At 56.8% G+C, this 57,671-nt stretch carries 48 protein-coding genes and 1 pseudogene (2 of these 49 only partly in view); 21 read left to right on the top strand and 28 right to left on the bottom strand.

Features of this window, described 5'->3' with window-relative positions; translation table 11 throughout:
• Positions 1-605, bottom strand: partial view of an OpgC domain-containing protein gene (opgC, locus tag ACOI7Z_RS07365; protein ID WP_087849817.1) — the 5' end (the start) only. It extends 613 nt beyond the left edge of the window; the window shows 605 of its 1,218 coding nt (coding positions 1-605); it begins with the start codon at positions 603-605; the stop codon falls past the left edge of the window.
• A gap of 276 nt (positions 606-881) precedes the next feature.
• Between opgC and ACOI7Z_RS07360 the strand changes: the two genes are divergently transcribed.
• The 7 genes from ACOI7Z_RS07360 to ACOI7Z_RS07330 are packed head-to-tail and all read left to right on the top strand — an operon-like array spanning position 882 to position 12,262.
• Positions 882-2,699: a glycosyltransferase gene (locus ACOI7Z_RS07360; RefSeq protein WP_087849816.1), complete on the top strand. Its 1,818-nt coding sequence runs from the start codon at positions 882-884 to the stop codon at positions 2,697-2,699.
• Positions 2,696-4,027: a DUF3131 domain-containing protein gene (locus ACOI7Z_RS07355; protein WP_087849815.1), complete on the top strand. Its 1,332-nt coding sequence runs from the start codon at positions 2,696-2,698 to the stop codon at positions 4,025-4,027. Before ACOI7Z_RS07360 ends, ACOI7Z_RS07355 begins: the two co-directional genes overlap by 4 nt.
• Complete coding sequence (locus ACOI7Z_RS07350) at positions 4,024-5,571, top strand: DUF3131 domain-containing protein (RefSeq protein ID WP_086075781.1); 1,548 nt, start codon at positions 4,024-4,026, stop codon at positions 5,569-5,571. The genes ACOI7Z_RS07355 and ACOI7Z_RS07350 overlap by 4 nt, the downstream gene beginning before the upstream one ends.
• Positions 5,556-6,950: a DUF3131 domain-containing protein gene (locus ACOI7Z_RS07345; RefSeq protein WP_087849814.1), complete on the top strand. Its 1,395-nt coding sequence runs from the start codon at positions 5,556-5,558 to the stop codon at positions 6,948-6,950. The genes ACOI7Z_RS07350 and ACOI7Z_RS07345 overlap by 16 nt, the downstream gene beginning before the upstream one ends.
• Positions 6,947-7,381 (top strand): globin, encoded by a 435-nt coding sequence (locus tag ACOI7Z_RS07340; protein WP_087849813.1) that lies wholly within the window; start codon positions 6,947-6,949, stop codon positions 7,379-7,381. The genes ACOI7Z_RS07345 and ACOI7Z_RS07340 overlap by 4 nt, the downstream gene beginning before the upstream one ends.
• 2 nt (positions 7,382-7,383) lie before the next feature.
• The gene (locus ACOI7Z_RS07335) at positions 7,384-10,074 is read left to right on the top strand and encodes a hybrid sensor histidine kinase/response regulator (protein ID WP_087849812.1); all 2,691 of its coding nucleotides are present in this window, start codon (positions 7,384-7,386) and stop codon (positions 10,072-10,074) included.
• Positions 10,064-12,262 carry a glycoside hydrolase family 2 protein gene (locus ACOI7Z_RS07330; protein WP_087849811.1) on the top strand — a complete coding sequence of 733 codons (2,199 nt, stop codon included), beginning with the start codon at positions 10,064-10,066 and terminating at the stop codon, positions 12,260-12,262. The genes ACOI7Z_RS07335 and ACOI7Z_RS07330 overlap by 11 nt, the downstream gene beginning before the upstream one ends.
• 24 nt (positions 12,263-12,286) lie before the next feature.
• Here ACOI7Z_RS07330 and ACOI7Z_RS07325 read toward each other — a convergent pair whose 3' ends face one another.
• From ACOI7Z_RS07325 to ACOI7Z_RS07315, 3 genes are all read right to left on the bottom strand, one after another.
• On the bottom strand, positions 12,287-13,156 hold the full coding sequence (locus tag ACOI7Z_RS07325; protein ID WP_023289371.1) for an aldo/keto reductase: 870 nt from the start codon (positions 13,154-13,156) through the stop codon (positions 12,287-12,289).
• A 77-nt stretch (positions 13,157-13,233) separates the two neighbouring features.
• Positions 13,234-14,436 carry an MFS transporter gene (locus ACOI7Z_RS07320; protein ID WP_087849810.1) on the bottom strand — a complete coding sequence of 401 codons (1,203 nt, stop codon included), beginning with the start codon at positions 14,434-14,436 and terminating at the stop codon, positions 13,234-13,236.
• Positions 14,437-14,508: 72 nt separating this feature from the next.
• Positions 14,509-15,645 carry an alpha/beta hydrolase gene (locus tag ACOI7Z_RS07315; protein ID WP_065883024.1) on the bottom strand — a complete coding sequence of 379 codons (1,137 nt, stop codon included), beginning with the start codon at positions 15,643-15,645 and terminating at the stop codon, positions 14,509-14,511.
• Positions 15,646-15,816: 171 nt separating this feature from the next.
• On the opposite strand from ACOI7Z_RS07315, the gene ACOI7Z_RS07310 reads away from it, so the two are divergent.
• A complete protein-coding gene (locus ACOI7Z_RS07310; protein ID WP_087849809.1) occupies positions 15,817-16,701 on the top strand; it encodes a LysR family transcriptional regulator in 885 nt (294 codons plus the stop codon).
• A gap of 352 nt (positions 16,702-17,053) precedes the next feature.
• Here the strand turns inward: ACOI7Z_RS07310 and ACOI7Z_RS07305 are convergent, their stop codons facing one another.
• The 6 genes from ACOI7Z_RS07305 to licT form a co-directional block, all read right to left on the bottom strand.
• On the bottom strand, positions 17,054-18,682 hold the full coding sequence (locus ACOI7Z_RS07305; protein WP_137916227.1) for a carbohydrate porin: 1,629 nt from the start codon (positions 18,680-18,682) through the stop codon (positions 17,054-17,056).
• A 49-nt stretch (positions 18,683-18,731) separates the two neighbouring features.
• Positions 18,732-19,760: a Gfo/Idh/MocA family oxidoreductase gene (locus tag ACOI7Z_RS07300; RefSeq protein WP_087848759.1), complete on the bottom strand. Its 1,029-nt coding sequence runs from the start codon at positions 19,758-19,760 to the stop codon at positions 18,732-18,734.
• Positions 19,753-20,727: a Gfo/Idh/MocA family protein gene (locus tag ACOI7Z_RS07295; RefSeq protein ID WP_087848765.1), complete on the bottom strand. Its 975-nt coding sequence runs from the start codon at positions 20,725-20,727 to the stop codon at positions 19,753-19,755. The genes ACOI7Z_RS07300 and ACOI7Z_RS07295 overlap by 8 nt, the downstream gene beginning before the upstream one ends.
• Before the next feature lie 17 nt (positions 20,728-20,744).
• The gene (locus ACOI7Z_RS07290) at positions 20,745-22,151 is read right to left on the bottom strand and encodes a glycoside hydrolase family 1 protein (protein ID WP_087848758.1); all 1,407 of its coding nucleotides are present in this window, start codon (positions 22,149-22,151) and stop codon (positions 20,745-20,747) included.
• A 10-nt stretch (positions 22,152-22,161) separates the two neighbouring features.
• Positions 22,162-24,030 carry a beta-glucoside-specific PTS transporter subunit IIABC gene (locus ACOI7Z_RS07285; protein WP_087848764.1) on the bottom strand — a complete coding sequence of 623 codons (1,869 nt, stop codon included), beginning with the start codon at positions 24,028-24,030 and terminating at the stop codon, positions 22,162-22,164.
• Between the two features lie 89 nt (positions 24,031-24,119).
• Entirely contained in the window at positions 24,120-25,007 is an 888-nt protein-coding gene (gene licT / locus ACOI7Z_RS07280; protein WP_240513434.1) for a BglG family transcription antiterminator LicT, read from the bottom strand.
• A gap of 527 nt (positions 25,008-25,534) precedes the next feature.
• On the opposite strand from licT, the gene ACOI7Z_RS07275 reads away from it, so the two are divergent.
• Entirely contained in the window at positions 25,535-26,650 is a 1,116-nt protein-coding gene (locus ACOI7Z_RS07275) for an alkene reductase (RefSeq protein ID WP_064158315.1), read from the top strand.
• Here the strand turns inward: ACOI7Z_RS07275 and ACOI7Z_RS07270 are convergent.
• Positions 26,647-27,558 (bottom strand): LysR substrate-binding domain-containing protein, encoded by a 912-nt coding sequence (locus ACOI7Z_RS07270; RefSeq protein WP_049013557.1) that lies wholly within the window; start codon positions 27,556-27,558, stop codon positions 26,647-26,649. The genes ACOI7Z_RS07275 and ACOI7Z_RS07270 overlap by 4 nt on opposite strands.
• A gap of 449 nt (positions 27,559-28,007) precedes the next feature.
• Here ACOI7Z_RS07270 and ACOI7Z_RS07265 point away from each other — a divergent pair, with 449 nt between their 5' ends.
• Positions 28,008-28,334, top strand: coding sequence for an EthD family reductase (locus ACOI7Z_RS07265; RefSeq protein ID WP_049013556.1), 327 nt, complete (start codon positions 28,008-28,010; stop codon positions 28,332-28,334).
• Between the two features lie 428 nt (positions 28,335-28,762).
• Here ACOI7Z_RS07265 and ACOI7Z_RS07260 read toward each other — a convergent pair whose 3' ends face one another.
• The 3 genes and pseudogenes from ACOI7Z_RS07260 to ACOI7Z_RS07250 all read right to left on the bottom strand — a co-directional run.
• Positions 28,763-28,930 (bottom strand): hypothetical protein, encoded by a 168-nt coding sequence (locus tag ACOI7Z_RS07260; protein WP_158238128.1) that lies wholly within the window; start codon positions 28,928-28,930, stop codon positions 28,763-28,765.
• 223 nt (positions 28,931-29,153) lie between these two features.
• A complete protein-coding gene (locus tag ACOI7Z_RS07255) occupies positions 29,154-30,770 on the bottom strand; it encodes a peptide ABC transporter substrate-binding protein (protein ID WP_087848757.1) in 1,617 nt (538 codons plus the stop codon).
• Positions 30,771-30,884: pseudogene (locus ACOI7Z_RS07250) on the bottom strand (hypothetical protein); the annotation flags it as partial.
• Positions 30,885-30,956: 72 nt separating this feature from the next.
• On the opposite strand from ACOI7Z_RS07250, the gene mpaA reads away from it, so the two are divergent.
• Positions 30,957-31,664, top strand: a complete 708-nt coding sequence (gene mpaA, locus ACOI7Z_RS07245) for a murein tripeptide amidase MpaA (protein WP_065883022.1) — start codon at positions 30,957-30,959, stop codon at positions 31,662-31,664.
• On the opposite strand, the gene ycjG is transcribed toward mpaA, so the two are convergent.
• Positions 31,661-32,626, bottom strand: a complete 966-nt coding sequence (gene ycjG / locus ACOI7Z_RS07240) for an L-Ala-D/L-Glu epimerase (protein WP_048297345.1) — start codon at positions 32,624-32,626, stop codon at positions 31,661-31,663. The two genes, mpaA and ycjG, sit on opposite strands and share 4 nt — an antisense overlap.
• 102 nt (positions 32,627-32,728) lie before the next feature.
• Here ycjG and tpx point away from each other — a divergent pair, with 102 nt between their 5' ends.
• The gene (gene tpx / locus ACOI7Z_RS07235; RefSeq protein WP_008805229.1) at positions 32,729-33,235 is read left to right on the top strand and encodes a thiol peroxidase; all 507 of its coding nucleotides are present in this window, start codon (positions 32,729-32,731) and stop codon (positions 33,233-33,235) included.
• Positions 33,236-33,305: 70 nt separating this feature from the next.
• Here tpx and ACOI7Z_RS07230 read toward each other — a convergent pair whose 3' ends face one another.
• The 3 genes from ACOI7Z_RS07230 to ACOI7Z_RS07220 all read right to left on the bottom strand — a co-directional run bounded on the left by ACOI7Z_RS07230 (position 33,306) and on the right by ACOI7Z_RS07220 (position 37,487).
• A complete protein-coding gene (locus ACOI7Z_RS07230; protein ID WP_023289363.1) occupies positions 33,306-34,358 on the bottom strand; it encodes an AbrB family transcriptional regulator in 1,053 nt (350 codons plus the stop codon).
• A gap of 101 nt (positions 34,359-34,459) precedes the next feature.
• Complete coding sequence (tyrR, locus tag ACOI7Z_RS07225; protein WP_065883020.1) at positions 34,460-36,001, bottom strand: transcriptional regulator TyrR; 1,542 nt, start codon at positions 35,999-36,001, stop codon at positions 34,460-34,462.
• Positions 36,002-36,173: 172 nt separating this feature from the next.
• A complete protein-coding gene (locus ACOI7Z_RS07220) occupies positions 36,174-37,487 on the bottom strand; it encodes a 6-phospho-beta-glucosidase (protein ID WP_087848756.1) in 1,314 nt (437 codons plus the stop codon).
• A 143-nt stretch (positions 37,488-37,630) separates the two neighbouring features.
• On the opposite strand from ACOI7Z_RS07220, the gene ACOI7Z_RS07215 reads away from it, so the two are divergent.
• Positions 37,631-38,500, top strand: a complete 870-nt coding sequence (locus tag ACOI7Z_RS07215) for a LysR substrate-binding domain-containing protein (protein WP_223825673.1) — start codon at positions 37,631-37,633, stop codon at positions 38,498-38,500.
• Positions 38,501-38,599: 99 nt separating this feature from the next.
• On the opposite strand, the gene ACOI7Z_RS07210 is transcribed toward ACOI7Z_RS07215, so the two are convergent.
• The 6 genes from ACOI7Z_RS07210 to pspA all read right to left on the bottom strand — a co-directional run bounded on the left by ACOI7Z_RS07210 (position 38,600) and on the right by pspA (position 42,712).
• Entirely contained in the window at positions 38,600-39,661 is a 1,062-nt protein-coding gene (locus tag ACOI7Z_RS07210; RefSeq protein WP_087848755.1) for a YcjF family protein, read from the bottom strand.
• The gene (locus ACOI7Z_RS07205; protein WP_032452561.1) at positions 39,658-41,055 is read right to left on the bottom strand and encodes a YcjX family protein; all 1,398 of its coding nucleotides are present in this window, start codon (positions 41,053-41,055) and stop codon (positions 39,658-39,660) included. The genes ACOI7Z_RS07210 and ACOI7Z_RS07205 overlap by 4 nt, the downstream gene beginning before the upstream one ends.
• A 102-nt stretch (positions 41,056-41,157) precedes the next feature.
• On the bottom strand, positions 41,158-41,376 hold the full coding sequence (pspD, locus tag ACOI7Z_RS07200) for a phage shock protein PspD (protein WP_002901915.1): 219 nt from the start codon (positions 41,374-41,376) through the stop codon (positions 41,158-41,160).
• Between the two features lie 28 nt (positions 41,377-41,404).
• On the bottom strand, positions 41,405-41,764 hold the full coding sequence (gene pspC / locus ACOI7Z_RS07195) for an envelope stress response membrane protein PspC (protein ID WP_004203911.1): 360 nt from the start codon (positions 41,762-41,764) through the stop codon (positions 41,405-41,407).
• Entirely contained in the window at positions 41,764-41,988 is a 225-nt protein-coding gene (pspB, locus tag ACOI7Z_RS07190; RefSeq protein ID WP_023289357.1) for an envelope stress response membrane protein PspB, read from the bottom strand. Before pspB ends, pspC begins: the two co-directional genes overlap by 1 nt.
• Before the next feature lie 55 nt (positions 41,989-42,043).
• Entirely contained in the window at positions 42,044-42,712 is a 669-nt protein-coding gene (gene pspA / locus ACOI7Z_RS07185) for a phage shock protein PspA (protein WP_004203910.1), read from the bottom strand.
• A gap of 152 nt (positions 42,713-42,864) precedes the next feature.
• Here pspA and pspF point away from each other — a divergent pair, with 152 nt between their 5' ends.
• Entirely contained in the window at positions 42,865-43,854 is a 990-nt protein-coding gene (pspF, locus tag ACOI7Z_RS07180; protein WP_074423658.1) for a phage shock protein operon transcriptional activator, read from the top strand.
• Here the strand turns inward: pspF and ACOI7Z_RS07175 are convergent.
• Both ACOI7Z_RS07175 and ACOI7Z_RS07170 read right to left on the bottom strand, forming a co-directional pair.
• Positions 43,845-45,236: an MFS transporter gene (locus tag ACOI7Z_RS07175; protein ID WP_086075772.1), complete on the bottom strand. Its 1,392-nt coding sequence runs from the start codon at positions 45,234-45,236 to the stop codon at positions 43,845-43,847. The two genes, pspF and ACOI7Z_RS07175, sit on opposite strands and share 10 nt — an antisense overlap.
• Positions 45,237-45,261: 25 nt before the next feature.
• Positions 45,262-46,431 carry a M20 aminoacylase family protein gene (locus tag ACOI7Z_RS07170; protein ID WP_064158318.1) on the bottom strand — a complete coding sequence of 390 codons (1,170 nt, stop codon included), beginning with the start codon at positions 46,429-46,431 and terminating at the stop codon, positions 45,262-45,264.
• Between the two features lie 171 nt (positions 46,432-46,602).
• Between ACOI7Z_RS07170 and ACOI7Z_RS07165 the strand changes: the two genes are divergently transcribed.
• Positions 46,603-48,924 carry a helix-turn-helix domain-containing protein gene (locus tag ACOI7Z_RS07165; protein ID WP_087848754.1) on the top strand — a complete coding sequence of 774 codons (2,322 nt, stop codon included), beginning with the start codon at positions 46,603-46,605 and terminating at the stop codon, positions 48,922-48,924.
• On the opposite strand, the gene ACOI7Z_RS07160 is transcribed toward ACOI7Z_RS07165, so the two are convergent.
• Positions 48,891-49,733: a helix-turn-helix transcriptional regulator gene (locus tag ACOI7Z_RS07160; RefSeq protein ID WP_060591009.1), complete on the bottom strand. Its 843-nt coding sequence runs from the start codon at positions 49,731-49,733 to the stop codon at positions 48,891-48,893. The two genes, ACOI7Z_RS07165 and ACOI7Z_RS07160, sit on opposite strands and share 34 nt — an antisense overlap.
• A gap of 107 nt (positions 49,734-49,840) precedes the next feature.
• Here ACOI7Z_RS07160 and ACOI7Z_RS07155 point away from each other — a divergent pair, with 107 nt between their 5' ends.
• The 6 genes from ACOI7Z_RS07155 to sapF all read left to right on the top strand — a co-directional run bounded on the left by ACOI7Z_RS07155 (position 49,841) and on the right by sapF (position 56,368).
• Positions 49,841-50,749: an SDR family oxidoreductase gene (locus ACOI7Z_RS07155; protein WP_074442654.1), complete on the top strand. Its 909-nt coding sequence runs from the start codon at positions 49,841-49,843 to the stop codon at positions 50,747-50,749.
• A 333-nt stretch (positions 50,750-51,082) separates the two neighbouring features.
• The gene (gene sapA / locus ACOI7Z_RS07150) at positions 51,083-52,726 is read left to right on the top strand and encodes an ABC transporter substrate-binding protein SapA (protein WP_023289350.1); all 1,644 of its coding nucleotides are present in this window, start codon (positions 51,083-51,085) and stop codon (positions 52,724-52,726) included.
• Complete coding sequence (gene sapB, locus ACOI7Z_RS07145; protein WP_017900865.1) at positions 52,723-53,688, top strand: putrescine export ABC transporter permease SapB; 966 nt, start codon at positions 52,723-52,725, stop codon at positions 53,686-53,688. Before sapA ends, sapB begins: the two co-directional genes overlap by 4 nt.
• Positions 53,675-54,565 carry a putrescine export ABC transporter permease SapC gene (sapC, locus tag ACOI7Z_RS07140; RefSeq protein WP_004151901.1) on the top strand — a complete coding sequence of 297 codons (891 nt, stop codon included), beginning with the start codon at positions 53,675-53,677 and terminating at the stop codon, positions 54,563-54,565. The genes sapB and sapC overlap by 14 nt, the downstream gene beginning before the upstream one ends.
• Positions 54,565-55,557: a putrescine export ABC transporter ATP-binding protein SapD gene (gene sapD, locus ACOI7Z_RS07135; RefSeq protein WP_023289349.1), complete on the top strand. Its 993-nt coding sequence runs from the start codon at positions 54,565-54,567 to the stop codon at positions 55,555-55,557. The genes sapC and sapD overlap by 1 nt, the downstream gene beginning before the upstream one ends.
• 1 nt (position 55,558) lies before the next feature.
• A complete protein-coding gene (gene sapF, locus ACOI7Z_RS07130; protein WP_004203898.1) occupies positions 55,559-56,368 on the top strand; it encodes a putrescine export ABC transporter ATP-binding protein SapF in 810 nt (269 codons plus the stop codon).
• Positions 56,369-56,397: 29 nt separating this feature from the next.
• Here sapF and ACOI7Z_RS07125 read toward each other — a convergent pair whose 3' ends face one another.
• On the bottom strand, positions 56,398-57,671 hold the 3' portion of the coding sequence (locus ACOI7Z_RS07125) for an HAL/PAL/TAL family ammonia-lyase (RefSeq protein WP_087848753.1). 226 nt of this gene lie beyond the right edge of the window; 1,274 of the gene's 1,500 nt are visible here — the last part of the coding sequence; its start codon lies beyond the right edge, outside the window — the gene reads right to left on this strand; it ends in the stop codon at positions 56,398-56,400.

Raw genomic sequence — 57,671 nt, 5'->3', positions numbered from 1 at the left:
AGCGAGAAGCCCAGTAATGGGCAGACGTGACCCTTCTGCAGCATGCCGAGAAACAGCGGGCTGAGCAATAACAAAAAAATATAGAGACCGAGGATCTGCGTCTGATGAGGGCCAATCTGCAGATAGAGGATAATGTTAAACCACGTCTCTTTTATTTGTGGGGTTAGCGGATAAAGCGACCAACTGGTCCCGGAAAAGCGGTCGGTAAAATGAGTGACTTCATAGACATTAATATATGGCAAATATCTCAGCAAAAGAAAAGAGACAATAATAATAATATTAACCTGATATATTTTCCAGGCGCGAAGATAAAGCCCCCAGCTCACCGTCAGTAATACTGCCTTTTGTAATCTGACACGATTTAGCATCCCTAACATGAAGCCGGACAGGATCACAAAGCCCTCGGCACCGGTGGTCAAACCAAATCGTTCCCAGCTGAAAATATTAAATATCGACATCACTTCGGTATGCGCCACCACCATCATCACGAGGGCAATACCGCGCATAAAGTCGATACGCAGGTCGCGATCCCCGGCCTGAGAGTAACGCCAGGCCGTTGATTTATCAGTTTCTTTTTGCGAAATCGCTGAAACAACCTGGCTCATGAGGGATCCTGTCGTCTACCCTGCAACAATTATTACAAATTATTTAGATAGTGTAGAATGCGCTATCTTGCAATGCTCATTTTATAAATTCCGCCTGCGTACATCACACTATGTTAAGTCATCCCGGTGACTATCATTTCGCGCTGTTGAAATTTTTACGCCACCATCTACACTCACTTTACTGTTATTTATAAGCCCCTGTGCGTTCTGCAGAACGCCGCCAATCAATAACAGACCAGTCATTCAAACTCAGCGCGGAATCAGGATATCCTTGCTATGGATTTTTATTTTTCCCGTTTTGAACATCGTCGACCGCCTGAGCCGCTCAGCACCCCGCGCTGGGTGAGGATGATCTGGCAGGTATTAGCCGTGGCCGCCCTGGTTCTCGGCGCCAATTATATTTACTGGCGCTGGACCGCGTCTTTAAATACCGACGCCCTATGGTATGCCGTTCCGCTGGCGCTGGCGGAAACCCTGGCGTGGATTGGCACAGTCCTGTTCACCATTAATTTATGGCAGGAAAAAGATCCTCCGCCAGGCGTCCCCCCGACGGAGATTAACGACTGTCTGCGAGCGGATGAAGCGGTGGAGTCGAGGCCGATTAAAGTCGATCTGTTTATCGCCACCTACTCCGAAGATGTGGAGCTGGTCAGGCTGTCGATCCGTGACGCCATGCGGATGACCTATCCCGGTCCGCTCGACTATAAGGTGCATGTTCTTGACGACGGGCGTCGCCCGGAGATGAAGGCGGTCTGCGAGCAGGAGGGGGCGAACTATATCACCCGTCAGAGCAATATCGGCTATAAGGCCGGTAACCTGCGCAACGGGCTAGAACATACCGATGGCGACTTTCTGATCATCTGTGATGCCGATACCCGCGTTTTCCCGACCCTGCTGAGCAATACGCTCGGCTATTTTCGCGATCCGGACGTCGCCTGGGTGCAGACCCCGCAATGGTTTTTCGATCTTCCGGAGGGGGAGGATCTGGCGCGCTGGCTGCGGCGTAAAGCGGGCGGCGCAGGCTACGGCGTGGGCTGGCTGGCGCAGAAAATCGTCGGTCCGGTGACCATTGGTCGCGATCCGTTTTTCAACGATCCGCGCATGTTTTACGACGTGATTTTACGGCGCCGCAACTGGGCTAATGCCGCATTCTGCTGTGGCGCCGCCTCCGTTCACCGTCGGGAAGCGGTGATGCAGGCCGCGCTGCGCAGCTACGTCTGGAGCGTTGACGCCGAGATCGCGCGTCATACGCGGGATATTCGCGACCCGGCAACGCGGGAAGCGCTGCAGGAGGCCATGCGCCCCCACGTGGCCTTCGATACTGAACTGACGCCCTATAAGTTCCACGTCTCGGAAGATATTTATACCTCCATCCTGCTGCACGGCGACGCTGCCCGCAGCTGGCGCTCGGTAATGCACCCGCGGATCGAGTCGAAAATGCTCTCGCCGCAGGATATGCTGACGTGGATGATCCAGCGCTTTAAGTACGCCGCCGGTTCGCTGGATATCCTGTTCCATGACAACATCTTCAGCCGCCGCCGCTTTAAACTCTCGCTGCCGCAAACGCTGATGTACGCGACCACCTTCTGGTCCTATCTGGCCTGCGTATGGAATACCGTGTTCCTGATTTCACCCATTATCTATCTCTTCACCGGCATTCCCCCGGTGTCGGCGTGGTCTACCCCTTTCTATCTGCACTTTTTACCCTTTTTTATCGTCTCCGAACTGGCCTTTATGTTCGGCACCTGGGGTATTTCGGCCTGGGACGGCCGGGCCTCTTACCTCTCCTTTTTCTCGATGAATCTGCGGGCGCTAAACACCGTTTTGCGCGGGGAGCAGATCAAATTTCACGTCACGCCAAAAGAGAGACAGACGGGCCGTTTTCTCTATCTCGTCAAGCCGCAAATTGCCATCGTTGTACTCACCCTGACGGGGCTGATCTGGGGCGGCATTCAGGTGGCGCGCGGGCAGGTTGACGACCCCTCCGGGTACGTCATCAACATTTTCTGGGGCGCGGTGAATATTGCCGCCATGCTGCCGCTGATCTTCGCCGCCATATGGACGCCCCCCGAAGAGCAGGAGGCAAGTCGATGAGGATCCGCGATGCCCTGCTCCCCGCCCGCAGCTACCTCACCATCCTCATTGGCTTCCTGCTGGGTTTTGCGATTGTCGTGTGGGTGGAAAAACAGATGCCCGCGCGCGTCGAGAGCAGCGGTGGGATGACGTTGAGCCAGGATTTTCCGCCGCTCCCTGCCCCGCGCGAGCTGACCTTTGACGAGGCGATCTGGGCTCGAGTGGCCTGGCAGTATTATGTGAATAATACTCAGCCAAACGGTCTGGCCAACGCGCACGATGGCGAACCCTGGCTTAGCCTGTGGAGCGTCGGCAGCTATCTTTTCGCCGTAGTCGCCGCAGAGCAGCTGCATATTGTGACCGCCGCCGAAGGTGATGAGCGCATTGCCGCCGCCCTGTTTACGCTCGGTCAACTGCCCCTCAACGCCCTGGGATTGCCCGCCGCTCAGTACCATGCCGACACGCTGCAGATCCTCGGCAGCCCGGACTCCTCCGCCATCGGTATGGGACGCCTGCTCACCGCCCTGCAAACGCTGCTCTGGCGCTATCCTCAGCACGCCGCCGCGGTGCGGGATCTGTTTAATCAGTGGCGGGTCGGCGCGCTCATCAGCAACAGCCCCGCCAGCCAGGCCGCGGCGCCGCTGCACCACTGGGCGCTGGCGGCGGATGAACCGCGGGACAGCTTTGGCTACCGGCTGTACGCCAGCCATACGCTGCGGCTGATCGACAGCGCCGCGGGGCTGGCGGTGACCAACCCGCCGCAGGGGCAGCAGATGATCGATATCGACGGCATCATGGTGCCCGACGAGGGGCTGCGCACGCCCTGGGGTCGGCAGCCTTCGCTGATCAGCCTGCCGTACCTGCTCACCGGGCTTGAGCTGGGCTTTGACGCGCAGAGTGCGGAGATCGCCTGGCGCATCATGCAAATCCAGCAGCGCCGTCATAGCCTGAGGGTCAGCAAGCCGCCGATCAGCACCGACTACGCCGAGCCCGCGCCGGATTATGCCAGCGCGCTGGCGGACCGGCAGCCGCAGAGCGCCTTCGCCCCGCGCAGCGCCGCCCCGGAGCAATCGGCGATCACCTCCACCCGCACCGCCTTTGCCTGGTACGCCCTGTTCCGTAATAGCTGGAGCGAAGCGCTGCGCCAGCAGGTCCAGACGCTGCAGGTCCCGGGCAGGGGCTGGCAGCGCGGGTTAAATCTCAACCGCAGCGTCAACGACGTTATTGACGGCGATACCAACGCGATCGTGCTGGAAAGCCTGGCCTACATTTCCCGGGGGCAGCTGCTGTGTCTGGCCTGCCTGAGCCCTGCCCCTCTCCCCTCGTCCTCAGCAGGAGCAACGCCATGAAGCTGACCTATTTATCCCGTTTTCCCCTGCTGGCCGGACTCATGGCGCTGTGGCTCTCGCTCTCCGGCGCGCAGGCCGCGACCGGTCTGCCGGCTGCGGAATACGCCCCGCGCAGCGGGGAGCTGACGCCGAGGGAGATGACTATCGCCAGAAACGCCTGGCAATATTTCGTCGCCAACTTTCAGCCCACCACCGGGCTGGTCAATGCGGTGAACAAATACCCCTCCACCACCATGTGGGACAGCGCCTCCTATCTGGCCGCGATGACCGCGGCCCGTGAGCTGGGGATTATTGATAAGGCGGAGTTCGACCGTCGGATGCTGAAGTTTCTCGCCACGCTGAATAAGCTCGATTTATTCCGTAACGAATTGCCCAACAAAGCCTATAACACCGTGAGTGGACAGAAGGTGAACTACCAGAACAAGCCGGGCGAAATCGGCTATTCGGCGCTGGATATCGGCAGAATGCTGATCTGGCTGAAGGTGATCAAGGAGCGTTATCCGGAATACAGCAACAGCATCGATAACGTGGTGCTGGGGTGGGATTTCAGCCATGTGGTCGATCCCTGCGGCACGCTGTACGGGGCGTATCTGGAAAACGGCCAGCCAAAATACGTTCAGGAAGGCCGCCTGGGCTACGAGGAGTACGGCGCGGCGGGCTTTCAGCTGTGGGGATTTAACACCTGTCAGGCCAGCCGGCCGCAGCCCTACGAGCTGGCGGAGATTTACTGCGTGCTGGTCCCCTATGATTCGCGCGACCCGCGGCAAACCAGCCAGCATAACTATGTGGTCAGTGAATCTTACGTGCTGTATGGCATGGAGTTTGGCTTTGATAATCCTGCTGACCGGAACAACAGCCCGCGCGAGTACTCCCATCCATGGATGAAAAACTTTGCCGACCGGGTCTATCAGGCCCAGGAGAATCGCTACGCCATCACCGGGATCCTCACCGCCCGCTCCGAGCATCAGCTCGATAAATCCCCGTACTTTGTCTATGACACGGTGTTCAGCGATGGTTTTAACTGGAACACCATAACCGACAAAGGCCAGTTCGTACCGAACAGCGCCGCCGTGTCGCTCAAAGCGGCGATGGGGATGTGGGTGCTGTGGAACTCGCCCTATACCGATCGTCTGCTGGACGCCATTGAAAACGCGAACGAAGCGGGTAAAGGCTATTACGAGGGGCTGTATGAGAACGGCGACGGGCCTATCAATGAATTTACCGCCAACAATAACGGCATCATGCTGGAAGCGCTGCTGTTTAAAAAAGAGGGCAAACTGCTGCAGTTTTCCAGCGACAATCCGAAAAACCGCAATTTCGCCCCGTCGCTGTGGGACAAGAAGCTGGTGGATCTCTTTGAACCGAATAACGGCCCGCGCAATCGCCCGTTCCTGAGCAATACCCCAGCCGTCAAAACATGGTGCGAGCAGACCGGGACCACGCAGCGCACCCAACCCGCCTGCCAGGCCTGCCAGTGCGCCGCCTGCAAGGCTGACGAGCCCGTTAAACTTCCGCCGGTGACCGCGCAATGCTTAAAACCATAGCCCGCTGGCTGGCCGTCGCCGTCGTCCTGCTGCTTATCGCCCTGGCGCTGTTTGGTCGCGAAGGCGCGGGGTGGCGCTGGCTGACTAAAGGCGGCTGGCACACCACCGCCCGTATCAGCAGCCTGACGCCGCAGGAGCGGACGTGGGCGCAGATCGCCTGGCGGTACGTCGAGAACAATACCCAGCCGCATACCGGCCTGGTCAACGGCAGCGACAAACAGCCCCGCGCGACGCTATGGCAGATGGGCGACACCCTTATCGCCCTGCTCGCCGCCAGAGAGCTGGGGCTGGTAAAGGAAGCGGAATTCGACGCCCGCCTGACGCCCCTGCTCGGCACCCTCAATCGACTGACGCTGACCGACGGCGGTTCGCCGGGCAGGCTATACTCCACTCAGACGGCGACCCCAGTCGACTTCAGCGGCAAACCGGCGGGCAGCGGCTGGTCAGCGAAAGATATGGCGCGACTGATGCTCGCCCTGCGGCTCACCGCCGAACGCGCGCCGCAGTATGGCGAGTACATTGATAAAATTATCCTGCGCTGGAACTTCTGTCCGGTGATCGATAAAGACGGTGAGCTGTGGTCCGCCTCACTGCAGAACGGGCAGCGGACGATCCGCGAGGAGCTCCAGCTGGGAGACAGTGAATACGCCGCCAGCGCGTTCCGCCTGTGGGGATTTCCGGCCGGCAAGGCTCTCTCTCCCCCGGCGCGCCATGTGATTATTTATCAGCGCCGCCTCGCCGTTGACGACCGCGACCCGCGAACCACCTGGCAACCCGTGGTGCTCTCCACTCTGCCCGCCATGCTGCCGGGACTGGAGTTCGGCTGGCAGCCGCCCGGCGTGTCGGAAGAGGTACAAAAAGCCATGCGCGCCCGGGCGGAAGGGATATGGCTCAGCCAGAAAACGCGCTGGACGCAGGATAAGGTGCTCACCGCCCGGGCCGATTTTTCGCTTACCCAGGCGCCCTGGCACGTGGAAGACACCGTCTGGGGAAATGGCTACGCCTGGAATACGCTCGGGGACGACGGGAAATACTACCCCCGGCTGGCGCAGGTGACCACCAAAGCGGTCTTTATCCTGTGGACGCTGTGGGAAACCGAGTATACCGATGCGCTAATGGCGGTCACTACCCATCTTAACGACCCGCAGCGCGGCTGGTTTGAAGGTCGGGTCGAGGCCACCGGCGACGTCAACGCTACCCTCACCCTCTCCACCAACGCCATGGTACTGGAGGCGCTGTTTTACAAACACAACGCCGGGCCGTTGTTCAAAAACGGCCTCGCGGATGACAACAGCTATTTTGCCCGCCGCGCGACGGACGAATTTAACCCGCCCCGCCGCTGCCTGCCGGGCGAACGGGTCATGAGGAGCGCACCATGAAGTTTTATCGCGATCTCTTTGAAGCCAGCCTGAATCGCGTCGTACCGGAGCACGACAAACAGCGCTTCTTCGAAGCCTTCTACACTACTTTTATCCATATGTCTGCGGAAACCGAGCAGCACTTCTCACAACGCTCCGGCGAAGAAGGCCAGCAGATGATCTTTAAAAGCTTTTTCGCCATGCTGGCGGTCAACGGCGACCTCTTTGTACCCGATTTCCTGGAACGGCTGGCGCGGGCGCAGGGCGAGGAAGGCCTGCGTCTGCCGCCGCGTTTTTTTGCCCTCTGGCGGGAAGCGATGCTCAAAACCGTCCGCGCCAGCGATCCGCTGTGCGATGAGGAGATCCTCACCGCATGGGCAATGGCCATCGCCCCTGGGCTTGAGTATCTGCGCCGCCAGGCGGAGCTCCACTATCAAACCGCTGGCCAGTAATCATGGATGCCGCTAACCGTACCGACCTCAACCTCCTGCCCTCGGCGGTGATGATCTACGATGAGCGTGAACGACTGCAGGCCTGGAATGATAAGGTGGCGCTGTTTTATCCAACGATCGCGCCCTGGCTCGCCGTCGGCGCCTCTCTTGAGAGCCTGGCGGAGAAGTTTATCGATGCCGGATATAACATCGACCCAGGCCGGCAACAGACGCTGCGCGAGGCGATAATCCGCAACTGCCGCCAGACGAACCACTGCGAGGTCCGTCAGTCGGGCAACCGCCGGATTTACGTTCAGCATCAGCGGCTGGCGGATGGCGGGATTGTCAGCCTGCATACCGACATCACCGAGCTTGACGAGGCCCGACGCTCGCGTCACCAGCTTCACGACGACTTTTTATTCACCGCGGAGTCGATCCAGATCGGCATCTGGGACTGGCAGGTCTCCGGCGACAGCCTGCAGGTCAATGACACCCTGCTGGCGATGGTCGGCCAGTCACGGGCGCAGTGGCGCTTTCCACTGCGTTTTATGCTCAATCTGGTCCACGAGGACGATCGCGCCACCCTGCAGCAGGCGATGATCGCCTCGCAAAACGAGCATATGCCGGTTTTTGAATGTGAACTTCGCGTCCAGCACCCCACGCAGGGCTGGCGCTGGATGCTGCTCTCGGGGCAGATCGTCACCCTCAATATGCAGCAGCAGGCAGAGCGGGTGATCGGCACCTTGCAGGATATTACCCGGCGCAAAGCCGCAGAGCTGCTGGCCATTGAGGCGGCGAAGGAAGCCCGCGAGGCGAACGAAGCGAAAAGCGCCTTCCTCGCCAATATGAGCCACGAAATCCGCACCCCGATGAACGGCATTCTCGGCATGACGCAGCTCTGCCTCGACACGCCGCTGACCGCGGAGCAGCGGGAGTATCTTTCGCTGGTGATGAGCTCAGCCCAGTCGCTGCTGCACATTATTAACGACATTCTTGATTTCTCACGCATTGAGTCGGGCAAGATGCAGGTGGACGAAGAGCCGCTGGAGATCCGCCCCTTTGTTCAGTCGCTGATCCGCCCGCATATGCCTGCCGCCAGCGAAAAGGGCATTGAGCTGCTGGTGGATATCTCCCCAACGGTGCCCGAGGTGCTGATCGTCGATGGCCCCCGGCTGCGGCAAATCCTGACCAACCTGTTGGGTAATGCGCTGAAGTTCACGCATCAGGGGGAGGTTCTGCTGGCGATAGCGCCGGCCGGCGACGAAAACCGCTGGCGCTTTCGCATTCGCGATACCGGCATCGGCATCGCCGCGGAGAAGCAAAAGGCGATCTTCGAGGCTTTCAGCCAGGCCGATAGCTCCACCACCCGCCGCTACGGCGGCACCGGTCTGGGGTTAACCATTTCGGCCCGCCTGGTCAGCCTGATGGGCGGCGAGCTGACGGTGGAGAGCCAGCCCGGGGCGGGCAGCGAATTTGCCTTCACCCTGCCGCTGGCAGCGCTGCACGCCGCCGCCGACAGCGCCCCGCTGGGCCATTTTAACCACCAGCGGGTGCTGGTGGTTGACGACAACAGCACCAACCTGCGCCTGCTCGACGCCATGCTTCGCCAGATGGGGCTGATGCCAAGCTGCGTGGACAACGCCGGCGAGGCGCTACGCCGGGCCGCCGAAGGGCCGCCCTGGCCGCTGATCCTGCTGGACGCGCAGATGCCGGATATGGACGGCGTATCCCTGGCGCTGGAGCTTTCCGCCCTGCCCGAGGCCCGGCAAAGCCAGATTATTATGCTCAGCTCCATGAGCCGCCATTTTGACGCCAATATGCTCAAGCGCATCGGCATTGCTCACTATCTGCATAAACCGGTGGCGCAGCGCGAACTGCATCAGGTTATCGCCGGCATTCTGGTTCCCACGCCGGTGGTGGCGACAGCGCCAGCCCCCGTTGCGGAACCGGTCAGGGAGCAGGCCGGGCTGCATATCCTGCTGGCCGAGGACAATCTGGTTAATCAGAAGGTCGCCAGACGGCTGCTGGAACAGCTTGGCCACCGCTGCGAGGTGGTGAACAACGGCCGGGAGGCGCTGGCGCGCTGGCGCGCCGACTGCTGGGATCTCCTGCTGATCGATCTGCAAATGCCGGAGATGGACGGTGAAACCGCCATCCGCCTGCTGCGCGAAGAGACGCAGGCGCTCGGCCGGGAGCACCAGCCCGCGATGGCTATGACCGCCCACGCGATGCAGGGCGACAAAGAGCGCTGTCTGGCGATGGGCTTTGACGGCTATATCGCCAAACCGGTGAGCCAGGAGGCGCTACGGGAGGCCATCGCCCGCGTCGGCGCGGCGGAAGATAGCGGTCCGGAGGAAGAGGAAGGCCTGCCGGACGAGGCCCGCCTGCTGAAACAGTGCGCCGACGATCCTGAGCTGGTCGAGGAGCTGCTGGGGCTCTTCGCTGCTGGGCTTGACGCTGCCGCCGCCGCCCTTACCCACGCCATTAACGCTAATGACCGGGAGACGTGGCGTCGTGCCGCCCACAAACTGCGCGGCGAGGCGGCCACCCTTGGCTTTCAGCGCCTTTCCGGGGTGCTCCAGCAACTGGAGAGCCAGGCAGCCTCGCCCGACCAGAGCGTGCCGGGCGACCTGCAAGACACGCTGGCCAAGGCGATCGCGGGCTGCCACCTGTGGCTGCGCCGCAGAATGCAGGAGGCTCCCCGTGATCGCTAGACGTCTTCTGCTGCTGGTGGTTTGCCTGCCGCTGGCGCACGCCGGCTCAGCGCCGGTGACCTGGTCACTGGCCGGGCAATGGCGGGTGCATGACGCCAACGACAGCGCCTTCGACGGCGCGCAGGCTTCGGACGGCGACTGGCGCACGCTGCGGGTACCGGCAAACTGGTACAGCGCCGGATACGATCATCAGGGCGCCCTGTGGTATCGCCATCAGTTTACCCTGCATGGCCTGACGCCGGACGCCATGGCCACCCTGGTGTTTGACGGCGTCGATTACTTTGCCGAGGTGGCGCTCAACGGCAAGACGCTGGCCCGGCACGAAGGGTATTTTCAGCGCTTCCCGGTGGACATCAGCGGGGTCGTTCGCCGCCATAATAAGCTCGTCGTGCGGGTCGACAGCCCCTATGAAGACCCGCAAACGATCTGGCCGCTGCACAAAACGCTGATGAAAGGGATCCTGAACCAGCACGATACCCGCCCGGGCGGCGCCTGGTCGGTTCAGGGGCAGGATGCCAATTCCGGGGGGATCTGGGCGCCGGTGAAGCTCCATCTGAGCCGCGGCGTCACCCTCGACGAGGTGATCCTGCGCCCGGACTGGCGACAGGGGCTGGAGCAGCCCATTCTGCGTGCCGAAATCCGCTATCGGGCCGTGACCCCCGGCCCCGTCACGCTGCGCCTGACGGCCACCCCGGACAATTTTTCCGGCCCGCGTTTTCAACAGGCCTTCGCGGTCACCCTGGAGAACACCGCAGGCGTCCTGCGCGTCTCGCTCCCCATGCCCTCGGCAAAGCTCTGGTGGCCCGTGGGTGCTGGCAAACCTAACCTCTACCGGGTGCGCGCCACCCTCGCGGATAACCGGGGGATCATGGATACCGCCGTCACCCGCACCGGATTACGTAAGGTGGAAGCGCTGGCGGACAATCAGGGCTGGCGCATCAATGACAAACGGCTGTTCATCAAGGGCAGCAACTATATTGGCTCGCCGTGGCTGAGCACCATGACGCGGAAAAAATATCGCCGGGATTTCAGGCTAGTCACGGCCATGAACGCCAACGCCATCCGCGTTCATGGTCACGTGGCGGGCCGCGCGCTGTATGAGGTGGCCGATGAGATGGGGCTGATGATCTGGCAGGATGTTCCGCTGCAGTGGGGTTATGATGACAGCGTCGCCTTTGCCGATAACGCGGTGCGCCAGACCCGGGCGATGATGGACCAGTTCGGCAATTCGCCGGCGATTATTGTCTGGGGCGGTCACAACGAGCCGCCGTGGAACTCGCCCTGGATGGTGAAACGCTTCCCCGACTGGCGTAAAACCTTAAACCAGACCCTGACGCAGCGGGTGGGCGATGCGCTGGCGGAAGATACCTCCCGCATCGTGCATCGCTTTTCCGCTGTTGAAGAGCACTACTGGGCGGGCTGGTATTTCGGCACCCTGCGCGACCTGCTCGCCCCGGCGAAAACCGGGATTATTACCGAGTTTGGCGCTCAGGCGCTGCCCCGCCTCTCCACCCTGAAGACCATTATCCCGGCCCGTCTGCTGTGGCCGAAAACCACCGCCGCCGACGACCCCGGCTGGGTGCGATGGAAGTACCATAATTTTCAGCCTTTCCAGACCTTTAAATTTGCCGGTATTCCACGAGGCAACACTATTCAGGAGATGATTGAAAACACCCAGGCTTATCAGGCCAGGCTGGTGGCGCTGGCAGCGGAGAGCTATCGCCGCCAGCGTTATCAGCCGGTGACCGCCCTGTTCCACTTTATGTTTGTCGAGACATGGCCCTCCATCAACTGGGGGGTGGTGGATTATCTGCGCCAGCCGAAGGCGGGTTACTATGCCCTGCAGCGCGCCTATCAGCCGATCCTGCCATCCATCGAGCCGGTGACCGCCAGCTGGCGTCAGGGTAGCCCGGCGACGGTGCGCCTGTGGGCGATTAACGATACCTGGACGGCCTGCGAGGATTGTCGCCTGACCTGGCGGATCAGGCAAAATGGCCAGATGCTCGCTCAGGGGGAAACCACGCTGACCCTACCGCCGGACGCCGGCCAGATGATCAGGGAGCTGACCGTCACCCCCGCCGGCCCGCAGCCCGTGACGGTCGACTACCGCATCGACAACCGTCGCGGCACACGCGTGGGCGCTAACCAGCATACCGAACCCGTCGCCGCGGCGCAGGCAGCTAAATGAAGCAGACTTCACGCTGAGCCACGATCAGTCGTGGATTTTCACCCCCAGACAGCCGCGAACGAATTCAGGGTTAAAGTGTTTCACTGCTTCGCCAACGTAACCTAAATCCAGATCGCTGATTTGCGCCATTTCGCGCGCGGTGAGCGAGAAATCCCAGATGGCAAAGTTCTCTTCAATACGCTCTTGGCGGGTGGATTTAGGAATGACCGTGACGCCACGCTGCACGTTCCAGCGCAGGACCACCTGAGCAACGGTTTTTTGGTGGGCATCGGCAATCTCCTGCAGCATGGCCTCTTCATACGGATTATGTCTGCCACCGCCTAACGGCGCCCAGGCTTCCGGCTGAACGTGATAGTGCTTCATGGTTTCCAGCGCCGCGGGCTGGGCGAAATAAGGATGCAGTTCGACCTGATTCACCATCGGCCTGATTCTGACGGTTTCGCAGAAGTTAGCTAACACATGGGCGTAGAAATTGGACACGCCGATCGCTTTGAGGGTACCGGCTTCATAAGCCTCCTCCAGCGCGCGCCAGGCGCTGAAATAATCGCCCATCGCCTGATGCAACAGATAAAGATCGAAGTATTCCAGCCCGGATTTTTTTAAGGACGCGGCAATCCCGGCTTTCGCCATCCCGGCGTTGGCCATGTCCTGAACCCACAGTTTGGAGGTAATAAACAGCGCCTCGCGGGTACACAGACCTTCGGCGATGGCTTCGCGAACGGCCTCCCCCACCGCATCTTCATTATCGTAGACGGCGGCGGTATCGATGAGGCGGTAGCCGGTGCGAATGGCGTTCAGCACCGACCGCTTACACTCTGCTTTATCGGTCACCTTAAAAACGCCAAAACCCAGCATCGGCATTTTACGGTTGTTACTTAATACGCAATATTCCATGGTCAGCCCTCATGTTGTTAAACCATCATGGTAGGCCATAAACGTCGCCGCGATTACCCTGTCATTTGTGATTTGACTTATACATCCAGCTCATTAATCGGCGTGCGCTGAGATGATCTGATTTTGACAGAGAGCAGAAAAGTCGCCCCTGCCGCCGCCAGCAGTAACAGACCGCTCAGTGCAAAATTGCTGCGCCATCCCAGACTATCAAACACCCGGCCGCCTGCCGTTGACCCGAGGGCAATCGATAGCTGGATCACGGCGACCATCAGACCACCGCCCGCCTCCGCATCCTCGGGCAGCGTCCGCGCAATCCATGTCCACCAGCCGGTGGGCGCGGCCGTCGCCAGCAGGCCCCACAGGCTTAACAGTACGGCGACTGATCCCGTGTGGTGTCCGGCCAGCAGAAGCGTTCCGGCAATCGCGGCCATGACCAAAGGGATAGCCACCAGCGTCGGATAAAACCGGGCGTTCAGCGCGCTCGAAATAAGCAGCGTGCCGACGAAACCGGCAGTACCCATCGCCAGCAATATCAGGGACAGACCAGAGGAACTGACTCGGGTCACGGTCTCCAGAAACGGTCGCACATAGGTAAATAAGGTAAACTGCCCCATAAAAAACAGCCCGCAGGCCAGCAATCCAAGGAATACCGTCGAGCGCCGGAACAGACCCAGCACGGTTCCCTGCGGCTGTGGTGCGCGCTGGCTTTTCATCGACGGCAGACTAACGCATTGCCAGACGAAAGCCACCATCGCCAGCGGGACGAGACATAAAAAGGCGCCGCGCCAGCCGACGGTGGCCCCCAGGTAGCTGCCCAGCGGCGCTGCCACAACGGTGGCCAGCGCGTTGCCGCTGTTAAAGATGGCCAATGCGCGGGGGACCTGGCGTTGCGGCACCAGGCGAATGGCCGTTGCGGCCGACATAGACCAGAAGCCGCCGATGACGATCCCAATGAGCGCCCTGCCCAGCATATAAACTGGATAGCAGGACGCCAGGGCAATCATCATTCCCGAGACCGCCATCAGCGCCGTGAGCGCTAACAGAAGGTATTTACGATCCCATGCTCCCGCAAGGCGAGAAATGGTCAGGCTGGTCAGCACCGCCAGCGCGCCTGAAATGGCAATGCCCTGACCGGCTAATCCTTCGGTGACGCCTAAATCGCCAGCGATGGGCGTTAACAGGCTGACCGGCATAAATTCTGAGGCAATGAGTACAAATACGCAGAGCGTCATCGCCAGGACGCCGCTCCAGTGTGCCCGGGTGTTACTTAATGCAGACATTATTTAGCTCCGACCATACAAAGCCGCCCGCAGGCGCGTGGCGGCATTGGGGATGTCTCCGGCACCGGAGATCTATTTCAGGTTGGTTTTAAAGAACTGCTCAAACTGACTAAAGGGAATTTTGCCTGCGGCGTTGTCATAAAGATCGACATGGTTTGCGCCAGGGACAATCACCAGTTCTTTCTTATTGCTGCCAATAGCCTTATAGGCATCTTCGGCAAAATAGCGAGAATGGGCTTTTTCGCCAGTCACGATAAGCGTCGGAATAGTCACTTCGCCGGCATAATTCAGCAGCGGCATATTCATAAACGACAGCGGCATCGTCGCATTCCATGCCCCGGTTGAATTAACCGAACGCGGATGGAAACCACGCGGCATACGGTAATAATCGAAGAACTCTTTCAGGACCGGGTTGGGATTGGCGGGCAAGGTTTCCGGCAAAATACGATCGGCAGCGCTGACGTTGCCTTTATCATCAACATAAATGTCATGCCCGCCGGGGGCGAAAGTGCCGTTTGCCGCATCCTTCCAGCGCTGCGCGTTCAGGTACTGCAGTACCGCTCGGCGGTCGGCGGTCGTGTAGCGGTCTTTGCCATCGCCGACTCCATGCCCCATCGCGCGGCTCATGTCATACATGACGCTGGTCGCCACCGCTTTGACGCGCGTATCCATCGCCGCGTCGTTTAAGGCCATACCGCCCCATCCGCAAATGCCGAGCAAACCGATACGGTGGCGATCCACCTCTTTTTGCAGGCCCAGAAAGTCCACCGCGGCACTGAAATCCTCGGTATTGATGTCCGGCGAGGCCACATTACGTGGGTAGCCACCGCTTTCACCCGTATAGGATGGGTCAAACGCCAGGGTGACAAACCCCTGCTCGGCCAACGTCTGGGCATACAGGCCGCTGGATTGCTCTTTTACCGCGCCGAAAGGACCGCTAACGGCAATGGCGGCCAGTTTGCGGTCGCCGCGATCCTTCGGCAAGTAGAGGTCTCCTGCTAAGGTAATCCCGTAGCGGTTGTGGAAGGTCACCTTACGATGATCCACTTTCACGCTCTCAGGAAATGTTTTGTCCCATTTTTCAATCAAAGAGACAGGCGTATTCGGGTTAGTCGTATCAGCATAACTCATCGTTGTGACTCCACTTAGTGAGGCGCAAAGCAGCATGGCAGGTATCGCGGCTGTCAGTTTTTTGGTGAAAACCGTCATCAAAGTCCCCTAAATAAACGTGATCAATGCAAATCTCCAGTAGACAACGCTGCTGCGCTTTGTTGTCGTGGGCTTAGTGTAGCCAGCAGTAATAGTGCTGATTAGTGGGTGAAAAATGCTAAGATTAATACCATATTGTTCTAAATGGCATGAGGATTACGAGGCGGTAGAATGGCGAAACGAGAAAACTATAATGACCTTTATCTGTTTATGCAGGTGGTGCGGGAAGGCAGTTTTACCGCCGCAGCGCAACGACTCGGCCTGGCGCAGTCCGGGATCAGCCGTGCGGTTCGTGAACTTGAAGAGCGCCTGGGCGTTCAGCTTCTGATGCGCACCACCCGCCGTTTGTCGCTCACTCAGGCGGGTGAGCAGCTCTATCACAATGTCGAATCTGGTTTCGACGCCTTAGATATGGGACTCGCCACGCTGGCCCACTATCGTCAAACGCCCTCCGGTACGGTACGCATCAATGCCAGCCAGCATGCCATTGATAAAGTCCTGCTGCCGAAGCTGGCAGTATTTAAACAACGCTATCCCGATATCAGACTGGAACTGATCAGCGAAAGCCGTTTTGTCGATATTATTGCGGAGCGATTCGATGCGGGCGTACGTCTGGGCCCGGAAGTCGGAAGCGGCATGATTGCGGTACGCATTTCGCGCGATATGGAGATGGCGGTGGTGGGTACACCGGAACATTTTCGACGCTACGGCTTTCCACAAACGCCCGCCGATTTAGTCGTCCACCCCTGCATCGCTTATCAGTTTGGCGACGGCAGCCTTTACGCCTGGGAACTTAACGTGGATGGCAAAAAAATCACTCATCCGCCGCAGGGACAGTGGGCTTTCGCCGATAGCTATATGGAAGCCAAAGCGGCCAGGCTCGGTCTGGGGCTGGCCTATGTCCCGGAAGAACTGATTACCGACGATCTAGCGCAGGGCACGCTTATACGGGTGCTCCAGCGTTATAGCCAGCGTCTGGAAGGTTCATTTCTCTATTACCCGCACCGCAATGTATCGCCCGCGCTGAGAGCGGTTATTGATACATTGCGAATGTAGCAGAGGTTGCCTGCGGGCTGCAGGCAACATGGAGCGTTTAGTGCCTGGTTACGTATTCCCCCTGTAATACTATGTCTGATTATGTCCACCATCAATTTGATGGCCACTATCTATAAAACAACACTGGAGGCGGACGTGTCTTACAACACTCGCCCCCACCCTCCATTTGATATTCATGACAAATAGGTATACTTGAACCCGACCACTCTTCTGTCGAAGTTATCGTCACAGAACGGAACACGCCACGCGGAGTATAGCGCTCGATTATATACCCGAAACCAAATATGATTTATATAAGTCAAGGTAAAATACACATATAATCATGTTAAACTTAAGATATAAGATAGTAGATTTACCACCACACTTCAGCTTGAGTACCAATGGTAAACTGGTCTTTCTTGTAATCATTAAATTCAAACTGAGTAATTTCATTATCAAAACTTTTCAGATATGTCGCATAAAAACGAATTTCTGGTCTTGAAGTCAACATACTCGTATTGACTTTAAAGGTATGGAACAGTGTTGTTTTCAGGCCCGACTCTTTATAATCGACACCACCAGTTTTATTAGTTTGAGTAAACCAGCCGAGCTCTACGCCACTCTGATTATAGATATCCCAGATGTAAGCAGGCCTTACCACAATTCGGGTGGAGTTAAAATCAGTATGGGGACCAGTATAATAATCATAGACATCATTACCAAAACTATAAACAAATGCATGCGCGACAATGTATCTTGAACCAATATAATTTTCGCCTTCTGAAAGGAATCTGTAGGCTTTACCATTAGTATGCTCACCATAATACTGCCCGTTATAGCCATAAAGAGCACCGGAGTCAGAAACTAATGAGAATCCGCTGGCAATCGAGTTGTTCGCAGTCTGGAAACTAAAATTAGTAAAACCACCTCTTTTCCAGTTTTGAGTTAATGTACCACCAACATGCCAGGCCTCTTTAACGCTATAATAAGTACCGTTATCTTCATTTTTCTTATTAAGGTCAGTTTTATTCGGAGTGGAATACCGTCCCCATACGTCAACCGTCGCATCAGACCAGACTGGCGTTTTATTGTAACGAATGTCAATGGTATTCGTGTTAATCTGTTGCGTCTGGTCATCATCCGGGTTAACGCTGTGGGCGTCTAAGTCCTCACGCGTTAAGGCCATATTTAAATAGCCAGGGCCAAGACGCCAGTTTTCAATACCAACCCCGGCGGCGGCATCTGATTGATGATACTTGAAGTCCAACATCTGGATTTCAAGTTTAGGTAATTTATGTTTACCAACCCAGAAATCTGCATCCTTCGCAAACGGTAAAAATCCCTTTGTCGTAAGGTAAATATCAGAGAACTGCATCAGATTCTCTGAATTGCTATCAAACCAGCCTGCGCTATACTGAGAACCAACGTTACCATCGAACATGACTACTGCCTTGGCGCTTCTGCCATTCTCTTTATAAACGCGCTGAGAAAGTTCCAGATCGAACCATGAGCTATTTTCCTGCCCAAAACGCCCCAAAGATCCAATAGCATACGATTTTGCAGGTCCTCTATTCCCTACCGAGTAACCAGAACGAAAATACCCGGAGTAATTAAATCCGATATCATCCTTCACAAAAGCAGATATTTCTTTGAGAGTATATTTTTTATCACTCGTATTATTTTTGGATTGCGTTGTTCCTGATGGCTTAGTGACAGATACAGTTTCAACCCTATCTCCTGATTGATCAGATAATATTGGTTGTTGTTTCGCCGCAATGTGAGAACGCTGGAGTTCTTCATTCTTATTTATCACCAATTGCTGTGCGTTCAACTTCTTTTTTGTTTCCTGGAGATCCGCCTGTGTTTCTTTTAATTGCTTCTGGAGTTGAGCTATTTGCTCCTCAATACTTAAAGTTGAGGTAGCAAGAGCAGAGTTAGAGGATAGAATAGCAGTACATACAGCCAAAGATAAACACCCTTGCTTAAAGGTTATATTTTTCATTTAGTTATCCAATCATTCGGGAATTGGCCGCTATACAGCGGCCTCATGATTAATAGAGTTCTTTCACTCCATTTTCTAATAAGGAAATTTGTTTTAATATTTGTTCAGGAGTGACAAGGCGCTCCTTTCCATTTTTAAGGGTGGCGAAAAGCGCGTCATAATAACGACCATAATCTCCATTAACGGAAATAACTCTCTGTTCATTAAAATCACCCGCATCATCTATATAAGTCAATACGCCATAATCTGCGGGGAGATCAATGCCAAAATCAGGATTATGAGGCATATAGCCTAACTTCAGATGCTCCTCTTGTTTGTCTTTTTTCTCTTTTACAAACATCCCTTTTTTACCATATACTACAAAACTTGGTCTTTCTTTAATTCTAAAATAGCTGGATTTAACCGAAACTTTTAATTTCCCATAATATAAATCAAGGTCAAAATAATCATTCATCCGTCCATGACCAAGGATCTGTTTCACATCATAATGTACAGAATCTGGCGTACCGAAGACAGAAATAATCTGGTCAAGCGTATGACAACCATGTCCGAATAAATAACCATTTACTTTATCAAAATGGTTAATAGATTCAGGTACCTGAGGCCTGAAATAATCATAGTGCATCTCAATTTCCAGAAGGTCTCCGAGGACACCGCTATCAATCACTTTCTGAACGGTCAGAAAATCGCTATCAAAACGTCTATTCTGGTATGACTGAACGACCACCCCCATCTGCGAAGCAAGCTCCAGAAGCTCTTTAGCCTGCTCAAGTGTTTCAGTAAAGGGCTTTTCCACAACACAGTGTTTGCCCGCAAGAATGGCCTTCTTCGCCATTTCATAGTGAAACTGCGATGGAGTAGTAATAATCACTGCATCGATCTCGTCATCTTTCAACAGGTCAGCAAGTTCCTGTGTATATTGAATACCATCAATTTGTGGCCACTGATCTCTTTCAAGATTCACAGAATAAATGGTTTTAACAGTGATCGAATCTTTCCGTTCTAGCACAAATGGCAAATGATAACGGTTTGCACTTTTACCGTTACCGATATAACCAATAATCATTTTGTCAGACATTTTTAACCCCGATATTCTGTTGGTGACGAGCCTTCTCAATAACGTTCAGGACATTGATACTGGTTTCCAGCATTTTTGATGCCAGAGAAAAATCTCTCATTGATATAATTTCAATGAATTTTCTAAATTCAGGAAGCAAACGATGCTTTTCAACATGCTCAATATGTTTAGCGGGTATGGCATTAGGTTTTAGCTCATATCCAACCATCTGATTTGTTGGTTTATTGAGAGTAATGCACCCCATTTCCCCCTGAATCGTTGAAGACACAGGCGCATGGCAGTCTTTCGCACCGACGCATACAGCCTTGAAAGAACCATAGTCCATGAGCAACATTCCACTGGTATCGACACCCTGGGATATATTCGCCTGATAAATGACACCTTCAGGCATTCCAAAAAGGCCAACAACAAAGTGGATATTATAGATATTAATATCCATCAAAGCACCGCCGCCCTTTCTGGCGTCAAAGGCTGGATGGATAATATTATTTTTGAAGTCACTATAACGCGATGATAACTGGCTATAATTCATACTAACGATTTTGATATCGCCAAGAGCTGGCAAATCACGTTTTAAATTCGAATATGAATCAAGATAGTGAATATTCATGGCTTCAAGAACAACCAGGCCTTTAGACTCGGCCAGCTCCTTCAGATGCAATAGCTCAGCAACATCAATTACAATGGGTTTTTCTATGATCACATGCTTACCACTTTCCAGTGCTTTTACTGCAAATGTGTAATGCAGATGATTCGGTAAAGCCACATAAATAGTATCTACGTCGCTATTTAATAGCTCATCATAGCTAAAAAATGCCTTCCCATTTTGACATAAGTGAGCCAGTTTTTCCGTTTCGTCTTTTGTCGCTTCAGTACCCAGAATAGAAACAGATTCCAGCTCAAGATCGTTAATAAATGACATCACATCCTTGACGATCATTCCTGTGCCTAAAATACCCAGTTTCATATTTATACCTATATGCATTAACGCATCAATGATTTGCCATTAGAATTAATAACGTCTTTATACCAGAAAAATGATTTTTTCTTATATCGGGCCATGGTCCCTGAACCATCGTTATTGCGGTCCACATAAATCAGCCCATAGCGTTTTTTCATTTCGGCAGTTGACGCGCTCACGAGATCAATACAGCCCCAGGTAGTAAATCCCATGACAGGAACGCCATCTGCAATGGCCTCCTCGACCTGAACCAGATGTTCATTGAGGTATTTAATCCGGTAATCATCTTCGACCGTGAAGTTACCATTGATATCTGTCACTAAGACATCCTGGGCTCCAAGTCCGTTTTCTACGATAAACAGTGGCTTTTGATAGCGGTCATAGTACTTGTTCAATGTAATCCGTAGACCTTTCGGATCGATCTGCCATCCCCACTCACTAGATTCGAGGTATGGGTTTGGTACACCACCAATAAGATTGCCAATAGCAGGTTTGATCGATTTATCAGCCGTTTCACACACGCTCACATAGTAGCTGAATGAAACAAAATCAACGGTATTTTGAAGAATTTTCTCATCGCCATCTTCAGAATGAATCCTGATATTATTTTCTTTGAAATATCTTTTCATATATCCAGGGTAGTACCCGCGAACATGAACATCGCCAAAGAAATCATTCATATGCTCCGCTTGCATCGCAACCAAAACATCATCTGGATTTGGTGTCAATGGGTAAATCGGCATGCTTAAGATCATACAACCAAATTTAGCATCTGGCATGATTTCACGGCCTTTACTAATCGCTAATGCACTGGCAATAAATTCATGATGCACCGCCTGAAACAGGTCTTGCTTACTGAGCTGTTCTTTAGGCGTAAAAATACCTCCGCTCATCAGCGGCTGATGTAACACTGAGTTAATTTCATTAAATGTTAGCCAGTATTTAACCTTGTGTTTATAACGTTCAAATATCGTTGTGGCAAAATTCGTATAGAATTCCACCATCCTACGATTTGCCCAGCCATTATATTTTTTTGATAAATTTAACGGTGTTTCATAGTGAGAAATTGTCACCAGTGGTTCGATACCGTACTTATGACATTCGTCAAAAAGGTCATCATAAAACTTCAACCCTTTTTCATTTGGGATGGAATCATCTCCGTTTGGAAAAATTCGACTCCAGGCAATTGATGTCCGAAAGACCTTAAATCCCATCTCGGCAAACATTTTGATGTCATCTTTATACCGATGATAGAAATCAATACCCTTTAGTTTCAGGTTATCGCAGGTGGGCAGCTCAGTGACTGGAGCCATAATGCCTTTGGGCAGAACATCCTGGATACTAAGACCTTTTCCATCAACGTCAAAAGCACCTTCACACTGATTAGCCGCAACGGCTCCTCCCCAGAGAAAATCATTCGGAAAACTCATAACACCTCCTTCAAGCTATAGCCAGAATGTTCGAATTAAATACAGCCTTAGAATCCATCGATGCACTGACATCTTGATATTCTTCGGTATTTGTTACGATAACAATTGTCGTCGGGTCATACCCTTCAGACTTAATATAATCAATATCAAACTCAATAAGTAAATCGCCTTTTTTAACCTTGTCGCCATTTTTAATAAATGCTTTGAAACCATTGCCATCAAGCTGCACTGTATCCAGCCCGACATGAATAAGAAGCTCGATACCATCAAGTGACTTTAGGCCAATGGCATGATTTGTGGTAAATATAGAGAGGACGTCGCCATCGAATGGACTGATAACCTTGCCTACCGTTGGATGGATACCAATTCCTTTCCCTAAAATTTGATTAGCAAAAGTGGCATCGGATACATCACCTAACGCAATGATTTCACCTTCAACGGGCGAAGTAATATTTTTCATCTCAACCGCGACAACTTTTTTATCCTGGAGAACATCCTTTTTCAGTTCTTTTGCGTTCTCATCAACCGGGTCTTCAAACCCTAAGAAGAGGGTTAAAAGAATAGTCAGGACAATAACAATAACAGCAGCGACACAAGCTAATATAAGATTTAAGTTATTCGAATGATCGATAAATATCGGCATAGCAACTAGAGAAGCGATACCAAAACCATGAGCAGATAATTTAAATGCGCCAACAATCCCGCCAGTAATACCCGAAGCGATACACGCCGCAAGCATAGGTTTTTTCAGTGGTAAGTTCACGCCATACATACAGGGTTCGGTCAGACCAGCAAATATAGCGGTAAACCCTGCCGCCAACGACTTCTGCTTAAGTGCATTATTTTTTGTTTTGATACCTACACCGATACAAGCTGCACCTTGCGCCATATTAATAACTAACATCGCCGGGATAATCAGCATCTCCCCGCCCGGAGTGGCCAGGGCTGGTATGGTAATCGTAAGAAATGCCCAGTGCATGCCTGTCATGACAATAAATGGCATGATTGCACTAAGCACTACCATCACAATAATATGGAAGCTGTCGGGGATTGATGAGATGACATAAACGAGATATTTACCAAAAATTGCTCCTAATGGCCCGAGTAATAAGAATGCGATCGGCGCGGAGATAAGGATAATCAGCGCAGGGTTCAGAAATCCTTTTGTGATATTAGGGGTAATACGATCGACGAACTTCTCGATATATGAAATAACCCAGGCATTCAAAATAGCGGGAATGACCGTCGAACCATAGTGCGCGGAGATAACAGGCACTCCCAGGAAAAGTAATTTTTGCGAGTCATCCCCCATCAACGCTACGAAATCAGGATGCAAAAGTACTGCCGTGACGACAGCTACTAATGGTGCATTCGTATTAAATCGCTTAGCTGCTGCATATGAGATGAGGATCGGCATAAAGTAGAATGCGGCATCACCGATGGCACCTAACAACTTCATTGAAGTTGAGTCTGTCGACACAAAAAAACCAAGTATGAGATACAGAATTTTTACCATCCCAGCGCCGATCAAGGCAGGGATCACTGGCATCATGCTTCCGGCAATAACATCAATGATACGTTCGTGAACACTCTTTTTCTTCGCTTGTGCATTGTCCGTATTTGTCAGGCCATCAACATTAACGAGCTTTTTTACTTCATCATAGAACTTAACAACATTCTTCCCAATAATAACCTGATACTGATTCCCCTGTCGGACAACACCGGATACGCCAGCGATATTTCTGACTTTATTATCATCAACAATAGAATCATCTTCCAGGTTGAAACGCAAGCGAGTCATACAATGCACAAGCCCTTTGACATTACTATCCCCGCCGAGCTCTTCAAGAAGAGCTTCAGCATTTGATTTGTAATTCATTTCATACTCCATATATATGGTAGGCATAGTAGTGCCTCAGGCACTACTAAAATATACTGTTCTATCTGTAGACTGATTGAATGGGCTGATTATCTGTTTGAATTAAGTAGCCGATTTATATGTACGACCAAATACAATGTTTCCTCTTCTGTCATGTTGTACTTATATTCTACAAAAACATATTTTTTAACCTTATCCGCACAAGCATACTCCCTTGGGTACTGGCTACGGATAGTATTTATAAACTCCTGGTCACCATTTGTATAACTTTGTTTTTTTAGTAACCTTTGGCTGAAAAATCTCAGGTGCGTCAGAAAGCGATAATAGTCAAGACCTTCTTCATCAAACTCAAGGTTAAAATTATATTTTACAATATTTAACACCCCTTGAATGAGACGAGTCATCGCAATAGTTTCATCAAAAATCCCAGTTGTTAATGCATTCACTATATGTAATGCGATAAAACCGGCCTCCTCCTGAGGCAGTTCAATACCAATGCGGTTCTTGATATGTTTTATTGCATACAGACCTAATGCATATTCATGATTATAAAATCGCTTTGTTTCCCATGTCAGCGGATTTGTAAAGACTATTCCCTTTTTTGTCCTTTCAATGGCAAAGTTCAGGTGATCCGTCAGTGAGATATAAATGTTATCACTTAATTTCTTCCCCAGTGACAACTTAAAATACTGGATTATTTCATCAGTGACCTGTATGTGCTCATAGGGTATTTTTTTAACCAGGTTCTGAAATTTTGAGCTCACACCCGTATCGTCCAATTTAAATATTTTCTCAATCTTCTCCGGTGCAACTGTTTCTCCAGGCTTAGACTGAAACCCCAAACCTTTGCCAATCGCAATACACTCATCACCGTTACGATCCGTACAAATTATTTGGTTATTGTTAATTATTTTTTGTACTTTCATTTGACCATAAGCCTCAATAACCACAAAAACAAAAAAACCAAGCCCATGCATAAACTTTCTGTTATGCGGAACTTGGTCATGCCAGCTTTAACTGTAACACCCAATTCAGATTTTGATTAGCACTGTGATGCTGTGATTCACGATAACGATACAATCAGTCGAAATCTGTGAACTATCTCAAAAAAAAGCAAAACATAATAAAACGCATATTAATCAATAAATTACTTAGATTTTATCTATTTTTTTAAATTTTTCATAGTACTTTTTCTTCAGCCGATTCACCAAGTTACCATGCATAATAACAATTTTTTAATACGCGAAAACAACGGACTGAACAGCAGACAAATCATTCATAAACACCTAATAATATTAAAATTTTCAATCTTACCCTGACATAAAACCATCTCATTGTTTGTGTCTGTTTGCATACAAAACCAGATACCGCCAACACTTAATTAACACACAAAAGCAAATAGGTCTTAATTGTAGAATTTATGGAACAACTGTTCGGAACAAAGCCCTATTTTTTTTTTCGCTTTAACTCCCCATCATTTCAAAATTCACTTGAGGAACGAATAATGAATGAACTGTTTTCCCCCTTTAAATTAGGCGATGTAACTCTTAATAACCGTATTGTAATGGCCCCTATGACACGCTCAAGAGCCAGGAAAGGTGACACAGCCGATGAGCTAACGGCTAAATATTATGCTCAACGAGCTTCTGCTGGACTGATTATCACTGAGGGAGCGCAGATATCAGTTCAGGGACAGGGATACCTGTTCACGCCTGGAATTTACAACCAGAGCCAGATTGAAGGCTGGAAAAAGACGACTCAAGCGGTCCATGAACGTGGTGGAAAAATATTCATTCAGTTATGGCATGTTGGTCGCATTTCAAGCACAAGTTTACAGCCAAATGGTCAAGCACCGGTCAGCTCCGTCGCGGTGAAAGCTGAAGGGTCACATTGTTTTGCATATGATGTAAATGGTCAGCCTGGGTCTGTCGATGTCTCCACCCCTAAGGCGCTGACTACAGCTGAAATTGAGGGGATTGTGCAAGACTATGTCGTTGCAGCCAGAAATGCGATTACCGCTGGGTTTGACGGTATTGAGATCCACGCGGCTAACGGTTACCTGCTAGAACAATTCATTAATGGCGGCCTGAATACACGCAACGACGAATTTGGCGGCAAGGATACCGAGAACCGCTTAAAGTTCGTCCTGATGGTTACTGACGCCATTGCTAACGCCATTGGGGCCAGTAAAACGGGCATCCGCCTGGCGCCTTTCGGCCGTTTGTTTGATATGCACGCTTTTGACGGCGAAGAAGAGACTTGGTTACTTCTGGCGAAGAAACTTGGTCAACGTTCCCTCGCTTACGTGCATCTCAGTGACCAAAAGACACTCGGGCAACAGGCAATCCCGGAAGGGTTTATTGAAAAATTCAGAGCGGCGTACCCCGGTACGTTGATTATTGCTGGTGGCTTTGATAAAGCGAAAGCTGAAGAATACCTGGCCACTAATAAATCTGACCTGATTGCCTTTGGCCGCCCCTATATTGCGAACCCTGATTTAGTTGAGCGAATGGCTAATAACTGGCCGTTAAATGAGGTCAAGCCGACAGGTACCTATGGCGGCGGCGAGGAAGGTTATACTGACTACCCTTCCTGGCCTGAAACCGAAACCACATCCTAATCCAGTCGCCCTTCTTCCGCTGCCGAGACGAGCGTGTCTACAACATAGCGAATCTTCGGCAGCAACTGCCGACTCCTGGGCCACAATGCGCTGATGGGCATTTCTCCGCCAGCATAGTCGGCCAATACTTCTTGTAATTGCCCATTTTCCAGCCACGGCCTCACTAACCATAGGGGAAGTTGCGAAAGGCCACATCCGGCCAGCGTCGCTGCAAGCAACGCATCACCATCCGCAAATTCATGGGTTGCGGGAGGAATACATCTCGTTATCAACCCGTCTTTATCTTTTAAGATCCATGATATGGGCTGATTACGTCGAAAACCCATAATACATTTATGTTCTGCCAGGTCTTCGGGCGTGAGCGGCGATTTATGGCTATCAAGATAATCAGGGGCGCCGCATATCACTAACTTTTGGGTTGTCAGCCTTCGCGCAACCAAAGCACTGCTATCCGCTAGTTCACCGATACGAATAACAAGATCGATACCTTCTTCTATGAGATCAACAAAGCGTTCGCTAAAAGTGACAGATAGAACAAGCTCTGGATAGTCCTGGTTAATTTTTAACAGTATCGGTAATATTCTTTGACGACCAAATGCGGCCGGAAGGTCGACCCTTAAACGACCCGAGGGTTCGCAGATATGCGAGGAGAGTTCTGATTCTGCCTGCTCCAGTATTTCTATCGCACTCTGGCAACTTTCAAGAAAACGTTCACCATCAGGTGTAAGGCTTAATCGCCTTGTGGAGCGTTGAAAAAGCTTTAGTCCTAGACGATCTTCCAGGCGACTCACGCTTTTGCCGATTGCCGATTTTGTGAGTCCCAGTTGTTCTGCCGCCGCTGTAAAGCTTCCCAGCTTTGCGGTTGAGACAAATGCGGTAATGCCGCCAAGGTGATCAATTTTACGCACCTGTAGCTCCTAATGAGTTGATAATATTTAAATTTATTATAACCACCCAGCCTGTCTTATGCACACACTGGTCAACGCCCATCATCACAGCCTACAATGTTAAAACTGACATTAAATCTTCAATAGTGGTTATTACGCCATCATTGTTGAATCTATGTCAACACACTTCAGACTAAATCGCCATTTATTTTATTAAGAAAATTAGTAATAATGAACTTCTCAACAATTTATATGCCCCGGAAACCGGAGGTTCAATTCAACAGCGCTTATAAGGCAATGTTAATTAATCGTGACGATGATAATTCACAGCACTAAATGAAAGACTAATATACTTTCACAAACATGAGCACACATCATATAAAATTGCCGTAATTAAACGGATGGAATTATTACATCGCCAGCATCGATATCTATTATTAATAATCAACCCAACTTTGAGATACGTAACAATGAAAAGCAATGCCGGATTTAAGCACGTAGGTTTACTTATTAGAAAAAAAGACATGAGTTTTGAAGAGTTTGTTAATTACTGGGATAATGTTCATACTGCCATCGCACTCCAGTTACCCGGTTTAAGAGGATATGTGCTCAATCCCATAGACCGGGAAAAGTATCCGGACTCTCCTATTGACGGCTTCTCAGAGCTTTGGTTCGATTCAATAGAGGATGCAATTAGTGCATTTAATTCACCTGTGGGTAAAACTGCTTATGATGACGTTAAGAATTTTATTGATAAAGCAGCAATTACCTATGTGATGGAAATTAAGAAAAAGTAATTTCTGGCTGGCGTGTTGCAGTATAGACTCATTCTCTCAATCTAATTTCAATATGCATATCTTAAGTCGGAAGTCTGCTGACGCGCGTCCAGCCAGGCTTCCACTTCATCCCAGTTAAAGGCAACAACCCGTGATGTCATTAAAACCGTTTCGTAAAAACACAGTGTTTTCCAGCTTATCAATTACATAAAAAAAGAGGCACTAGCTTTATCAACTCTTCTGTTCTGAGTGCAGCTTGCATGATTATTTCCAGAATTTGGTTAATTTTCCCCAAATTCTGTTGAACCAGGCTAACTGATTATAGCAACAATAAGTATTTACCGACTGCTCTCCTATACCTGACTCATTTAAATTTCTTAATCCACCTGGCAACTCTATCCGCCCAGTCACGCAACATCGATGCTCGTTGTTCTGCGTATTCCGCCTTGTTATATACCGCCCGGTGGCCAGCGTTTCACGCCGACTATTGATTCGGTAATCGTCAGGAATGCCGCCGAAGCCGCGAGCGTTACCAAAACAGACTGACCATCACGGTCTGCAATTTTGTCGTTTTTCACTCCGGCTTTCAGAAGTTTATGCCTGATATCAGTCAGCATGACGGTATCCTCTGCTCAAATCTACCGTCATTTCGGGGAAGCTGTGACGGTATAATCCGCAATTTACCGTAACCGCTTTTTGTTGAATACGTCAAAATACCGTCAGAAAAGTGATGTTTTCTACTGTGGCGGGAGAAGGTGAGCAGGAGAAACTGGCGCCGTAATCCGCGCCAGCTCCGGCTTCAGCAATGGCAACCTGCCCTGAGCAGGAGGCCAGTACGCATCAGTGTTTAACGATATACATGGTACGGCTATAGGCCACATCTTCCGGGTTGGTGATCGGGTAGCCTTTCAGCCACGGCTTAATCAGCCGACCGTTGGTGTACTGGTAGATCGGCGCAATCGGCGCTTTGACCATAATGATCTTCTCCGCCGCGTTGTAATCGTCGTTACGCGCTTTGGCTGAGTTTTCCACCGCCGCCTGGGCGAGGATTTTGTCGTATGCCGGATCGTTAAAGCGGGAGATATTTCCGCTGTGGGTGGAGGTCAGCAGCGACAGGAAGGTGGACGGCTCGTTGTAATCCCCTACCCACGAAGCGCGGATCACATCGAAATTGCCGGTGTTGCGGCTGTCGATATAGGTTTTCCACTCCTGATTCTGCAGCTTCACTTCCACGCCGAGGTTCTTCTTCCACATCGACGCCACCGCGATGGCAATCTTCTGGTGGTTCTCAGAGGTGTTATACAGCAGCGTCAGCTTCAGCGGGCGATTCGGGCCATAGCCAGCGGCAGCCAGCAGGGCTTTCGCCTGAGCGTTAAGCTCGGCCTGACTCATGCTCTCAAACTGCGACGGCTGCGGCGTGAAGCCCGCCGTTACGTCCGGGGTAAAGCGCCAGGCCGGTTTTTCCCCGGTCCCCAGCACCTTCTCCGCCATCACCCGGCGATCGATGGTCATACTCAGCGCCAGTCGCACCCGCTCGTCCGCCGTCGGCCCTTTTTGGGTATTAAAGGCGTAATAGTAGGTGCCCAGCTGCGGCGGGGTATACACCTGCCCCGGAATATCCTTCAGCAGCTTCTGATACATATTTTTCGGGAAAGATTCGGTGATATCGATATCGCCGGCCAGATAGCGTTTGGTGGCGGCGGACTCCTGATTGATCGGCACAAAGGTGACCTGCTGGATCACCGTTTTGGCGTTATCCCAGTAGTGGATGTTGGGCACCACTACCAGCTTTTCATTCACGACGCGATCTTTCAGAACATAGGCGCCATTGCCCACCAGGCTGCCGGGCCGCGTCCAGTTTGCCCCGCTGTCAACGTTCGCCTTTTGTACCGGGTAGAAGGCAAAGCTGGCGGTCAGGTTGCTGAACCACGGCAGCGGCTTATCCAGCTGCACCCGCAGGGTGTGGGCGTCGACAGCGGTGACCCCCAAGGTCTCCGGCGCGGCTTTGCCGTCAATGATGTTCTGCGCGTTGGCGATCCCCGCCAGCGCGGCAAACCAGGCGAACGGCGAGGTGGTTTTCGGGTCCACCAGACGCCGCCAGCTATAGACGAAGTCCTCAGCGGTGACCGGCGTGCCGTCGGACCAGCGGGCATTATCGCGCAGGGTAAAGGTCCAGACGCGGTTATCGTTGCTCTGCCAGCGGGTCGCCACGCCCGGGATCAGGTTGCCTTTCGCATCCTGATTGACTAAACCTTCAAACAGATCGCGGATCACCTGGATTTCCGGCAGGCCCACCGCTTTTGCGGGATCTAACGAGGCGGGTTCATCTTTGATATGGCGCACTAACAGCTGGTTTTTCGCCAGTACCGTGCCCGGCGGTACGTCCGCCGCCCAGGCCAGAGAAGATACGCTGGCTAACCACAGCGCGCCGCATGTCAAAGCGACAGGATACTTCATAAGATCCCCTTTAAAATGAGAAAAAACACCGCCAACAGAGCGATAATTATTTGTTTCATCACCTGAAATTGCAAACAACATATGATAGAAAATTGATGTGCCGTCGGATTTCACGCCTCAGGGAATGGGTTTGATTCCAACACGCTTTTCGCCAACACTACATAATAACGACACACAGGAAGCCCTATGTCTATTTCACGTCCTCGCCCGCAGCGCGGCGACTTTCCGCCGGGGACCCGGCAGTACGGCAGCTCGGAACTGGGCGCGCCGCTGCTGTGGTTTCCTGCGCCGATGGCCGACAGCCGCAGCGGCCTGATTATTGCCGGCACCCACGGCGATGAGAATTCGTCGATTGTGACCCTCTCTTGCGCCCTGCGCACCCTGAAGCCGGAGCTGCGCCGCCACCACGTGGTGCTGACGGTCAATCCTGACGGCTGTCAGCTCGGGCTGCGCGCCAACGCCCGTGGCGTTGACCTCAACCGTAACTTTCCGGCCGCTAACTGGAGACAAGGGGAAACGGTGTACCGCTGGAACAGCGCGGCGACGGAACGAGACGTGGTGTTATTGACCGGCGAACAGCCGGGCTCGGAGCGAGAGACCCAGGCCCTGTGTCAGTTGATCCATCAGATCCATCCGGCGTGGGTGGTCTCCTTTCACGATCCGCTGGCCTGCATCGAAGACCCGGGACACAGCCCGCTGGGACACTGGCTGGCCGACGCCTTCTCACTGCCGCTGGTCGGCAGCGTGGGCTACGACACCCCAGGTTCCTTTGGCAGCTGGTGCGCTGATATCGGACTCCCCTGCATCACCGCTGAGTTCCCGCCGGTCTCCGCCGACGAGGCAACCGAGCGTTACCTGCCGGCGATGACCGACCTGCTGCGCTGGCAGGATTAAAGATGAAGCACGCCGGTGCTGAACCGCAGCGCCGGCTCGACGTCCACCGCCAGCCATGTCGGGCCGTCGAGGTCGGCGAAGCGCGCCAGCGGCGCCAGGGGTAGCGCGGCGGCGATCCCGCGCGAGGTGCAGAGCATACAGCCCAGCATCCGTCCAAAGCCCTGTCGTTCTGCCTCCTCGGCGAGGGCCAGCGCTTCGGTCAGGCCGCCCGTTTTGTCCAGTTTGATATTGACCATCTCATAGCGTCCGCGCAGCCTGGGCAGGCTCTCCCGGGTATGGCAGCTCTCGTCGGCGCAAATTGGCAGCGGATGGACGAAGTTTTCCAGCGCCGCATCGGCGTCGGCAGGGAGCGGCTGCTCAAGCATCGCCACGCCGAGGTCCGCCAGCAGCTGGCAGCGCGCCGCCAGCCCCTCGCTGTGCCAGGATTCATTGGCGTCGACAATCAGCGTAGCCTCCGGCGCCGCCTGACGGATAGCGATTAACCGCTCGCTGATCAGCCGGTCGTCAAGCTTCACCTTCAACAGCTGAGCGCCCTTCTGCCACAGCGCCGCGGCGCTGGCCGCCATCTGATCCGCCGTGCCAATGACCACCGTCTGGGCGGTGATCACCCGGTTTGGCAACGTCACCCCCAGCAGCTGGGGCAAGGTTTTGCCTTCGCGCCGCGCCTGCAGATCCCACAGGGCGCAGTCAATGGCATTGCGCGCGGCGCCTGCCGGCAGCAGCCGCTGCAGCTGTTCGCGGGTAAGTCCCGCCTCCAGCTGTTCGCCGATCGCCATCACCTGGGCCATGACCGAAGCGATGCTCTCGCCATAGCGGGGATACGGGGTGCATTCCCCCACCCCTTTCACACCGTCCTCTTCCAGTTCCACCACCACCACTTTTGCCTCGCTGCGGCTGCCGCGGGCGATCACAAAGGGGGTGTGGAGCGGCCAGGCTTCCTCATACACTCGCACGTTGCGCATTCCCTTGTCCTCTCTGGTAAATGTTAAATAGGGTTTGCCGTGTAGCTGGCGGATGTCATACACTACTCGCGACGTTAACTATATGTAAACAGGAAGATAACCATGTCACAAACCGTGCATTTCCAGGGCAACCCCGTTTCTGTTCAGGGCACCATTCCGCAGGCAGGCGCTAAAGCGCAGCCGTTTACGCTGGTCGCCAAAGATCTCTCTGACGTCGCGCTGAGCCAGTACGCCGGCAAACGTAAAGTACTGAATATTTTCCCGAGCATTGATACCGGCGTGTGCGCCGCATCAGTGCGTAAATTCAATCAGCTGGCCGCTGAACTGGACAACACCGTGGTGCTGTGCATTTCCGCTGACCTGCCGTTCGCCCAGTCCCGCTTCTGCGGCGCGGAAGGCCTGAGCAACGTGGTGACCCTTTCCACGCTGCGCGGCGCCTCGTTCCTCGCTGACTACGGCGTCGCCATCGCCGCCGGTCCGCTGGCGGGCCTGGCCGCTCGCGCGGTGGTCGTTATCGATGAAAACGATCAGGTTGTCTACAGCCAGCTGGTGAACGAAATCACCGAAGAGCCGGACTACGACGCCGCGCTGGCCGCCCTGAAAGCCTGATAACAGACTGTCCGGGCGCATCGCGCCTGCGGACATGCTATGTACTCAGCCCTCGCTCTGCGGGGGCTTTTTATTGCCGCGGCGCATAGCGGGAAATAGCCCGCGCCATCGCCGGGCCGGTCAGCAGGATGGTAAACAGCCGCAGCGTCTGTAGCGCCATAATAAACGACATATCCGCCCGGGTGCCGGCGGCGATAATCGCCACCGTGTCGAGTCCGCCAGGGCTGGTGGCCAGATAGGCGGTCATGAAATCCATCTGCAGAATGTGGGTCAGGCCGAGGGCCATCAGAGCGCACATCAGGATCAGCCCAAGAATGGAGGCGATAATCTGCGGCAGCGTCTTCAGGGCCAACAGAAACACCGCCTTGTTAAACTGCAATCCCACCGTCCAGCCCAGCACCGCGTAGGCCATCGCCAGCAGCCACTCCGGCAGCTCCAGCATCACCCAGCCGCCCCCCTGGGCCAGCGCGCCGAGCAGCATCGGCAGCAGCATGGCGCCGGAAGGAATGCGCAGCCGCACGCCCAGCCAGCAGCCCGCCGCTGTCAGCAGCAGCGTTAAAGGGAAATGCAGGGTCAACGGTGGAAACCAGACGATAGCCTGGCTCATTGTTTGCGCCTCGTTGCCCAGGGCATAGCGCACCACCAGCGCCGCCGCGCCGACGACAAACAGCACTCGCAGATACTGCATCAGCGCCACCAGGCGTACATCAGCCCCGTACTCCTGAGCCATCACTACCATTGCCGACGCCCCGCCGGGAGAGCTTCCCCAGGCGCCGGTGGCGCCCGGCAGCGCGCTGTAGCGGACCAGCAGCCAGCCGGTGAGGCCGCTGATCGCCAGGGTCGTTAACAGGATCGCCAGCACCAGCGCCCAGTTGTTGAACAGCACGCCAAAAACGGAGGGGTTAATGGCGCGGGCGATCATACAGCCGACGATAGCCTGCGCCGCCAGATAACAGGCGCGGGGGATCCTCAGCTTCACCCCGCGCAGGCTCAAAATGAGACCGGCAATCAGCGGCCCCAGCAGCAGCGCTGCCGGCAGATGAATGCGTAACAGCAGCGAGGAAAAGAGAATTGAGAGCAGCAGCAATGTCAGCCATTGCCCGATCGCGCGACGCGACGCCAATATGCACCACCCCGGAAAAAGGATTAAAAAACCAGTATATACAGGTTTAGCCCGCTTTGCAGGCCGGGATACCGGCGACGAGCGTCGCCGGCGTTCAGCGATTATTCGTCGCCCTTTTTCTGACTCAAACCATATTCGCGCAGCTTATTGGCGATGGCGGTATGCGACACCCCCAGCCGCTTCGCCAGCTTACGGGTGCTGGGGTAGCTGCGATACAGCTGGGTCAATACCGAGCGCTCAAAGCGGCGGGTAATGTCGTCCAGCGATCCTTCCATGGCCTCCTCGCCCACCGGCAGCGAGGCGACGTCGTGGTCCGGCAGCAAAATGTCCTGCGGACGCAGCTCGAATCCTTCCAGCTGGGTTAGCGCGCGATAGACCGCATTCTTCAGCTGGCGGACGTTGCCGGGCCAGCTGTAGCGGGTAAGCACCGTACTGAGATCGGCGGAGAGCTTCGGTCGGGGGATCCCCTGCTCATCGGCAAAGCGCGCAACGAACAGCTCCGTCAGCGGCATAATGTCCTGCGGGCAATCGCGCAGCGGCGGCAGATACAGCGTCAGGACATTGAGGCGATAGTAAAGATCTTCCCGGAACAGCCCTTTCTGCACCAGCTCGACCAGGTTTTTCTGCGTCGCGCAGATCACCCGCACATCGACGTGCACTTCATGATCCTCGCCGACGCGGCGGAAGGTACCGTCGTTGAGGAAGCGCAGCAGTTTGGTCTGCATTCGCGGCGACATCTCGCCAATTTCATCCAGCAGCACCGAGCCGCCGTTAGCTTGCTCGAAGAAGCCTTTTTTGCCCTGCAGCGCGTCACCGAACAGCTCGCTCTCAACGGCGTCCTCGGGAATGGAGCCGCAGTTGAGCGCCAGATAGGGTTTGCCCGCCCGCGGACTGGCCAGATGGCAGGCGTGCGCCAGCAGATCTTTACCCGTGCCGGTGTCGCCGACAATCAGCAGCGGCGCGCTGAGCATCGCCAGCTTACGCGCTTGATCCACCACGTGGCGCATTTTCGGCCCCACCGCGAGGATCTGGCTGAAGGCGCTGGTGTCCTGGCTGGTCATGGTCTGCAGCTGGCGTCCCATGCGCACGGTTGAGCGCAGCATCGCCACGGCGCCGGTCAGCACTCGCTCGTTATGCTCCCCTTCCAGATAAACCGGGGTCACTTCCAGCAGGTAGTTCTGCCCATTCACCACCACATGCTCCGCCAGCGTTTCCTGCGGGCTGCTTTCCAGCCAGCGCTGGACGTTAAAATCGTCGATCAGTTGCGCCACCGGATGGTTGCGCAGCTTCGCCTGGCTTTGGCCAAACAGCAGGCAGCTGGCGGGGTTGGCCAGTTCGACCCTGCCTTTGGTATCCAGCGACAGCACCGGCTCCGGCATCGCCACCAGCAGCGCGCTCAGCGCCAGATGTTCACGCTCGGATGGCATCCACGGCACGGTGCGCACGTCTGTCACGCCGGCGATACGGCGGATCTCCGCCATCAGGCTGCTGAAGGTGGCGAACTCCAGTTCGGCAAAATTGAGGTAGATACGGCCAATAGGGTCAATATCGATACCACGCAGATCAATGCCGCGCAGCACCAGCAAATCGAGCAATTCACGAGTCAGACCGAGGCGGTCTTCACAAAAGACTTCAAGACGCATGGGAGTGTTCACCCTAAAAGTGCCAATGACCGGAGAATAATAGGCCAGGAATGGACTTTCGGGAAGCTAACTGTCAACAATTATTGACAGCATGGCGGAAAAATGGGCGTTGCGCCGTAAAGTCAGGCGGTCAGTGGTCAATTAACCGGCCATCCGGCCGGTTAATTGGGAGTTAAGCATGGAAGGCCGGCAGCCACTGGCGGTTATGGGCGATCACTTCATCCAACGCTTGTTCGAGCTTCTCGCCGCTGACAATCAGCGGATTCAGCACCAGCGCGCGCCACGCCGTATGGCGGTTGCCGGTGATGGCGGCCTCGATGGTCAGCTGTTCGAAAGATTTCATCAGCTGCAGCAAACGCAGGGTATCGTCAGGGAACGGCGCCACGTTGAGGGGCAGCGGACCGGAAGCGGTGATCAGCGAGCTGACCTCCACCGCACAGTCATCCGGCAGGCCATTGATGGCGCCGTTGTTGCGCGTGTTGACGTGCATGATAATGCGCTTGTCGTTGTAGATGGCATTCATCAGCTCGCAGGCCGCCTCGGAATAGTACTGACCGCCACGGCCCTCCAGCGCCTTCGGTTTAACCGCAAGGTGCGGGTCGCTGTACTGTTCAAACAAGGTTTTTTCCAGCTGCTTAACCACTTCGCCACGGGTCCCTTCGCCGCCCGCCTCCGCCAACTCCTGACGCAGCAGATCGTCCTTCATGTAGTAATAACGCAGATAGGCGCAGGGGATCATGCCTAAGCCCTGCAGGAGATGCGACGGCCAACGGAACGGCGGAATGTTGCGCGGCACCAGCGGATCCCGACCGGCATTGATCTCGGCGATGACCTCCGGCAGCCACTCTTTTCCTTTGTGCAGGATCTGGCGCACGAAGATAAAGTGGTTCAGGCCGGCGACCTGCATCACTACCTCCTTTTCGTCAGCGCATTGCAGCAGGGTGGTCACCCCTTTTTGCATAATCACCGGCACATTACACAGGCCGACGGCTTTGATGCGACTGTGGCGCAGGATCGCTTCGGTCACCATCCCCGACGGGTTGGTAAAGTTCAGCAGCCAGGCGTCAGGGCAGAGTCGTTCCATATCGGCAGCAATCGCCAGGGCGATGGGAATGGTACGGCAGGCATTGGCGAAGCCCCCTAGGCCGTTGGTCTCCTGGCCGATCAGGCCATACTTGAGAGAAATACGTTCATCGCTGATGCGGGCGTCAAGGCAGCCGGCGCGAAACTGCGAGCAGACGAAATCGGCATCGCGCAGGGCGCTCTCCCGATCCAGGGTAGCCACCACCTCGATGGCCAGCCCGGCTTTGGCGATCATTCGCCGCGCCAGTCCGGCGATGATCTCGACTTTCTCTCTGCCCTCTTCAATGTCCACCAGCCATAGCGAAGCGACCGGCATCTCGTGATAGCGGTTAAGCAAACCTTCAATCAGTTCCGGGGTGTAGCTGGAGCCGCCGCCAATCACCACAATTTTGAGTCCTGACATGGTATACCTCGGTTTAGTTACGATATAACTATTTAAAACCGGCCAAACTGGCGTAACAAACGAATTAAATAGGCCTATGCATGAAGCAAATTAATGCATAAGGGAGACAACCTGTGCTTGAACAACAAAGCATCCTTGCGCTGCTGCAGACCTTTGAGGTGACCGCCCGCCATTTGAGTTTTACCCTCGCCGCGCATGAAATGAACCTGACCCAGGGGGCGGTCAGCCATCGGATCCGCAAGCTGGAGATGCATATCGGGTTTCGCCTGTTTATTCGCATGACGCGTAAACTGGCGCTGACGGAGGAAGGCAAACGCCTGCTGACGACGTTGAGCCATTCGCTGCGGGCAATTAACGATGAAATTGAGGATATTCGCGAACAGGATCTGCGCGGCACGCTGCATATTGGTATTGCGCCGACCCTGGCCCATCTTTGGCTGATGCCGCGCCTGCCCCGCTTCCAGGCCCAGTGGCCGGGACTAAATCTACAGTTTCGCGTCCGCGCCGGGGTGATGGATTTTAACGAGGAGCGGGTGGACCTCGCGATTTATTACGGCGCCACGCGCTATCCCGATCTTTATCAACAACGGTTGATGGCGGAAAGTTTGCTGCCGGTCTGCTCTCCGGAGTATCGCCGGCAGTATCGCCCGCTGAGCGGCGGTGACGCGGCGGCGATCGTCTGGATCCATGCCTGCGAATCCACCGACGTGCAGGATCAGTTTGCCGAATGGCGCCTGTGGTGCCAGCAAAGCGGACAGGCGTTACCCTTTGACGGCCGGTATTACGCGGTGAACAACCACTCGCTGGCCATCGAGATGGCGCTGAATGGACTCGGGGTCGTGATGGGGCGTAAAACGCTGATCCAGCCGCTGCTCGCCACCGGGAGACTGGTAGCCTTGTCCGAAGACGAGGCGGAATCTCCCTTTGGCTATGATCTGATTTGTCCGCAGGAGAACCGCTCGCGCCCGCGCTTTCGCGCCTTCAGCGAGTGGCTGGCGGCGGAATGCGTATGACCGGACATTGCCCGCGGCGCGGCAGGTGCGCAAGCCTGGACTCGACCTCGCAGGCCGGGCAAGGCGAAACCGCCGCCCGGCGATGTCTCTGAGCGAAGGTTATTTCTCCGGACTGGTTTTGCTTTTCTGCAGGGTCTCTTTCAGCTGCCCAATCAACTCGCGACGAAAATCGCCGAGCCGCGGTTTATCATCGGCGATCCACGGCAGCGGGCGGCACAGCTCCATCGCCTTGATACCAAGGCGGGCGGTAAGCAGACCGGCGCCGATGCCCTGCGCGGCGCGCGCCGACAGCCGGGCCGCCAGATCCTGCGACATCCAGTCCATGCCCACCTCGCGCACCAGTTCGCTGGCGCCGGCGAAAGCGATATTCAGCAGCACCAGACGAAACAGGCGCAGGCGGCTGTAATACCCCAGCTCAATGCCGTACAGGGTGGCAATTCGGTTGATCAGCCGCAGATTGCGCCAGGCGATAAACGCCATATCCACCAGCGCCAGCGGACTGACGGCGATCATCAGCGTCGACTCCGCCGCCGAACGGCTGATTTCCCGCCGCGCCTGGGCATCGAGCACCGGCTGCACCAGCTGGGCATAGAGGCTGACCACTTCCCGGTCGCTTTGCGTTTCGTGGATGGCGGCATACCAGCGCTGCAGCGCCGGATGCGACTGATCCAGACCCGCCTGCTGCGCCAGCTTCTCACAGAAGGATTTCGCTTTGCCGACCGCGTGACTGTGCAGCATATCGCGGGCTTCATCGCGTTCATGGGCGCGCTGGCGCAGTCGCCACAGGCGGCGCCACTCGGTGGCCACCGATCCGACGCCGGCGCCGACGATTAGCGCCCCGGCAGCGCAGCCGCCCAGCGCAATCCAGTCCTGGGTCTGCCAGGCGTTGGCGGTCCACTGCACCCCTTGCGCCACGACGCTGACGCCGAAGATCGCCAGGCCAGCGCTGACCATCCGCCGCCAGAGACTGCGTTTCGGCCGCAGCACAGACTCCACCACCGCCTCTGCCGCCCCCTCTTCCTCTTCGCGGGTCACCAGAAGCGCCGGCGCGAAGTTGTCGGCTTCCCGTCGGTCGAAGGCGCGGGCGCTTTTCAGCGGCGGCGTTTTTTCCGCCTGCAGCGGGCCATCAAAATCAATCCGCGGTTTTAACGGTTCGCTCATCGCAGTTTATCTCCAATCAAAAATTCCAGCGCCGCGTCGAGGCGAATGTGCGGCAAGGGCCGATCGACATCCATGACCTGCGGACGAAAGTTTTCAAACTGAAATCCCTGCTGCTGCCAGAAGGCCTGCCCCGGCAGGCGCGCCGGCACCTCGCCGGGATAGATGGTCAACGGCTGGCCGTCGCTCAGCCGATTGCCGCGCAGGGCGGGGATTTTCTCGCCGTTCAGCTCAATCAGCCCGCTCTGGGTCGCCTGAATGGACGCCAGCCCCAGGCAATCCATACTGATCCCTTCGAAGGCGGCATTCTGCCACGCGTCCTGGATCAGCTGCTGCAGGAGCGACACCATATTGCTGTGCTGATCCACCGTGACGTGGTCGGCTTTGGTGGCGGCGAACAGCAGCTTGTCGATGACCGGCGAAAACAGCCGGCGGAACAGGGTGCGCTGCCCGTAATGGAAGCTTTGCATCAGCTGGGTCAGCGCCAGGCGCATATCGTTAAACGCCTGCGGCCCGCTGTTCAGCGGCTGCAGGCAGTCCACCAGCACAATCTGTCGGTCGAAGCGCAGGAAGTGCTCTTTGTAGAACCCCTTCACCACCTTTTCGCAGTAGTACTTGTAGCGTTCGCGCAGCATGCCGGCGTTGCTGTGTTTATCGGCCTGCGCCAGCTTGGCTTCGCCGACGGCATCGACGTCAGGCCATGGGAAAAACTGTAGCGCCGGCGCGCCGGCCATTTCGCCGGGCAGGACAAAGCGTCCGGGCTGGATAAAGTGCAGCCCTTCGCGCTTACAGGCGTGCAGATAATCCGTCCAGGCGGCGGCGATCTCGGCCAGCCGGGCCTCGTCGGCAGGGGCCAGCGGATCCAGCCCGGCGCACAACTGCCGCCAGCGGGTCGACCACTCCGCACGCTGTCCCTGCAGGAGTCCGGTCATCTGCCGCGACCAGCTCAGATAATCCTGCGCCAGCATCGGCAGATCGAGCAGCCACTCGCCCGGATAGTCGACGATCTCCAGATACAGCGTGGAGGTGTCTTTAAAATGGCGCAGCAGGGAGTCGTTGGAACGGTAGCGCAGCGCGAGACGGATCTCGCTAACGCCGCGCGTCGGGGTTGGCCACATGGGGGGCTGGCCGTACAGCTGGGCCAGCCCTTCATCGTAGGTGAATCGAGGAATGCCGAAGTCCCGCTGCGGTACGCGCTTGACGCCGAGCAGTCGCTCTTCGCGCGCAGCGCTCAGCAGCGGCAGGCGGGCGCCGGTGTGAATATTCAGCAGTTGGTTGACCAGCGCGGTGATAAACGCCGTTTTGCCGCTGCGGCTCAGGCCGGTCACCGCCAGCCGTAAATGCCGGTCAACCCCGCGGTTGACCAGCGCATTCAATTCAGTTTTCAGTCGCTTCATCGCCAGTCCGTTATGCCCTGAAGGTGTGTCTCGTCATCATAAGCTATCTGCCGGGGATAAGCAGGAGAACGTTAATCCTTTTGCGCCTTCCCCACGGCGGCGTTATTTCATCCCGCGCGTGACGCGGTTGGCCAGCCGGCTGAGCAGCGGCTCCAGCGCCACCGCCAGCAGCATTTTCAGCGGCCGTCGCGCGACCGATTTGACCGCCCAGCCGGCAACGCCCGCCGGGCCATAACGCAGCGCGGTCAGCAGCGCCAGCTTACCGACGATTTTCAGGCCGGGCTTAACCTGCTGCCCGGCGCGTTGCCATTTGCTATTCATGCGTTGCCTCACTCGTTAACAACAGGATTTACAGCTGACGAAAGCGGCTGCGCAGCGTGAAGGTGTCGGAGGTGACGTACCGTTCCATCTCACGCAGACGCTGTTCGCCGGAGGCCAGTTCGGCATCCACGGCGGCCAGCAGATCGCCATTGCTCGGCGCTTTGTGGCCGTAAAGCTCACTGTCCGGCATCGGGTCCAGGGCGAAGGTCAGAATGATGTAGGCCACCAGGACGAAGAAAAAGAGGCCAAAAATCATCGCCAGCACGGTAATCAGGCGCACCAGCTTCACCGGGACATCAAGATGCTGAGCAATACCCGCGCAGACGCCCTTGACCATCCCGCGCTGCGGGATACGCCACAGTTTTTTATTCAGATCCAGTCCAGCCATTATTTGTCTCTCCAGTTCGGATGTTCGGCATCCAGGATCGCTTCCAGCGCCTGAATGCGCTCGCGCATCCGCTTCGCGTCATCGGTCAACTGCAGCAGCCGTTGCTGCTCATTTTGCGTCAGCGTCCCGTTGGCGCCGCGATTGTTGTAGTGCAGCCACAGCCAGACCGGCAGAACAAACAGCACAAACAGCGTCAACGGAATGGCGAGAAAAAGCATGCTCATGTGTACTCCTTACAGGGGGTGAGCCGCGGCGCAACGCCGCGCCGCGCAATCGTACTTACTGGTTGGACTGATTCATTTTGGCTTTCAACGCCGCCAGCTGCTCGCTGATTTCATCGTCCGCTTTCAGTTCGGCAAACTGCTGATCCAGCGTCTGCTGCTTGCCAAAGCGGTGACTCTCCGCTTCCGCTTCCATCTGATCGATGCGACGTTCAAAGGATTCAAAGCGCGCCATCGCCTCATCCAGTTTACCGCTGTCCAGCTGGCGACGCACATCGCGGGACGAACTCGCCGCCTGATGACGCAGCGCCAGCGCCTGCTGACGGGCGCGGGTTTCGCTGAGTTTGTTCTCCAGCTCGCCAATCTCTTTCTTCATGCGCGCCAGCGTTTCATCCACCAGCTGCACTTCGTGGTCCAGCTGAGCAATAAGGTCGGTCAGCTTCTGTTTTTCGATCAGCGCCGCCCGGGCCAGATCCTCTTTCTCTTTGCGCAGGGCCAGCTCGGCCTTTTCCTGCCATTCCGCCTGCTGGGCGACCGCCTGCTCAATACGACGGGTCAGCTGTTTCTTTTCGGCCAGCGCGCGGGCCGACGTGGAACGTACCTCAACCAGCGTGTCTTCCATCTCCTGGATCATCAGACGCACCAGCTTTTGCGGGTCCTCAGCTTTCTCCAGCAGGGAGTTGATGTTGGCGTTCACGATGTCGGCAAAACGAGAAAAAATACCCATAATTTCAGTCCTCATAGTTCTGGTTGCAGGCATTCACCTGTGGCTTAGCTAATACAAATGGCGTGCCAACTTTTTATCTTATTGATTTTAAACAGAGTGGTTGCGAATTGCGCAGGGCATTGCTACAGTCACCTGGTTAATCCCACTATTTAATGGCGAAATTCATCATGGCGCAGTACAAGGATAATCTGCTGGGCGAGGCCAACAGCTTTCTCGAGGTGCTGGAACAGGTTTCCCGGCTGGCTCCGCTGGATAAGCCGGTGCTGGTCATCGGCGAGCGCGGTACCGGGAAAGAGCTTATCGCCAACCGTCTGCACTACCTCTCCGCCCGCTGGCAGGGGCCGTTTATCTCGCTGAACTGCGCGGCGCTGAATGACAATCTGCTCGATTCGGAGCTGTTTGGCCACGAAGCCGGGGCCTTCACCGGCGCCAGCAAGCGCCATCCCGGACGCTTCGAGCGCGCCGACGGCGGGACGCTGTTTCTCGATGAGCTGGCGACGGCCCCGATGCTGGTGCAGGAGAAGCTGTTAAGAGTGATTGAATATGGCGAACTGGAGCGCGTGGGCGGCAGCCAGCCGCTGCAGGTCAACGTCCGGCTGGTGTGCGCCACCAACGCCGACCTGCCGCGGATGGTGGAGGAAGGCCATTTCCGCGCCGACCTGCTCGACCGTCTGGCGTTCGACGTGGTGCAGCTCCCGCCGCTGCGCGAACGGCAGAGCGACATCATGCTGCTCGCCAACCAGTTTGCCATTCAGATGTGCCGCGAGCTCGGTCTGCCGCTGTTTCCCGGCTTCAGCGAACGAGCCACCGCCACGCTGCTCGGCTACCGCTGGCCGGGGAATATTCGTGAACTGAAGAACGTCGTCGAGCGCTCGGTCTATCGCCACGGCGACAGCGAGCATGAGCTGGACGCCATTATCCTCAACCCTTTCCGTCAGACCGCCGTCTCCGTGCCGGAGGCCGCGTCCGGGGACGAACTGCCCGCTCTGCCGCTGGATCTCCGCGATTTTCAGCTACAGCAGGAAAAACGCCTGCTGCAGCGGAGTCTGCAGCAGGCGAAGTATCATCAGAAGCAGGCGGCGGAGCTGTTGGGGTTAACCTATCATCAGCTCCGCGCGCTGCTGAAAAAGCATCAGCTATGAGAGGCGCGCGGCAGCAGCAGCGCGCTCACCGCCATCGCCCCCAGGCATAAGGCGGCGTTGAACCACAGGGCATACTGGGCGGCATGGGCCATACCGAGCGGCAAAAACAGCGCAAAAAGTGACGCCGTCACGGCAATCCCCATCGCCCCGCCCAGCGAGCTGCCCATCTTGTAGATCCCCGAGGCGACGCCAATTTTGTTCTCCGGCGCGTTGGCCACCGCCGTATCCGTTGACGGCGTGGCGTAGCAGCCCAGCCCGAGGCCGAACAGCACATTGCTGCCGAACACCACGCCGATATAGAGCGCCTTATCGAGAAAGGTGCAGGATATCAGGCCGATGGCGATGGCGGTCAGCACCGGGCCGGCCATCATCGGCAGCCGGGCGCCGTAGCGCTGCAGCAGCTTCTCGCCGACCCGGATCATCGCCAGGACGGTGACCAGATAGCCGAGGGTCATCATTCCACTCTCCAGCGGCGTCAGGTGGTGCCCCTGCTGCAGCCAGATGCTGGCGATCATCATGGTGCCAATCGCCCCGTTGAGCAGAAAGTTCGACAGCACCGCCGCGCCGTACGCCCGGTTGCGAAACAGCGCAAAATCGATCAGCGCCGCCTCGCCTTTGCGCAGCCCGCTGCGAATAAACACCGCGCCAGCGATCAGCGCCCCCGCCAGCATGCTCAACGACAGCGGACTGCTCCAGCCCCAGCCGTGGCCTTTGCTGATAAACAGATTCACCAGCACCAGCCCGACGATAAGGCTCAGCAGGCCGCCAACGTCCAGCTTCTGCTGGCTGGCGCTGGCGCTGCGGCTCTCCGGCGTGCCGCGCAGTAACGCCAGCGCCGCCAGGGCAACGGCGATGGAAAAGACAAAGATCCAGCGCCAGCCCAGGCCGGTGGCGATAGCTCCGCCGACGAAGGAGCACAGGCCGCTGCCGCCCCACGAGCCGATGACCCAGAAGCTGACCGCCCGCTGACGCGCGCGCCCCTGGTACCAGGTCTTAATCAGCGCCAGCGTCGCCGGCATAATGCACGCCGCCGACAGCCCCTGCAGCACCCGGCCGGCGAGGAACAGCCCCGGCCCCTGGGCCAGTACCAGCATGGCGCTGCCGACGATGCTCAGCCCCAGCCCGAGGGTGGTCATTCGCATGCGGCCAAACTTGTCCGCCAGGCCGCCGCTGGCCACCACGAAACAGCCGCTGAACAGCGCGCTGAGGCTGACGGCCAGGGTTAAGGTCTCAAGGGAAATATCAAGACTGCTTTTCATCGCCGGCACGACGTTAATCACCGACTGGGCAAACAGCCAGAAGGTTAAAACGCTCAGCACAATCCCCACCAGCAGACGATCGCTGCCGACATAGGGGGTGTCGCTTACGGTGACAGTGCTCATTGCATGGCCCTCCCGTTTCCGGTGATTAACGCAGATAGTGTTCCGTCAGGCCGCACCACAGCGCCGCGCCGCTAAGCAACAGCGCGTCGTTGAAGTCATAGCCCGGGTTATGCACCATGCAGCGATCCGGCTCGTCGCCAGCGCCGATAGTGAAATAACTGCCGTGGGGGTGCTGCTCCAGCATGAAGGCGAAATCTTCACTGCCCATAAACGGCTTCACCTCGCCCACCTGCTCTGCGCCAAACAGCGCTGTGGCCACCTCCCGCACCATGGCGTTGGCCGCCGGATCGTTACGTAATACCGGGCTGCCGTTGACGTGGGTCAGCGTAGCCGTGGCGTTAAAGCTCTCCGCCTGAGCCACGGCAATATCATGGATCCGCTGCAGCACGGTCTCGCGTACCTGCTCATTGAGGGTGCGCACCGTGAGCTTCATCAACACGTGATCGTTAATGATATTGGGCGCATGTCCGGCCTGGATGCTGCCGACGGTCACGACCGCTGGCTCAAACGGGGTGATATTGCGCGAGACGATGGACTGCAGCGCGAGGGTAATATGGCAGGCCACCAGCGTGGCATCCACCGTATGCTCCGGTACCGCGCCGTGGCCGCCAACGCCCTTCACTTCAATATGCAGCGTATCGGAGGAGGCCATCATCGCCCCGTCGCGCAGACCGATTTTACCCAGCGGCTGACCCGGCATATTGTGCAGGCCGAAGATGGCGTCGCAGGGAAACTGGTCAAACAGACCGTCCTCGACCATCACCCGCCCGCCGTACAGCAACTCTTCCGCGGGCTGGAAAATCAGCTGCAGCGTCCCGTTAAACTGGCGGGTGCGCGCCAGATATTCAGCCGCGTAGAGCAGCGTGGTGGTGTGCCCGTCATGGCCGCAGCCGTGAAAGCGCCCGTCAACCTGGCTTGCCCACGGCTTCCCGCTCCGCTCCTGCATCGGCAGGGCATCCATATCCGCCCGCAGGCCGAGGCGTTTTTCCCCGTGGCCGACGCGCAGCGTACCCACCACCCCGGTGCCCGCCAGGCCGCGATGAACCTCGTACCCCCATTCGCCAAGCAGTCGGGCGACCTCGCTGCTGGTCTGATGCTCTTCAAAGCCGATCTCCGGCTGCTGGTGGAACCGGCGACGTAAGGCAATAAATTGCGCCTCGTTGACCTGCAAGGCTTCAAGCAACGGATGTGTCATTTTTGTTATTCCTGTGTTGAGTTTGCACGACACTTTCGAGTTTATGCGGGTGAAACAGCTTTCAGGCGCGCTTTTTTGTTTTATATTGACGAGAAATGAATGAGTGTTTTTCATACATATCGGTTATGACAAAAAACAACCGGTTGCTTTTTGTCTACAGAGGAGAACCATGTGGAGCAGCATTCAGGCGACTTTAGCGTCACCGTGCGCGATGTGCGTCAGCTAAGCCAGCCGGAGAGCGATCTGCTGACGCTGCTGTGGGTGCTGGAGGGGAGCGTAAATCTGGCGGAGGCGGAAGGTGCGCCGCAGCAGCTAGCCGTCGACGGGCTGGCGATCGTTAACCGCAACCGTCGCTGGAGCCTGCGCAGCGCCGGGGGCAACGCGGTGATGATCCTGACCCTCTCCGCCAGCTGGCTGGCCCGCCTCGACAACGCCTTTTTTGCCGTCGACTATCAGATATCGCCGCGCACCCGCGATGCCGATGACGGCCTGCGCCGCCTGATGCGCCAGCTGCTGGTGAGCGGCCTGGTCAATCATCCCGGCCATTACCGGCTGGAGGCCAACCGTTGGCTGAGTGAGATAGCGCTGCTGCTGGCCACGCGCTTCAGCCAGCCCATCGCCTTCACGCCCCGGCGCGATGCTGAAAAATGGAGCCGGAGGATAGCCAGCGTAGTGGCGCGGATCGACGCCAACTATCAGCGCCGTCTCTCTTTACAGGAGGTGGCGGCCGCCGAGTTTGTCTCCGAGGCCTGGCTGTCACGCCTGTTTCACAAGGAGGTTGGCGTCAGTTTTGTTCAGTACCTCACCGCGCTGCGCCTGCGCCACGCCGCCGATCAGCTGTTAACCACCCGCAAACCCGTTCAGCAAATTGCCCGCGAGCAGGGGTTCGCCAGCACGCGAATGATGAGCGATCTGTTTAAACGCCACCATGGGGTGACGCCGCGCCAGTATCGCGAGCGGTCCCCCCGGGAGCCTGGCCGACCGCGCCCGCCGCAGGGCGATCGCTGGCAGCCGGTGGCCGTGGACCGGCTCTACGCCCGCCTTAATGAGCCGGAACAACGCGACCGGGAGAGTCAGCCGCTGTTGATCAATCCGCCGCAAACCCGGGAGATCAATCTGCACCAGCGACCGGCGCGCGCCGCGGTGCTGCGCCATACCCGGATGGTGGTGACCGTGCGCGAGCTGGACGATCTGCTGCGGGAGGACGTGCGCCGCGAACTGGAGCAGTTGCACCGCGCCCTGCCGGTGTATGCCATTGATATCAACGATGCCTTTCTCAGCAGCCGCCTGTTCGGCACCGGCTGGGACGATCCGCAGATGGCTGGCTACGCCTGCTGGTACAACCTGCAGCAGATCTTCAGCTGGCTGGCGGCGATGGGCTGGCAGGTGATCCTGCATACCGGGGTCACCACCCGCAGCGATCTGCTGCAGCGCTTCCTGCAACTCGCCGCCAACCATTTTCCACCGACGACGCTCAGCAGCTGGCGCTTTGTCTGGCACTGGTCGCCGCAGGCCAGCGAAGCGGCCCGCCAGGCCGCCTGGTGGCAGCAGCGCGAGGTTCTTCACCGCCTGCTGCCGCAGCCGCAGCTGGGGATCTGGCACCGCTTTGCCGCCAACTCGCCCGGGGACGATCCGCTGTTCCACTCGCCGCTGCTGGCGGAAGCCGATTTTCTCGCCTGCCAGGCGGATGCCAACGAACGGCTGGATCTGGCTCAGGCGGACAGCAGCAGTCTGGCCTCCAGCGAGCACTATCCGGCACATAAGCTGCGACAGATCCACAGCGCCCTGCGTCAACGGCAGCTTAACCTGCCGCTATGGCTGCTCTCGTGGAATACGCTGACCGGCGATACGCGGGACACCAACGGGCGCTTTTTTCGCGGCGCGCTGTTGATGGATAATCTGCTGGGGGTCGCGGACCAGGTCTGGCTGGCGGGCTTCTGGTTAAACTCCGGCCTCCAGGGCGAAGCCCGCGCCAACGGCAAGCTGGATACCTCCAGCCTGGCGCTGCACTATCTGCACGGGCTGCCGCGCCCGGTTTACTGGGTGCTGTGGCTCTGGCGACGGCTGCGCGGCGAGATCCTGTTTCACGACAAAAACCTGCTGCTGCTCCATCACCAGGGGCACTACCAGCTGCTGCTGCGCAATACGGTGGTCTATAACCCCTGGCTCTCCAGCGAAGCGGCTTTTATTCAACGCTTCAGCCAGCCGTACAGTGTGCGGCTGCAGGGGCTCAAGGGCCGCTGGCGCATCAAACAGCACCTCTTCGATCAGCACCACGGCGCGCTGTTCCCGTTGGTGGACGCCTTTCGCAGCCGCAGCGGCCCCGACGCCGAAGATTATCAGTGGCTGATGCATCAGGCCCGTCCGGCGCTCAGCGTGGAGGAAGCCCGGCTCGACGGCCACTGGCTGCGGGTCGACTCGCTGGAGAGCAACGCCCTGGCCCTGTACGAATTTACCCCTCAGTACTCACCCGACGAGGATCCCGACGCCTGAAGCAGGCCGTGAATTTTGCGCTGGCTCTCCGTCGTCGCCGGGTTGAAAACCAGCAGCGACAGATCGGGGCGGCCCTCCACGGCAAAAGAGGTGAACTCCAGATCGAGCGGGCCCATCTGCGGGTGGTGAATGCGCTTATAGCCCTCGCCGTGGCCGGCGACGTCGTGGCTTTGCCAGAAACGGGCGAACTCGACGCTCTGCTGGCTGAGCTCCGCGATCAGCTGGTCAGTTTCCGTCGTGGCGCCCATCCGCGTGACGTCGGCACGGAAGGCATTAACGATAAGCTGCCCCACCGTCTGCCAGTCCTCCAGGGTGCAGCGGGCCTCAGGCCGGGTAAACAGGCGGCGCAGCACGTTGCGCTCCGCCAGCGGCAGCTGGCCGTAGTCGGTCAGCACCCTGGCCGCCGCCGCGTTCCAGGCGATCACGTCCCAGCTGGCGGTACGGATAATCGCCGGAATGGCGAAGGCGTCGAGCACCCGCTGCAGCCGCGGCGTCATATCATCCGTGATCGTCAAACGGGTCTGCGGCGGATGGCCGAAGGCGAGTATAAACAGATGTTCGCGCTCCGGGGTGGTCAGCCGAAGACCGCGGGCGATCCGCTCCAGCACCTCGCGGGAAGGCGCCCCGCCGCGCCCCTGTTCAAGCCAGGTATACCAGGTCGGGCTGATGCTGGCGAGCTGGGCGACCTCTTCACGGCGCAGGCCCGGCGTGCGCCGGCGTCCCGCCGGGAAGCCAAACGTTACCGGGTCGAGACGCTGGCGCCTGGCGCGGAGAAAATCACCTAAAGCATGATTGTCAGAAGTGTTCATCATCTGCCTGTAAGTCTGCCTGTTAGAATTTATATCCCGATAATGTCTCTACTTTTATAGTATGACATCGCGGGTAGGATACGCCTGATAACCCGTCCAGGAGGTTCATAATGCGTATATTTCTTACCGGCGCGAGCGGATTTATCGGCTCGCGTATTCTTCCGGCGCTGCAGGCGTCGGGCCATCAGGTTATCGGCCTCGCGCGAAGCGACGCCACGGCGCAGGCCCTGGAAGCGGCAGGGGTCGAGGTGCGCCGCGGCACGCTGGACGCCCCCGATTCGCTGCTGGCGGGCGTCGAGAGCGCCGACGCGGTGATCCATACCGCTTTCGACCACGACTTCAGCCGCTTTGCCGCCAACTGCGAGAAAGACCGCCAGGCGATCCTCACCATGGGCCAGGCGCTGCGGGGCAGCGCGCGGCCGCTGGTCATCACCTCCGGCACGCTGATGGGCGACGACGGGAGCGGCGCCCCGGCCCGCGAGTCGTGCTTTAACGCCGCGCACCCCAGCCCGCGGACCGCCTCAGAACTTGCCGGCCAGCAGCTGCTGGAGGCGGGAGTGGACGTCCGGGTCGTTCGCCTGCCGCAGGTGCATGACACCGTGCGCCAGGGGCTGCTGACCAGCTATATCGAACGCGCGGTCGCCAGCGGCGCGGTGGCCTTGCGCGGCGAGGGGAACCACCGCTGGTCCGCCGCCCATGTCGATGACGTCGCGCGCCTGTACGTCAGCGCACTGCTGCAGGGCGCTGCGGGCGAGCGCTACCATGCGGTGGCTGAAGAGGGGATCGCATTACGGGAGATTGCCGCAGTCATCGCCCGGGGCTTAAATCTGCCGCTGACCCAGCTGGATGAGGAGCAGGCTGACGCCTGGTTCGGCTGGTTTGCCCCCTTTACCGCCCTTGACCTGCGCGCCAGCTCGGCATGGACTCGCGAGCGATTGCAGTGGCAGCCGGTCGGCCCCGGGCTGCTGGAGGACTTGCGGGATATGGATTATCAAAAAGTGACGTTGTCACGATAAACAAAAACGTCCCCCCCTGTATGACATCCGACGGGTAGGGTTACCCGCCCGTCGGACCCTCTGCTTTCTCCCCGCTATACTGAATTTATCCCCGGCGTTAGCGTCGCGTCCACCGTCCGGTCAACCTCGGCCAAACAGAGCTGACTGGCGATATCGGCGATAAAAAGTTACCATGTTTCATTATACAGACTCGGTTCCGCGACTATTTTAATCAATTGACTGAATACTATACGCACCCGGTAACCGCATTATCCCTCAGGCTTGTTGAAGGCGGTGGTGAATGTCTATGAATCTTAATAAGATAGAGTTCAACTCTATAATCAAACAGAAAATATGCGCCTGAAATTGTCATCTCTCCTGGCAGCGGTTTCCCTGCTGTGTGGGCAGGCTTTTGCCGCCCCTGCGCTCCCCGACCGCGCCGATATTCGCGACAGCGGTTTCGTCTATTGCGTCAGCGGCCAGGTTAATACCTTTAATCCGCAGAAAGTGAGCAGCGGCCTGATCGTCGATACGCTGGCCGCGCAGATCTACGATCGCCTGCTTGACGTCGACCCTTATACCTATCGGCTGGTCCCCGAGCTGGCGGAGAGCTGGGAAGTCCTCGATAACGGCGCCACCTACCGCTTTCATCTGCGCCGCCACGTCCCGTTTCAACGCACGGCATGGTTCTCCCCGACGCGGGATTTCAACGCCGATGACGTGATTTTCACCTTTGGCCGCATTTTTAACCGCGATCACCCCTGGCACAACGTCAACGGCAGCAGCTTCCCCTACTTCGACAGCCTGCAGTTTGCTGACAGCGTGGAGAGCGTCCGCAAGCTCGATAATCAGACCGTGGAGTTTCGCCTCAAGCGGCCGGATGCATCATTCCTCTGGCATCTGGCCACCCACTATGCGTCGATTACCTCCGCCGAATATGCCGCCCGCTTAACGCAGGACGATCGTCAGGAACAGCTCGATCGCCAGCCGGTGGGTACCGGCCCGTTCCAGCTGTCGGAGTACCGCTCCGGGCAGTATGTTCGCCTGCAGCGCCACCCCGGCTACTGGCGCGGAAAACCGTTGATGCCGCAGGTGGTGGTCGACCTCGGCTCCGGTGGAACCGGCCGCCTGTCGAAACTGCTGACCGGCGAATGCGACGTGCTGGCCTGGCCGGCCGCCAGCCAGTTGACGATCCTGCGTGACGACCCGCGCCTGCGCCTGACGCTGCGTCCGGGGATGAACATTGCCTGGCTGGCCTTCAACACCGCCAAACCGCCGCTGGACAACCCGGAGGTGCGCCACGCGCTGGCGCTGGCCATTAACAACCAGCGCCTGATGCAGTCTATCTACTATGGCACCGCGGAGACGGCGGCGTCGATGCTGCCGCGCGCCTCGTGGGCCTACGATAACGACGCTAAGATTACCGAATATAATCCCCAGGAAGCCCGCACCCGGCTGAAGGCCCTGGGGCTGGAAAATCTGACCCTCAAACTGTGGGTTCCCACCAGCTCGCAGGCGTGGAACCCCAGCCCGTTGAAAACAGCAGAGCTGATCCAGGCGGATATGGCGCAGATTGGCGTCAAGGTGATCATCATGCCGGTGGAGGGGCGCTTCCAGGAGGCACGGCTGATGGACATGAACCATGACCTGACGCTCTCCGGCTGGGCGACGGACAGTAACGATCCGGACAGCTTCTTCCGGCCGCTGCTGAGCTGCGCGGCGATCGCCTCGCAAACCAACTTTGCCCACTGGTGTAACCGGGAATTTGATGACGTGCTGCAAAAAGCGCTGCTCTCGCAGCAGCTCTCCTCGCGGATGGACGCTTACAAAGAGGCCCAGCGCATCCTCGCTCGTGAACTGCCGGTCCTGCCGCTGGCCTCATCGCTGCGGTTGCAGGCCTATCGCTATGATATGAAAGGCCTGGTGCTTAGCCCCTTCGGTAACGCTTCGTTCGCTGGCGTATCGCGGGAGAAAACCGAAGAGGTGAAAAAACCATGATTATTTTTACCCTGCGCCGTCTGCTGCTGTTGCTGGTCACCCTCTTTTTTCTGACCTTTGTCGGCTTCAGCCTGAGCTACTTCACTCCCCATGCCCCGCTGCAGGGCGCGACCCTGTGGAATGCGTGGCTGTTCTGGTTTGAAGGGGTGCTGCACTGGGATTTTGGCGTCTCCAGCATTAACGGCCAGCTGATTTCCGAACAGCTGCGCGAGGTGTTCCCGGCGACCATGGAGCTGTGCATCCTCGCCTTCGGCTTTGCCCTGCTGATTGGCATTCCGGTGGGGATGATCGCCGGCGTGATGCGCAACAAATGGCCCGATACCCTGATCAGCGCCGTCGCGCTGGTCGGTTTCTCGATCCCGGTCTTCTGGCTGGCGCTGCTCCTGACCCTCTTCTTCTCCCTGACCCTCGGCTGGCTTCCGGTCTCCGGCCGCTTCGACCTGCTGTATGAGGTGAAAAACGTCACCGGTTTCGCGCTGATTGACGCCTGGCTTTCGGACTCGCCGTGGCGCCATGAGATGATCGTCAGCGCCGCCCGGCATATGGTGCTGCCGGTGCTGACCCTGGCGGTAGCCCCCACTACCGAAGTGATCCGCCTGATGCGCATTAGCACCAGCGAGGTGTATGACACCAACTACGTCAAGGCGGCCGCCACCCGCGGCGTCTCGCGACGCAAAATTTTACTGCGCCACGTGCTGCACAACGCCCTGCCGCCGGTGATCCCACGCCTCGGCCTGCAGTTTTCCACCATGCTCACCCTGGCGATGATCACGGAGATGGTGTTCAGCTGGCCAGGGCTGGGCCGGTGGCTTATCAACGCCATTCGTCAGCAGGACTACGCGGCGATCTCCGCCGGAGTGATGGTGATTGGCGCGCTGGTGATTATTGTCAACGTGATTTCCGATATTCTCGGTGCCATGGCTAACCCACTGAAACATAAGGAATGGTATGCCCTACGATAGCGTTTATCTGGAAAAGCGTCCGCCCGGCGCGCTGCGCACCGTATGGCGTAAATTCTATGGCGACACCACGGCGATGATCGGCCTGTACGGCTGCGCGGGGCTGCTGCTGCTTTGCGTCTTCGGCGGCTGGTTCGCCCCCTACGGCATCGACCAGCAGTTCCTCGGCTACCAGCTGCTGCCGCCATCGTGGTCGCGCTATGGGGAAGTCTCTTTCTTCCTCGGAACCGATGACCTGGGGCGCGATGTGCTCAGCCGACTGCTGAGCGGCGCGGCGCCGACCGTCGGCGGGGCTTTTGTCGTCACCCTAGGCGCCACGCTGTTTGGCCTGGTGCTGGGCGTCATTGCCGGATCGACCCACGGCCTGCGCTCGGCGGTGATGAACCATATCCTTGATACCCTGCTCTCCATCCCCTCGCTGCTGCTGGCGATCATCGTCGTCGCCTTTGCCGGGCCGCACCTCAGCCATGCGATGTTTGCCGTCTGGCTGGCGCTGCTGCCGCGCATGGTGCGCTCCGTCTACAGCATGGTCCACGATGAGCTGGAGAAAGAGTACATTATCGCCGCCCGCCTCGACGGCGCGTCGACGCTGAATATTCTGCTGTTCGCCATCCTGCCCAATATCGCCTCCGGCCTGGTGACCGAGATCACCCGCGCCCTGTCGATGGCTATTCTGGATATCGCCGCGCTGGGCTTTCTTGACCTCGGCGCTCAGTTGCCTTCGCCGGAATGGGGAGCGATGCTGGGCGATGCGCTGGAGCTTATCTATGTTGCGCCGTGGACCGTGATGCTGCCCGGGGCCGCGATTATGCTCAGCGTACTGCTGGTCAACCTGCTGGGCGACGGTATTCGCCGGGCGATCATTGCCGGGGTAGAATAATGCCGTTACTCGATATTCGTCACTTAACCATCGAATTTAAAACCAACGAAGGCTGGGTAAAAGCCGTCGACCGCGTCAGCCTGACCCTGACCGAAGGCGAAATCCGTGGCCTGGTAGGGGAATCCGGCTCCGGGAAGAGCCTGATCGCCAAAGCTATCTGCGGCGTGACAAAAGACAACTGGCGGGTCACGGCCGACCGCATGCGTTTCGACGACATCGATCTGCTGCGGCTGTCGAACCGCGAGCGCCGGAAACTGATCGGCCACAACGTGTCGATGATATTCCAGGAGCCCCAGTCGTGCCTCGACCCCTCTGAGCGCATCGGCCAGCAGCTGATCCAGAGTATCCCTGGCTGGACCTACAAGGGCCGCTGGTGGCAGCGGCTGGGCTGGCGTAAACGTCGGGCCATCGAGCTATTGCACCGCGTCGGGATTAAAGATCACAAAGACGCCATGCGCAGCTTCCCCTATCAGCTGACCGAAGGCGAATGCCAGAAGGTGATGATTGCCATCGCCCTGGCCAACCAACCGCGCCTGCTGATCGCCGATGAACCGACTAACGCCATGGAGCCCACGACGCAGGCGCAGATTATCCGCCTGCTGACGCGGCTCAACCAGAACAACAACACCACCATTTTGCTGATCAGCCACGATCTGCAGATGCTCAGCAAATGGGCGGATAAAATTAACGTCATGTACTGCGGGCAGACGGTGGAGAGCGGGCCCAGCGAAGAGCTGATCACCCTGCCGCATCACCCCTACACCCAGGCGTTAATCCGCGCGATCCCGGATTTTGGCAGCGCCATGCCGCATAAAAGCCGTCTCAACACCCTGCCGGGGGCGATACCGCTGCTGGAGCAGCTGCCCATCGGCTGTCGGCTGGGGCCGCGCTGCCCGTACGCCCAGCGCGAGTGTATTGAAACCCCGCGTCTTACCGGGGCGCGCAATCACCTGTACGCCTGTCATTTCCCGCTGAACATGGAGAAAGAGTGAAATGGTCGAAACATTGCTGGAAGTGCGCCAACTCAGTAAGACCTTTCGCTATCGCACCGGCTGGTTTCACCGCCAGACGGTGGAGGCGGTTAAGCCGCTGAGTTTTACCCTGCGCGAACGGCAGACGCTGGCGATTATCGGCGAGAATGGCTCCGGAAAATCCACCCTCGCGAAGATGCTGGCCGGCATGGTGGAGCCCACCAGCGGCGAGGTGCTGATCGATGACCATCCGCTGACCTTCGGGGATTACTCCTACCGCAGCCAGAAGATTCGCATGATCTTTCAGGATCCGTCGACGTCGCTAAACCCGCGCCAGCGCATCTCGCAGATCCTCGATTTTCCGCTGCGGCTGAATACCGACCTCGACGCCGAAGCGCGGCAGAAACAGATCATCGACACCCTGCGTATGGTCGGCCTGCTGCCGGACCACGTCAGCTACTATCCCCATATGCTGGCCCCGGGTCAGAAGCAGCGTCTTGGCCTCGCCCGGGCGCTGATCCTGCGCCCGAAGGTCATCGTCTGCGATGAGGCGCTGGCCTCGCTGGATATGTCGATGCGTTCCCAGCTCATCAACCTGATGCTGGAGCTGCAGGAGAAACAGGGTATCTCTTACATCTATGTCACCCAGCACCTGGGAATGATGAAGCACATCAGCGATCAGGTGCTGGTGATGCATAACGGGGAAGTAGTTGAGCGCGGCAGCACCGCCGATGTGCTGGCCTCACCGTTGCACGACCTGACCCGACGCCTGATCGCCGGCCACTTCGGTGAGGCTCTCACCGCCGACGCCTGGCGCAAAGACGGCAAATAGCGCCGTCTCATTCACCTCGCCCGCTGACCTCACGCCGGCGCGTGGCCAGCGGTTCGCTTAAGGATGGCCACCGCGCTGGCGATGTCCGGCGCCAGCCAGCGATCGTCCTCCCAGCCAGGCACGCTGTCGCGCAGCAGGTCTCGCGCCCGGCGCGTGCCCGCCGCCAGCTTCTGCGGCTCGTGAAAATCGAGCCCCTGAGCGGCGAGTAAATATTCGATGCCCAGGATCTGATAGAGGTTGCCCAGCAGGCGCTGCAGTTTCAGCGCAGCGCCGGTGCCCAGGCTTAAATGATCCTCCTGCAGACCCGAGGTAACAAAATTATCCAGCACTGCCGGCTGCGCCAGCTGCTTGTTTTCCGCGCACAACGACGCGGCGACGTACTGGGCAATCATCATGCCTGAATTCACGCCCGGTCGGGCGACCAGGAACGCCGGCAACCCGCTCACCAGAGGATTCACCAGCCGGTCAAGGCGTCGTTCAGCGATGGCGCCCAGCTCAGCCATGGCAATGGCCAGCAAATCGCAGGCCATCGCCACCGATTCGCCGTGCGGATGCGCCTGGGAGACCACCCGCCACTGCTCAACGGTTCCCAGGATCAGCGGATTATCAGTACAGGCGTTGAGTTCGATATTTATCTGCGTCTGCGCGTGGCTAAACTGATCGCGGCAGGCGCCATGCACCTGAGGCATCGAGCGAAGGCTTAGCGCATCCTGGGTGCGAAGTCCTTCACTTTCGGCCAGCAGATGGCTGTCCGCCAGCAGCTCACGCAGCCGCTGGCCGCTGGTCTGGATCCCGGGGCTGGCTTTCAGCGCCAGGATCTCGGCATCGAATGCCACAAGCTGGCCGCGCAGCGCTTCAAAGCTCATCGCGCCGGTTACATCGGCCCAGTTCATTAAGCGCTCGGCGTCGTCTAACGCCAGACAGGCCAGACCGGTCATGCACGGCGTACCGTTGACCAGACTCAGCCCCTCTTTCGCTCCCGGCGCGATGGGCTGCAGATCTAGCTGCGACAGGACCTCTGCCGCTGGCCACGTTCGCCCCTGCCAGAGCACATCGCCAACCCCCATCAGGGCCAGGCCAATGTGCGCCATATGCGTTAAATAGCCAACTGACCCCTGGGAGGGCACCTGAGGGGTGACGCCATGCTGCAAAAACGCCAACAGCTGCTGCACTATCCCGGCGGAGATCCCGGATTTACCGTGGCTGAAATTGGCCACCGCGGCGCACATAATTGCCCGGGTTGGGGCGACCTCCAGCAACGGTCCCACCCCGCAGGCGTGGCTGAGCAACGTATTGCGCGACA

The sequence above is a fragment of the Klebsiella sp. C283 genome (assembly GCF_048822555.1).
GTDB classification, from domain to species: domain Bacteria; phylum Pseudomonadota; class Gammaproteobacteria; order Enterobacterales; family Enterobacteriaceae; genus Klebsiella; species Klebsiella quasipneumoniae.
The sequence above is the reverse complement of the archived record's forward strand: the minus strand, read 5'-3'. Positions and strand labels throughout refer to the sequence as shown.

Excerpts from the sequence above, each read along its gene's own strand:
- ACOI7Z_RS07360 (WP_087849816.1), top strand. The coding sequence starts at position 882 with ATGGATTTTTATTTTTCCCGTTTTGAACATCGTCGACCGCCTGAGCCG.
- ACOI7Z_RS07355 (WP_087849815.1), top strand. The coding sequence starts at position 2,696 with ATGAGGATCCGCGATGCCCTGCTCCCCGCCCGCAGCTACCTCACCATC.
- ACOI7Z_RS07350 (WP_086075781.1), top strand. The coding sequence starts at position 4,024 with ATGAAGCTGACCTATTTATCCCGTTTTCCCCTGCTGGCCGGACTCATG.
- ACOI7Z_RS07345 (WP_087849814.1), top strand. The coding sequence starts at position 5,556 with ATGCTTAAAACCATAGCCCGCTGGCTGGCCGTCGCCGTCGTCCTGCTG.
- ACOI7Z_RS07340 (WP_087849813.1), top strand. The coding sequence starts at position 6,947 with ATGAAGTTTTATCGCGATCTCTTTGAAGCCAGCCTGAATCGCGTCGTA.
- ACOI7Z_RS07335 (WP_087849812.1), top strand. The coding sequence starts at position 7,384 with ATGGATGCCGCTAACCGTACCGACCTCAACCTCCTGCCCTCGGCGGTG.
- ACOI7Z_RS07325 (WP_023289371.1), bottom strand. The coding sequence starts at position 13,156 with ATGGAATATTGCGTATTAAGTAACAACCGTAAAATGCCGATGCTGGGT.
- ACOI7Z_RS07320 (WP_087849810.1), bottom strand. The coding sequence starts at position 14,436 with ATGTCTGCATTAAGTAACACCCGGGCACACTGGAGCGGCGTCCTGGCG.
- ACOI7Z_RS07315 (WP_065883024.1), bottom strand. The coding sequence starts at position 15,645 with ATGACGGTTTTCACCAAAAAACTGACAGCCGCGATACCTGCCATGCTG.
- ACOI7Z_RS07310 (WP_087849809.1), top strand. The coding sequence starts at position 15,817 with ATGGCGAAACGAGAAAACTATAATGACCTTTATCTGTTTATGCAGGTG.
- ACOI7Z_RS07305 (WP_137916227.1), bottom strand. The coding sequence starts at position 18,682 with ATGAAAAATATAACCTTTAAGCAAGGGTGTTTATCTTTGGCTGTATGT.
- ACOI7Z_RS07300 (WP_087848759.1), bottom strand. The coding sequence starts at position 19,760 with ATGTCTGACAAAATGATTATTGGTTATATCGGTAACGGTAAAAGTGCA.
- ACOI7Z_RS07295 (WP_087848765.1), bottom strand. The coding sequence starts at position 20,727 with ATGAAACTGGGTATTTTAGGCACAGGAATGATCGTCAAGGATGTGATG.
- ACOI7Z_RS07290 (WP_087848758.1), bottom strand. The coding sequence starts at position 22,151 with ATGAGTTTTCCGAATGATTTTCTCTGGGGAGGAGCCGTTGCGGCTAAT.
- ACOI7Z_RS07285 (WP_087848764.1), bottom strand. The coding sequence starts at position 24,030 with ATGAATTACAAATCAAATGCTGAAGCTCTTCTTGAAGAGCTCGGCGGG.
- licT (WP_240513434.1), bottom strand. The coding sequence starts at position 25,007 with ATGCATGGGCTTGGTTTTTTTGTTTTTGTGGTTATTGAGGCTTATGGT.
- ACOI7Z_RS07275 (WP_064158315.1), top strand. The coding sequence starts at position 25,535 with ATGAATGAACTGTTTTCCCCCTTTAAATTAGGCGATGTAACTCTTAAT.
- ACOI7Z_RS07265 (WP_049013556.1), top strand. The coding sequence starts at position 28,008 with ATGAAAAGCAATGCCGGATTTAAGCACGTAGGTTTACTTATTAGAAAA.
- ACOI7Z_RS07260 (WP_158238128.1), bottom strand. The coding sequence starts at position 28,930 with ATGCTGACTGATATCAGGCATAAACTTCTGAAAGCCGGAGTGAAAAAC.
- ACOI7Z_RS07255 (WP_087848757.1), bottom strand. The coding sequence starts at position 30,770 with ATGAAGTATCCTGTCGCTTTGACATGCGGCGCGCTGTGGTTAGCCAGC.
- mpaA (WP_065883022.1), top strand. The coding sequence starts at position 30,957 with ATGTCTATTTCACGTCCTCGCCCGCAGCGCGGCGACTTTCCGCCGGGG.
- ycjG (WP_048297345.1), bottom strand. The coding sequence starts at position 32,626 with ATGCGCAACGTGCGAGTGTATGAGGAAGCCTGGCCGCTCCACACCCCC.
- tpx (WP_008805229.1), top strand. The coding sequence starts at position 32,729 with ATGTCACAAACCGTGCATTTCCAGGGCAACCCCGTTTCTGTTCAGGGC.
- tyrR (WP_065883020.1), bottom strand. The coding sequence starts at position 36,001 with ATGCGTCTTGAAGTCTTTTGTGAAGACCGCCTCGGTCTGACTCGTGAA.
- ACOI7Z_RS07220 (WP_087848756.1), bottom strand. The coding sequence starts at position 37,487 with ATGTCAGGACTCAAAATTGTGGTGATTGGCGGCGGCTCCAGCTACACC.
- ACOI7Z_RS07210 (WP_087848755.1), bottom strand. The coding sequence starts at position 39,661 with ATGAGCGAACCGTTAAAACCGCGGATTGATTTTGATGGCCCGCTGCAG.
- ACOI7Z_RS07205 (WP_032452561.1), bottom strand. The coding sequence starts at position 41,055 with ATGAAGCGACTGAAAACTGAATTGAATGCGCTGGTCAACCGCGGGGTT.
- pspD (WP_002901915.1), bottom strand. The coding sequence starts at position 41,376 with ATGAATAGCAAATGGCAACGCGCCGGGCAGCAGGTTAAGCCCGGCCTG.
- pspC (WP_004203911.1), bottom strand. The coding sequence starts at position 41,764 with ATGGCTGGACTGGATCTGAATAAAAAACTGTGGCGTATCCCGCAGCGC.
- pspB (WP_023289357.1), bottom strand. The coding sequence starts at position 41,988 with ATGAGCATGCTTTTTCTCGCCATTCCGTTGACGCTGTTTGTGCTGTTT.
- pspA (WP_004203910.1), bottom strand. The coding sequence starts at position 42,712 with ATGGGTATTTTTTCTCGTTTTGCCGACATCGTGAACGCCAACATCAAC.
- pspF (WP_074423658.1), top strand. The coding sequence starts at position 42,865 with ATGGCGAAATTCATCATGGCGCAGTACAAGGATAATCTGCTGGGCGAG.
- ACOI7Z_RS07175 (WP_086075772.1), bottom strand. The coding sequence starts at position 45,236 with ATGAGCACTGTCACCGTAAGCGACACCCCCTATGTCGGCAGCGATCGT.
- ACOI7Z_RS07170 (WP_064158318.1), bottom strand. The coding sequence starts at position 46,431 with ATGACACATCCGTTGCTTGAAGCCTTGCAGGTCAACGAGGCGCAATTT.
- ACOI7Z_RS07160 (WP_060591009.1), bottom strand. The coding sequence starts at position 49,733 with ATGAACACTTCTGACAATCATGCTTTAGGTGATTTTCTCCGCGCCAGG.
- sapA (WP_023289350.1), top strand. The coding sequence starts at position 51,083 with ATGCGCCTGAAATTGTCATCTCTCCTGGCAGCGGTTTCCCTGCTGTGT.
- sapB (WP_017900865.1), top strand. The coding sequence starts at position 52,723 with ATGATTATTTTTACCCTGCGCCGTCTGCTGCTGTTGCTGGTCACCCTC.
- sapC (WP_004151901.1), top strand. The coding sequence starts at position 53,675 with ATGCCCTACGATAGCGTTTATCTGGAAAAGCGTCCGCCCGGCGCGCTG.
- sapD (WP_023289349.1), top strand. The coding sequence starts at position 54,565 with ATGCCGTTACTCGATATTCGTCACTTAACCATCGAATTTAAAACCAAC.
- sapF (WP_004203898.1), top strand. The coding sequence starts at position 55,559 with ATGGTCGAAACATTGCTGGAAGTGCGCCAACTCAGTAAGACCTTTCGC.